Below are 57,671 nucleotides of genomic sequence, written 5' to 3'. Positions count from 1 at the left end.
TTTCTACGTTCAGTCGTGTAGCCAGCAGTGCCGTCGCCACACACATGGCAACGTTCGACCCACGATGTCGACGGACGGAACTCTATGTGATCCCTTGCCCGGATGCGCCCTGTCGGGGTAACGATCCGATTTCATCCGCGACGCCCCATTCCCCCGGACGCATTTCCGCCATAGACGCCCGCAACGCAAGAGTCTGCGGTCGAGGCGAGATCCTGCCGCAGAGCCAGATCACTGCCTCTCGAGAACCTCAAAACCGAAGAAGGTTCCCGAAACCCTGGGGTTTCGGGAACCTTCTCGGTCTCGAGGTCAGGCTCCTGCCTTCTCCTCAGGGGTCGAGGCCTTGGCGTCGACGCCCGCCTCCTTGCGCTGCTCGGGGGTGATCGGCGCCGGGGCGGCGGTGAGGGGGTCGTAGCCGGCGCCGGTCTTCGGGAAGGCGATGACGTCGCGGATCGAGTCGGTGCCGGCGAGGAGGGCGACGACACGGTCCCAGCCGAAGGCGATGCCGCCATGCGGCGGGGCGCCGAACTTGAACGCGTCGAGCAGGAAGCCGAACTTCTCCTCGGCCGCCTCCTCGTCGATCCCCATCAACTCGAAGACGCGCTTCTGGACGTCCTCGCGGTGGATACGGATCGATCCGCCGCCGATCTCGTTGCCGTTGCAGACGATGTCGTAGGCCCAGGCGAGCGCGTTGCCCGGGTCCTTGTCGAAGCCCTCGACGTCCTGCGGGCTGGTGAAGGCGTGGTGGACCGCGGTCCACTCCCCCGCGCCGACCGCGACGTCACCGGACTCGACCGCCTCGGAGGCCGGCTCGAGCAGCGGCGCGTCGACGACCCACAGGAAGCTCCAGTCGCCGTCCTTGCGCAGGTCGAGGCGGTTGCCGATCTCCAGGCGAGCGGCACCGAGCAGGGACCGGCTCGACTTGGGAGCGCCGGCGGCGAAGAAGATGCAGTCGCCCGGGTTGGCGCCGACGTGAGCGGCGAGGCCGGCGGCCTCGGTCTCGGAGAGGTTCTTGGCGACCGGACCGGTCAGCGAGCCGTCCTCCTGGACCAGGACGTAGGCCAGGCCCTTCGCGCCGCGCTGCTTGGCCCAGTCCTGCCACCCGTCGAGCTGACGCCGCGGCTGGCTCGCGCCACCCGGCATCACCACGGCACCGACGTACGGGGCCTGGAAGACGCGGAACGTCGTCTCGGAGAAGTAGTCGGTGCACTCGGTGATCTCGATGCCGAAGCGCAGGTCGGGCTTGTCGGAGCCGTACTTCGCCATCGCGTCCGTGTAGGTCATCCGCGGCAGCGGGAGCGGCACGTCGTAGCCGATCAGCTTCCACAGCGCCGCGACGATCTCCTCGCCGAGCGCGATCACGTCGTCCTGCTCGACGAAGCTCATCTCGATGTCGAGCTGGGTGAACTCCGGCTGACGGTCGGCGCGGAAGTCCTCGTCACGGTAGGCGCGGGCGAGCTGGTAGTAGCGCTCCATGCCCGCGACCATGAGCAGCTGCTTGAACAGCTGCGGGGACTGCGGCAGCGCGTACCACGAGCCCGGCTGCAGACGAGCCGGGACCAGGAAGTCACGGGCACCCTCGGGGGTGCTCCGGGTCAGGGTCGGGGTCTCGATCTCGACGAAGTCGTGGCCGGCGAGCACGTCGCGGGCGGCCTTGTTGGCCTTCGAGCGCAGCCGGATGGCGTTGCCGGGCGCGGTGCGGCGCAGGTCGAGGTAGCGGTGCTTGAAACGTACGTCGTCGCCGACCTCTCCCTGGGCGGAGGAGGCGGCGTCGTCGATCGGGAACGGGAGGGGCGCGGAGGCGCTGAGGACCTCGAGGTCCTGAGCGACGACCTCGATCTCGCCGGTCGCGAGCTTGTCGTTGACGTTCTCGCTCGTGCGGGCGACGACCTCGCCGGTGACCTTGATGCAGTACTCGTTGCGGAGCGCGTGGGCGATCTCCTCGTCGCGGACGACGACCTGGACCACGCCGCTGGCCTCACGCAGATCGAGGAAGGCGACCCCGCCGTGATCGCGTCGGCGGGCTACCCAGCCGGCGAGGGTCACGGTCTGGCCGACGTGCTCGGCACGCAGGGTGCCGGCGTCGTGGGTGCGGATCACTTCTCTTGCTCCTCGTTGTCGTTCCCGGTGGTCGAGCCTGTCGAGACCACCTGCGGGGTCAGGTCGTTCTGGTCAGCCGGTGTCCAGGTGGCCGGATCGGCCGGGACCTGGTCGCCGGTGCGGATGTCCTTGATCTCGTACGCCTCTGTGCCGTCTTCTCGGCGGGTGGCGAAGAGGACGTACGGGATGCCGCGGCGCTCCGCGAAGCGGATCTGCTTGCCGAACTTGGCAGCGTTGGGCGAGACCTCGCAGGCGACATCGTGAGCGCGCAGCTGCTGCGCGGCCGCATCGGCCTCGGCTCGGCTCTCCTCGTCGGCGACGGCGACCAGCACGGTGCTCGGGACCTTGCGGTCGCCGTCTAGCACGCCCTTCTGCACCAGCGGCACCAGGACCCGGCTGACGCCGAGCGAGATCCCGACGCCCGGGTAGGTCGTCTTCCCGTCGCTGGCCAGCGCATCGTAGCGGCCACCGGAGCAGATGCTGCCGAGGCTCTCGTAGCCGTCGAGACGGGTCTCGAAGACGGTGCCGGTGTAGTAGTCGAGGCCTCGGGCAATGCTCAGGTCGGCCACGACGCGTACGGAATCGGTGTTGAGCGGCGCGGTCGCGGTGATCAGCGTCGCCAGCTCGGTCAGACCCTCCTCGAGCAGCTCGCTCTCGATACCGAGGGCACGGACCTGCTCCACGAAGGAGTCGTCGGTGGCGGTGATCGTGGCGAGCTCGAGGCACTTGGCGGCCTGCTCGTCGGTCAGCCCAGCCTCTGCGACCAGCAGCTTGCCGACCTCGGTGGCCGGCATCTTGTCGAGCTTGTCGATGAGCCGCATGGTCTCCTCGACGTCGGGGGCGCCGAGGCCGGCGTAGAAGCCCTGGATCAGCTTGCGGTTGTTGACCTGGAGCGTGAAGCCGGGCAGGAAGGTCAGCTTGCCGAGCGCCTCGAGCATGACCCGGGCGACCTCGACGTCGTGGTGGAACGGGAGCGTGTCACGACCGACGATGTCGATGTCGGCCTGCGCGAACTCGCGGAAGCGGCCCTCCTGCGGGCGCTCCCCGCGCCAGACCTTCTGGATCTGGTAGCGGCGGAAGGGGAACTCCAGCTTGCCGGCGTTCTCCAGCACGTAACGGGCGAAGGGGACGGTGAGGTCGAAGTGGAGCCCCATCCCCTTGTCTCGGGACTCGTCCTGCTCCTGGAGACGCTTGAGGACGTAGACCTCCTTGGAGGTGTCGCCCTTGCGCAGCAGCTGGTCCATCGGCTCGACGGCGCGGGTCTCGATGTTGCCGAAGCCGTGCAGCTCGAAGGTGCGGCTCAGGGTCGCGATGACCTCGCGCTCGACGGTGCGCTGGCTCGGCAGGAACTCCGGGAAGCCGGAGAGCGGTGTTGGCTTGTTCATGGTGTGGTGATCAGGTCCTGAAGGAATGGGTTCGTCGCACGCTCGCGACCGATGGACGTCTGTTCGCCGTGTCCGGGGAGCACCACGATGTCGTCGGCGAGGGGCAGCACCTTGGTGGTCAGGGACTGCAGCATCGTGGCGTGGTCACCGCCGGGGAGGTCCGTACGCCCGATGCTGCCCGCGAAGAGCAGGTCGCCGGAGAACATCACGTCACTGACCTCGGCGTGGTCGGGGTAGGGAGTCCGGAAGGTGACCGATCCCTCGGTATGCCCGGGCGTATGGTCGATCAGGAAGCTCATCCCGGCCAGGTCGATGGCTTGGCCGTCGCTCAGCTCCCGAACGTCGTCGGGCTCCACGAAGTCGTAGGTGCCCCCTTGGATGTCTGCCATGCCGAGCAGCATCTGCGCCGACTCCGGCGAGATGCCTGCCATGGGGTCAGCCAGGAGGTGGCGGTCGTTGGGGTGGATCCAGGCGGTGGAGTCGTACGTCCTGCTCACCGGTGTCACGGACCACATGTGGTCGACGTGGCCGTGGGTGAGGAGCACGGCGACCGGCTTGAGACGCTGCTCCCGGACGACCTCCGCGATGCCGTCGGCGGCGTCCTTCCCGGGGTCGATCACGACACACTCGGAGCCCGGGCCGGTGGCAGCCACGTAGCAGTTGGTGCCCCACGGACCGGCGGGAAAGCCTGCGATCAACACGAGAAACACCCTATCCAGCGGTACAGTGCAGCGCCGCATCGTGGCGTCTGACTACGATGGGCACCCCGAGGTGTGTCGGGACACCATGGGGACCTGCAAGTTGAGCCGACCGGGACTGTGACGAGCACGGTGTCCGGCGGGGGAGATTTCATAAGAGGTTAGCGCCTCATGCGAAGAGTAGGGACATTGTGACCAGCGAGCAGTGGGGTCGGGTCGAGGAAGACGGAACGGTCTACGTGAAGACCGCTGAGGGCGAGCGTTCCGTGGGGCAATACCCAGAAGGCACGCCGGAGGAGGCGCTTGCCTTCTTCACAAACCGGTTCGACCAGCTCGCCTTCGAGGTCGAGCAGCTCGAGCGGCGGGTGCATGCGGGCAAGACGTCGCCCGACGAGGCGACCGCGGCGGTGAAGACCGTCGTGGAGAAGGTGACCGAGGCCAACGCCGTCGGCGACCTGGCCTCGCTGGTGGCGCGGCTGGAGTCCTTGGCCCCGGTCATCGCCATCCAGCGCGAGGCCCGCAAGGCCGAGCGGGCCGCGAAGGCAGCCGAGGCGAAGGTCGCCAAGGAGGCCCTCGTGGACGAGGCCGAGAAGCTGGCCCAGAGCAACGACTGGCGCAACGGTGCGAACCGCCTGCGTGAGCTGCTCGACCAGTGGAAGGCGCTCCCCCGCATCGACCGCGGGTCCGACGACGCACTGTGGCGCCGCTTCTCGACCGCACGCACCGCCTACACCCGTCGGCGCAAGGCACACTTCGCCGAGCTCAACGCCCGGCGCGAGGACGCCAAGGTGATCAAGGAGCGGATCATCGAGGAGGCCGAGCAGCTCTCCACCTCCACCGACTGGGGCCCCACCGCCGGGCGCTACCGCGACCTGATGCGCGACTGGAAGGCCGCCGGGCCGGCACCCAAGGACGTCGACGACAAGCTCTGGAAGAAGTTCCGAGCCGCCCAGGACGTCTTCTTCGGCGCCCGTGACGCCGCCAACGCGGCGCTCGACGCCGAGTTCGCGCAGAACGCCGTGGTCAAGGAGGGGCTGCTCGCCGAGGCGCAGGAGCTGCTCCCGCTGCTGGAGAAGGGCGACGACCTCGACAGCGTCAAGCGCTCGTTCCGCGACATCGCCGACCGCTGGGACGAGGCCGGCAAGGTTCCGCGCGACCGGATCAAGGAGCTCGAGGGCGCGATGCGCAAGGTCGAGCAGGCCATCAAGTCGGCCGAGGACGACCAGTGGCGCAAGTCCGACCCCGAGAAGTCGGCTCGTGCCGACGACATGATCGCCAAGCTCGAGGAGGCCATCGCCCAGGTCGAGTCCGACCTGGAGAAGGCTCAGGCCTCGGGTGACGCCCGGAAGATCAAGTCGCTCGAGGAGAACCTCGAGTCGCGTCGCCAGTTCCTGGACATGGCCAAGCGCGCCAGCGCCGACTTCTCCTGAGAGACTTCGGAGCGCCCGGTGCTACCGGGCGCTCCGGACCTCACAGACTGGTCCCCGGGCCAGTCGAATCATTGGGACTCGGTGCGGCGCCGCGGTAACCGTCTCGGCCATCGCCGCCCATACCCACTCGGCCAACGGAACCGGGACCTCCCCTACGGGGGATGCTAGGCCGCACCAAACCCCACACGAACGTGATCACGACGGCCACCGCCGCGATGATGAGTATCCAGGTGAACATCCCGAGCTCCTCTACTGGTTGATCATTGGGTGACGCGGTAGGCGTCGAAGACGCCGGGCACGGTGCGTACCTGCTTCAAGACGGTGTCCAGATGCTTTGAGTCTGCCATCTCGAAGGAGAAACGGGACTTGGCAACACGGTCCCGGGTGGTGGTGAGCTGGGCGCTGAGGATGTTCACGTGGGCATCCGAGAGGGCCATGGTGATGTCGGACAGGAGCCGGGCCCGGTCCAGGGCCTCGACCTGGATGTTGACCAGGAAGACGGAGTTCGAGGTCGAGCCCCACTCCACCTCGAGCAGGCGCTCAGGGTGGGAGCGGAGCTCGGTGGCGTTGGTGCAGTCGGTGCGGTGGACCGAGACTCCCCCGCCCTTGGTGACGAAGCCGAGGATCTCGTCACCGGGCACCGGAGTGCAGCACTTGGCCAGCTTGACCCAGACGTCCGGGGACCCCTTGACGATGACCCCGGCGTCGGAGCTGGCGGTGGAGACCCTGCCGTGGCGTCGGCGGCCGACGTTGACTGCCTCAGCGAGATCCTCCGCGGCGCCGTCGTCGCCGCCGTGGTCCTCGATCACCCGGCGTACGACCGCTTGGGCGGAGAGGTGGCTCTCGCCGACCGCGGCGTAGAGCGACTCGACATCGCCGAGATCGAAGTGGTCGGCGGCGAGCATGAGCGACTCACGTGACATCAGCCGCTTGAGGGGCAGGCCCTCCTTGCGCATGAGCCGGGCGATCGCGTCCTGGCCCTTCTCGATGGCCTCGTCGCGACGCTCGCGGGTGTGCCACTGCCGGATCTTGGCCTTGGCCCGGTTGGACTTGACGAAGGAGCCCCAGTCCCGCGACGGGCCGGCGTTGGGCGACTTGGAGGTGAAGACCTCGACGACGTCGCCGCTCTCCAGGGTCGACTCCAGCGGCACCAGACGCCCGTTGACCCGGGCGCCGATGGTCTTGTTGCCGACCTCGGTGTGGACGGCGTACGCGAAGTCGACCGGGGTCGCGTCGGCGGGCAGCGCGATCACGTCGCCCTTGGGGGTGAAGACGTAGACCTCGGTGCGCTTCATCTCGAAGCGCAGCGACTCCAGGAACTCGCCGGGGTCGTTGACCTCCGACTGCCAGTCCATGAGCTGCTTGACCCAGCTCATGTCGTTGTCCATCGGCCGGTCGGTGTCGACACCGCTGCGGCCGTCCTCCTTGTACTTCCAGTGCGCCGCCACGCCGAACTCGGCACGACGGTGCATCGCGAAGGTGCGGATCTGCAGCTCGACCGGTTTGCCCTGCGGGCCGATCACCGTGGTGTGCAGCGACTGGTACATGTTGAACTTCGGCATCGCGATGTAGTCCTTGAAGCGCCCCAGGACTGGGTTCCACCGCGAGTGCAGGATGCCGAGGACGGAATAGCAGTCACGCTCGTCCTCGACCAGGATCCGGATGCCGACCAGGTCGTTGATGTCGGAGAAGTCCTTACCGCCGACGATCATCTTCTGGTAGATCGAGTAGTAGTGCTTGGGTCGCCCGGTGACGGTCGCCTTGATCCGGGCCTCGTGCAGGTCGCGCTCGACCTGGTCGATGACCTGGGCCAGGAACTTCTCGCGCGAGGGGTTGCGGTCGGCGACCAGGCGGACCAGCTCGTCGTACATCTTCGGGTAGAGGGTCGCGAAGGCGAGGTCCTCGAGCTCGAACTTGATCGTGTTCATGCCGAGCCGGTGGGCCAGCGGCGCGTAGATGTCGAGCGTCTCGCGCGCGCTGCGCTCCTGGCTCTTCTGCGGAACGTACCGCAGCGTACGCATGTTGTGCAGGCGGTCGGCCAGCTTGATCACCAGCACCCGGATGTCGCGCGACATCGCCACGACCATCTTGCGGATCGTCTCGGCCTGCGCCGAGTCGCCATAGGTGACCTTGTCGAGCTTGGTGACACCGTCGACGAGGTGAGCGACCTCCTCACCGAAGTCGCGAGTGAGCTCCTTGAGCGTGTAGGGCGTGTCCTCGACGGTGTCGTGGAGGAGGGCCGCCACCAGGGTCGGCTCGGTCATACCGAGCTCGGCGAGGATCGTGGTCACCGCGAGCGGGTGGGTGATGTAGGGATCACCGCTCTTGCGCATCTGGGTGCCGTGCAGGCGCTCCGCGGTGACGTAGGCGCGCTCCAGCAGCGTCAGATCGGCCTTGGGGTGGTTGGACCGCACCGCTCGGAAGAGCGGTTCGAGCACAGGGTTGCCCGCGTTTCCTCGACCGCCCATCCGGGCGAGACGCGCACGTACGCTGCGGCCCGACGGCGCAGGGCCAGTGCTCTCCCGGGCCTCGATGTTGTGCGCCCGAGGCTGCGCAACGATGCGATCCTCTGCCATGATCCGAGTCTACCGGCCGGACCGCCGAGGTTGGCTAGCGAAACAGTTGCTACGTGGACAAGAGCGCGTGGACCGGAGTGTCGGGAAGCTTGCTCCGCGGGTCGAGGAAGCTGAGCTCGAGCAGCACCGAGACGCCTTCGACGATGCCGCCGCAGCGCTCGACCAGCTCGATCGTGGCCGCCGCGGTGCCACCGGTGGCGAGCACGTCGTCGATGATGAGCACCCGCTCCCCCGGCTCGACCGCGTCGGTGTGGATCTCCAGCGTCGCCTCGCCGTACTCCAGCGAGTAGGAGACCGCGTGGGTCTTCCGTGGGAGCTTTCCGGCCTTGCGTACGGGGACGAACCCCACCCCGAGGTGCAGGGCCGCGGGAGCGCCGAGGATGAAGCCGCGCGACTCCATGCCGAGCACCTTGGTCACGGTCGGGTTGCCGTCTGGGTCGAGAGCCGGGGCCCCGAGCGCCTCGACCACCTGGGTGAATCCCGCGTGGTCGGCAAGCAGCGGGGTGATGTCCTTGAACCCGACGCCCGGCTCGGGGAAGTCGGGCACGTCGGTGACCAGCCGCTCGAGAACCTCATCGAGCGACCGGTCACCTGCGCCTGCCTCGGAGACAGTCACGCGCCCGCCTCCGTAGCGCAAGCGCCAATGTACGGAAGCGGCCGCGCTTCGTACTGATGGTTTGCTCGCTGACGCTCGCTCACTTGCGCTTCGACCTCGACTCGCGCTTCGGCTGCGGACGTCCGGCGGCACCGCTGTCGGAGACCGAGCGCTGCTGGTTGGGTACGTTGCGGCCTCGGCCGGTCGGGGACGTGTTGGGGCTGGTGCCCCGGGCGACGCCGGCCTCGTGAAGGTCGTCGGGCTCGGACTCGCGAAGCTCTTCCGGCTCGTCGGCGGCGGGGACCGGCATGCCGTCGTCGAAGACCGGCACGGCGGCGTACTTGTCGGCCTCCCGCATCCGTGCCTCGGCACGCTTCTCGGCGTCGACGACGTCCTTCTCCCTCGACTTCAGGTGCACCAGCAGCGGGGTGGCGATGAAGATCGAGGAGTAGGTGCCGACGGCCATACCGACGAAGAGGACCAGCGAGATGTCCTTCAGCGACGAGGTGCCGAGCTGGACGGCGCTGACGTAGAGGATCGCCACGACCGGCAGCAGACCGACGATCGTGGTGTTGATCGAGCGCACCAGCGTCTGATTGACGGCCAGGTTGGCCGCCTGGGCGTACGTCTGCTTCTTCAGGCTGAGGTTGCGGGTGTTCTCCTTGACCTTGTCGAATACCACCACGGTGTCGTAGAGCGAGTATCCGAGGATCGTCAGGAAGCCGGTGACGGTGGCCGGGGAGACCTCGAAGCCGATGATCGCGTAGACACCGACGGTGAGGAGCACGTCGTGGAAGAGAGCGACGACGGCAGCGACCGACATCTTCCATTCCCTGAAGTAGATCCAGATGAACAGGACCACACCGACGAGGAAGATGCCGAGCGCGAGACCGGCTTTGGTCGCGACCCGCTCACCCCAGGACGGGCCGATGCCGGTGCGGCTGATGTCGTCCTCAGGTACGTCGGCGGTCGCGGTGATCGCCTCGATGATCGACTGGTCTGCCTCTGAGCCGTCAGCGATCGCCTTGGTCTCGATGACGATCGACTCGCCACCCGCGGTGCGGACCGTGGCACCGTCCGCGGCGGTCACGTCGGTGTCACCGACGGCCGAGCGCAGCTCGTCGGCCAGTTCCTGGTCGGCCTGCTGGACGGTGACGGTGTAGCGCGTGCCGCCGGTGAAGTCGATGCCCAGGTTGAGACCGCCCTGGAGCATCAGCCCGCCGGTCACGATGACCAGGACGACCGCTGAGATGACGTACCAGAGGATCCGGCGTCCGACGAAGTCGAAGGAGCGCTCTCCGGTGTAGAGCTCCTTGCCGAAGCGAGAGATCTTGCTCATCAGGCGTTGCCTCCGACGAGGGACGGGGAGTTGATCGACTGGCTGTCGGTGCCGAGGGCACGCTTGTCCATGCCGGAGAGCACGTGGCCCTTGTTGAAGAAGCCCATGTTGGCCATCAGCTTCGTCATCGGGTGGGTGAACCAGAAGAACACCAGCACGTCGATGATCGTGGTCAGGCCGAGCATGAAGGCGAAGCCCTTGACCTCGTTGGTCGCGAAGACATAGAGCACGAACGCGGCCAGGAACGAGACGGCGTCGGAGGCCAGGCAGGTGTTGCGGGCCCGGACCCAGGCCGTGTCGACGGCCACCCGCATCGAGCGGCCCTCACGCATGTCGTCACGCATCCTCTCGTAGAGGATGATGAAGGAGTCGGCGGTGATGCCGATACCGACGATCAGACCCGCCACGCCCGGGAGGTCCAGGGTGACGCCGGCGGTCTCGCTGAGCAGCAGGATCATGCCGTACGTCAGCGCACCCGCCACGGCCAGCGACCCGATCACCACGATGCTCATCGCGCGGTAGTAGAGGATCGAGAAGATCACCACGAGGATCATGCCGACCAGTCCGGCCCAGAGTCCGGCGGTGAGCTGGTTGCCGGCCAGGCTCGGGCCGATGACCCGGGTCTGGATGCCGTCCTCAGGGAAGTCGAGGGGCAGCGAACCGTACTTGAGGTTGTTGGCGAGAGCCTCGGCGGACACCTGGGTGAAGTCACCGCTGATCTGCGCACCGCCACTGATCCGCGAGTCGGCAGTCGGCGCGGAGATGACCTTGCCGTCCAGGGTGATCGCGAACTGCTCGTTGGTGCCGGCGATCGCGCCGGTGGTCTCGGCGAAGGCCTTGTTGCCCTCGGACTTGAAGTCCAGGGTGACGACGTAGTTGGCCTGCTGCTGCGGGATGCCGTAGGAGGCTTCCTTGATCTCGGTGCCCTCGATGACCGCCGGGGTCAGCAGGTAGGGGATCCCGTCGTCGTCACAGGTCAGCAGCGGCTCGCCGGGCAGGTCGTCGACCGGGTCGGAGCCGGGCGCCGGGCAGGTGAAGCTGTTGTAGCGGGCCCCCCACTCCGCCGGCGGGTTGCGCATGAACTCGACGGCGTCGTCGACAGCGACCGTGGCGTTGGCGTCCTTCTTCTTGTCCTTCTCCGACTCGGGCTTGGCGCTCGGCGAGGCGCTCGGGCTGCCCGAGGCCTTCTCGTCGGCGGCGGGCTCGACGGTCTCGCCGCCGAACGGCGCGCGCGGCGACGTGCCGGGCACGGTGCCGGTCGAGGGGTCCTGGATCATCGACCCGGGGTCGGACCCGGCGGCGTTGCCACAGGGCTTCTGCGGGCTGCAGGCGACCAGCCGGAAACGGAGCTTCGCGGTCTGGCGAACCCGCTCGGCGGTCTCCTTCTGCACCTTGCCGGTGCCCGGGATGGAGACCTTGATGACGTCGTTGCCCTCGGTGGTCACCCGGCCGCCGGTGACACCGCTGCCGTTGACCCGCTGGTCGATGATCGACTTGGCCTCGTCGAGGCTCTCCCTCGGGACCGATCCGCCCTCGGAGTTCTCCGCGGTCATCGAGATCTCGGTGCCGCCGCGCAGGTCGAGACCCAGCTCGGGCTTCCAGCTGCCGGCGAACGCGATGCCGCCGAACATGATCGCGACCGCCAAGAAGAGCAGGACGAGTGTCCGGCCGGGGCGCGCGCTCTTGCGTGCCATGTGTTGGTCAGTCCTTCTTGTCGAGGTCCATGATGACGTTGTCGGCGTCGGCAGAGGTCTGCTCGGGAGCAGCCTCGACCTCGGCCTCGTCGGCAGGCGTATCGACGACCTTCTGGGCCACCGCCTGGCGCACCACCTGGACGACGACGCCGTCAGCGACCTCGACCTTGATGTTCGTCGTGGACTCCTCGACCTCGGTCACGGTGCCGAAGAGGCCGGCGGTCAGCATCACCCTGTCCCCCGGCTGGAGGTTGAGCTGCAGCTCACGAGCCTGCTTGGCGCGCTTCTGCTGCGGCCTGATCAGCAGGAAGTAGAACAGGACGATGATGACGATAAAAGGCAGGAATTCCACGGGGGTTCGGCTCCGACAGTCTCAGGGGTCAACCGGCAGTCGCACGGCGACGTGCAAGTCTAACCAGGGACCTGGTTGAGACTGTGACTCAGGGCTCATCCCAGAGCGTCTCCACCGACCAGGCCGCGGCCTCGGCGTTGGCGGGCACCGGCAGTCCGAGGTGTGCCCAGGCGGCCGGGGTCGCGACACGGCCCCGCGGCGTACGGGCCAGGAAGCCGGAGCGAACCAGGAACGGCTCGGCGACCTCCTCGACCGTCTCGCGCTCCTCCGCCACCGCGACGGCGAGGGTGGAGATGCCCACCGGTCCCCCGCCGAAGCGGCGGCACAGGGCGTCGAGGACGGCCAGGTCGAGGCGGTCCAGGCCGAGCGGGTCGACCTCGTAGAGGTCCAGGGCCTTCTGAGCGACCTGCTGGGTGACCTTGCCGTCGGCCTTGACCTGGGCATAGTCGCGTACGCGGCGCAGCAGCCGGTTGGCGATGCGCGGAGTGCCGCGGGAGCGGCCGGCGATCTCGGCGGCGCCGTCGTCCTCGACGGTGACGTCGAGCAGCCCCGCCGAGCGGCGCACGATCAGCTCGAGGTCTGCCGGGTCGTAGAGCTCGAGGTGGCCGGTGAAGCCGAACCTGTCGCGCAGCGGGCCCGGGAGGAGCCCCGCACGCGTGGTCGCGCCGACCAGCGTGAACGGAGGCAGGTCGATCGGGATCGCGGTGGCGCCCGGGCCCTTGCCGATGACGACGTCGACGCGGAAGTCCTCCATCGCCAGGTAGAGCATCTCCTCGGCGGGGCGGCTCATCCGGTGGATCTCGTCGACGAAGAGCACCTCACCCTCGTTGAGCCCGCTCAGGATCGCGGCCAGGTCACCGGCGTGCGTGATCGCGGGCCCGGAGGTGATCCGCAGGGGCGTGGCCATCTCGGCCGCGATGATCATCGCGAGGGTGGTCTTGCCGAGACCCGGCGGCCCGGAGAGAAGTACGTGGTCAGGGGCCCGCTCGCGCTGCCGCGCCGCCTCCAGGACGAGGCTGAGCTGCTCACGTACGCGTTGCTGGCCGATCAGCTCGTCGAGGCTCTTGGGGCGCAGCGCCGCCTCGACGACTCGGTCGTCGCCGTCGGCCTCGGCGATGGTGAGCGACGAGCTGTACCCATCGAAGCGGGAGTCGTCCTCGTTGGCCTGCAGGTCGTCCTCGTGCATCGGTTATGCCTTCGACAGGGTTCGGAGCGCTGCACGCAGGAGAGCCGAGATGTTGGCCTGGTCACCGGCCTCCGGCTCGATCGCGGTGACGGCCTTGTCGGCGTCCTTGGCGTTGTAGCCCAGGCCGATGAGCGCCTCGGTGACCTGGTCGCGCCATGGCGCCGACGCGGCGGTGGGCGCGGGCGCAGAGGCGCTGCCCGTCGGGGCGCCGATCCGGTCCTTGAGCTCCAGGATCACCCGCTGGGCGCCCTTCTGGCCGATGCCGGGGACCTTGGTGAGGGTCTTGGCGTCCTCGCCTGCGATGGCCATCCGGATGCCGTCGGGCGAGAGCACCGCGAGCATCGCCTGGGCGAGCTTCGGGCCGACGCCGGAGGCGGTCTGGAGGAGCTCGAAGAGGGTGCGCTCGTCGGTGTCGGTGAACCCGAACAGCGTCAGCGAGTCCTCCCGCACGACCAGGCTGGTCGGCAGGTGGGCCTCCTCGCCGGCGCGGAGCGTGGCCAGCGTGGTGGGGGTGCAGAGCAGCTCGATGCCGATGCCACCTACCTCGACGACGGCGGTGGAGAGACTGACGGCGGCGACCTTGCCGCGCACGGACGCGATCATCTACGGACCTTCCCGGCCGCGGCGACCGCGGCTTCGATGCGGTTCTGGGCGCCTCCGCGCCACTGGTGGGTGATGGCCAGCGCGAGCGCGTCGGCGGCGTCGGCAGGCTTCGGCGGGGTCGGGAGCCGCAGGATGCGGGTCACCATCGCGGTCACCTGCTGCTTGTCGGCTCGACCGTTGCCGGAGACAGCGGCCTTGACCTCGGACGGAGTGTGCAGGGCGACCGGGAGCCCGCGCCGGGCGGCGCAGACCATCGCCAGACCGCTGGCCTGGGCCGTACCCATGATCGTGGAGACGTTCGAGCGCGCGAAGATCCGCTCGATCGCGACCGCGTCGGGCCGGTGCTCCTCGATCCAGGCGTCGATGCCCTTCTCGATGCTCACCAGTCGCTCCCAGACGGGAAGATCGGAGGACGTACGGAGCACACCGACGTCCACCATCGACAGCGGCCGGCCGAGCGAGCCGTCGACCACGCCCATCCCGCATCGGGTCAGGCCGGGATCGATCCCAAGCACCCGCATCAGCACCTCCATCGAACGTCTGTTCGTAGCGTACCGGCATCGCTGGTCGAGCCGCCGGAGCCCCTGGGCGGAGGCGTGTCGAGACCAACACAGTCTCCTATCGCGCTCGACTCGACTGTGTTGGTCTCGAGCCGCTCAGGCGTCGACGGTCTCCATGACCTCGTCGGGGATGTCGGCGTTGGAGAAGACGTTCTGCACGTCGTCGAGGTCGTCGACCGCGTCGATGAGCTTGAAGACCTTCTCGGCGGCCGAGGCGTCGGCGACCGGGATGTCCATGGAGGCCACGAACTGGACCTCGGCGGAGTCGTAGTCGATCCCGGCCTCCTGCAGCGCGGTGCGGACCGCGACCACGTCGGAGGGGTCGGAGACGATCTCGAAGGCTTCACCGAGGTCGTTGACGTCCTCGGCACCGGCGTCGAGGGTGGCCTCGAGGAGGTCGTCCTCGGAGACCGACTTGCTCTCCTGCGCCTTCGCCACCACGACGACGCCCTTGCGGTCGAACAGGCGCGAGACCGAGCCCGGGTCGGCCATGGTGCCGCCGTTGCGGGTCACCGCGGTGCGCACCTCCATCGCCGCCCGGTTGCGGTTGTCGGTGAGACACTCGATGAGGAGCGCGACGCCCTGGGGGCCGTAGACCTCGTACATGATCGTGTCGTAGCTGACGCCGCCGCCGTCGAGCCCACCGCCGCGCTTGACCGCGCGGTCGATGTTGTCGTTGGGGACCGACTGCTTCTTGGCCTTCTGGATGGCGTCGTAGAGGGTCGGGTTGCCGGAGGGGTCGGGGCCGCCGGTCTTGGCCGCGATCTCGATCGTCTTGATGAGCTTGGCGAAGAGCTTGCCGCGCTTGGCGTCGATCGCCGCCTTCTTGTGCTTCGTCGTTGCCCACTTGGAGTGGCCGCTCATCTGGAAACCGTCCTTTGCCCCGCGTCGTCGCTGTGCTTGTCGAGCCGCCTCCGGAAGCATCACAGGGCAGCAGGTTCCCCATTCTAACTACGTGCCGTACGCCACGGTCAGCAGCACGTCTCCAGGAAGAGCCGATGAAGGCGATCGTCGGCGTTGACCTCGGGATGGAACGAGGTCGCCATCAGCTGGTTCTGGCGTACGCCGACGGGGTGACCGTCCACGCTGGCCAGCACCTCGACACCGGAACCGATCTCCTCGACCCAGGGAGCGCGGATGAAGACCGCGTGCACGTCGTCCTCGAGGCCGAGCAGATCCAGATCGGTCTCGAACGATTCGGTCTGCCGCCCGAAGGCGTTGCGCCGGACCGTGATGTCGAGCCCGCCGATGGTCTCCTGGCCCTGGGCCGCGTCGAGCAGCCGGTCGGCGAGCAGGACCATTCCGGCGCAGGTCCCGAACGCAGGCATCCCGGCCCTGACCCGGTCCCGCAGCGGGTCCAGGAGCTCGAACGTACGAGCCAACCGCCACATCGTCGTCGACTCCCCACCGGGGAGGACGATGCCGTCGCAGTCGTCGAGCTCCGCGGGGCGGCGTACGGGATGGGTCGGGACACCCAAGCGCGTCAGGGCAGCGAGGTGCTCACGGACATCGCCTTGAAGGGCGAGTACGCCGATGGTCGGTGCGGTCACGCGCGCACGTTACGCGCGGGCTCGTGTCGAGGAGGAATCCTCAGGCGGTGTTGCAGTCGAAGGACGCGGGGTCGACCCTGATGTAACTGCCGAGCTCGGGGTCGTACTCGCGGGCAGCCCAGAGGGTCAGGCCCCAAACCGACGTTGTGCGGAGCTGCACTCGAGCACGACCAACCGCAGCCGAGACGACCAATCACCTCCGGGCTCAGGCGAGTTCGGCGAGCTGGTCGCCGAGTGGAGTGCGTTCGTAGATCACGGTCTTGCCGTCACGTCGCGCGCGGACCAGGCCCTGCGCCGCCATCGAGCGCAGCGACTGGTTCGCAGCCGATGGGGATACCCCGAACCGCGCGGCGAGCGCTGTCGTCGACTGCCCCGCCCCGAGAGCGCGGAGATAGCGCAGGCGGTGCCTGCTGAGCGGGCCTGCCTTCCCCGGGCCGACGACCGTGTCGGTCCACATCAGGCGCTGGTCGGTCGCCTGATAGCTGACCAGCGGATCGGAGTCCCCGAGCGGTGTCGAGCTGCTCAACGTGAAAAGCGACGGTACGACGAACAACGGCCGGCCTCGGGTGTAGAGGGTGAGCTCATCGTCGCCTCTGCCCAGGATGCGCGCGGTGATCGACGTCGGGCCCGCGCTGATTCCCGGTCCGCAGCCGTTCAGGGTCTCGATCACCCCCACCGAGGCCAGCGACCGGGCCCGGCGCGCCAGATCGGCGTCGAGGATCGCCCGCATCCGCGGCCAGTGCGGCTGGAACGCCGATCGCCAGTACGCCGCCAGCGCGTCCGCCAGCTGGTCGCCGAACCGCCCCCGGACCGCGAGACCGCGCGGAACCCCGCCGACCGCGAACTCGATGTCCGAGGCAAGCACCCGCAGATCCTGGTCCCGCAGGTACTCGAGTTGCGCCTCGATGGTCAACGGCACCCCGGCCCTCGGATTGAACAGGTCCGGGGTGTCGAAGTTCGGCCCGATCAGCCCGCTCAGCACGTCGAGCGGCAGCTGGTCGCGCACCCGGCAGACCTCGGCGTACCAGGGCGCCTGCAACGGATAGCTGGCTGGCGATCGCAACGCCCGCAACGAGTTCCCGAGTTCGGTCAGCGGCGACACCGCGAACCGGACCAGTCCGTAATCCCCCGCCTCCAGCAGATATCGGGCCACAACCGATTATAGGCAGGGATCCGGCACTGCGGTGGATACAAAGAGATCAGCTGGTGCGGTTGTAGATGGCCGTGCCCGGGCAGGCTGTGACACCGGCGCGGGTCGCACAGCCCTGGTACTGGCTGCCGCCGTTCCACCAGGTCCAGCCGCCGATGGTGCGGCCGTTCAGCCAGGTGAACGCCCCGTTGTAGTTGGCGTCGTACGTCCGCAGACTCCAGTGCACGTGCGCACCCGAGGCCGACCCGCCGGCGCAGACGTCGGTGCCGATGTTGCCCAGCAGAGCGCTGGAACCGACCGACGTTCCGTTGTAGTAGGTCGCGTTCCACAGGTGGTAGTAGTCGGTCGAGAAACCGTTCGGGTGGATCACCCGCGTCCAGCCGCCTCCAGCACCACACATCGAGGTGGCCGTACCTTCGCGCGAGGATCGGACCCGCCCGCTGGCGTTGCCGCCGGCGAAGTCCAGGCTGCTCCAGTAGCCGTTCACCCCATCACTGGCGTGCGGCCCACCGGTGACGGTCATGTAGTAGTCCGGCATCCAGGGCAGCAGCAACCCGGCGGTGTTCGCCGTGGTGCCCATGGTGCTCTCGGTCTTGTGCTTCGCGTACGCCGACATGGTCCGCCGCTCGGCCGCGCCGACCAGTGGGGACGAGTCGATGTACGCGGCGAACTCGCCGTCACCCTCGACTCCGGTGACCCACTGGCCGTCGACATAGCGAGCGATGTACAGCCACCCTTCCGGATGCGTGTGGCCCTTGGCGGGCGCCTCGACATAAGCGACGCCGCGCGCCCAGCCGGGAGCGGCCGACCGGACGTCGACGACCACCTTGCGGCCCTCGGCGGCCAGCTTGCCGAGGGCGTCGGTGCGGGCAAGACCCCGGACGGCCGCCGACCGGCTCAGCGCGTCGGCGGACACCGCGTCCACCAGCGCCTGACGGGAAGCGCCGAGCGTGCCGGCGACGGTGGCGGGCACCTTCTGCGTCACCACGTCCACGGCAGGACCTGGGGTGGCGACGGCATCGGCCGACACCGCCGTGGCAGCCGGTGCCAGGGCAAGGACGGTGGCGGCCGAGAAAGCAGCGGCAGAAATTCTTACGGACAGTTTGGAGGGCATGGGGGGACCCTTCTGCTCGAGCTGGATGAGTGCCCGCGAGTGTTGCAGACCCCCGCCCTCCGTCACGACAACTTGAAGCCGAACCCTTAACCGAGCACCGCTCCGGCCCCGCCCAGCAGAACGTGATCCCATCGGGCGAGCAGCCCGGCGCCTATCCGCCCGAGCCGTCTACGCCGCGCTGGCGCTACCAGCCGCGCTCCGCGAACTGGATCGACCTGGCCGGCTCGTCGACGTTGATGCCGACCATCGCCTCGCCCAGACCGCGGGAGACCTTGGCGACGACGTCGGGGTCGTCGTAGAAGGTGGTCGCCTTGACGATCGCCTCGGCACGCTGGGCCGGGTTGCCGGACTTGAAGATGCCGGAGCCGACGAAGACGCCCTCGGCGCCGAGCTGCATCATCATCGCGGCGTCGGCCGGGGTCGCGATGCCGCCGGCGGTGAACAGGACGACCGGGAGCTTGCCGTTCGCGGCCACCTCCTTGACGAGCTCGTAGGGCGCCTGGAGCTCCTTGGCCGCCACGTAGAGCTCGTCCTCGGCGAGGGCGCCGAGACGGCGGATCTCGCGCAGGATCGTACGCATGTGGGTGACCGCGTTGGACACGTCACCGGTGCCGGCTTCGCCCTTGGAGCGGATCATCGCCGCGCCCTCGGTGATGCGGCGCAGGGCCTCGCCGAGGTTGGTCGCGCCACACACGAACGGCACCGTGAAGGCCCACTTGTCGATGTGGTTCTCGTAGTCGGCCGGGGTCAGCACCTCGGACTCGTCGATGTAGTCGACGCCCAGGGACTGGAGCACCTGGGCCTCGGAGAAGTGGCCGATGCGGGCCTTTGCCATGACCGGGATGGAGACGGCCTCGATGATGCCGTCGATCATGTCGGGGTCGGACATCCGGCTGACGCCGCCCTGGGCGCGGATGTCGGCGGGGACGCGCTCGAGCGCCATCACCGCCACTGCCCCGGCGTCCTCGGCGATCTTCGCCTGCTCGGGGGTGACCACGTCCATGATCACGCCGCCCTTGAGCATCTCCGCCATCCCGCGCTTGACCCGCGAGGTTCCCGTCTCGTTCATGCTTGTTGCCATGTGGCGATCGTAGGTCGGGAACCGACGTAAGCCACCCTCGGAAAGCCCTGGTCAGGCCACTGTTCCCGAAGTGGACTGATCGCTGGTGAGGGCTTCGGCGGCCTCGGCAACCGCTGTCGGTGTGCCGGCGAGGGACCAGAGCACTCCCCCGGCCTCGACCTGGGCCGTGGTGCCGCCGACGCCGAGGACGAGGGCGGCCCCGGGGAGGCGGTCCCAGTCGGGGACGGAGTGCTGACAGAAGAGATGGAGCTTGCCCTGGGCGATGGCGGTGAGGTCCATCGATCCGGAGCCGAGGATCCGGATCGAGGCGGCTCGGGCGGCGACCCGGACGTACGCCTCGCCGGACGGGTGGCGCAGCTTGCGCGGGTGGAGGTAGGTGGTGAGGCACGCGTGCGAGAGCGGCGTGTCCGGCATCGCGTCGAGACGGATCCCGTTGCGGGTGGTGGGCAGGTCGGGGCCACCGACGTAGACGGCGTCCTCGGCCGGTGAGTAGACCGCCCCCAGGACGATGCTGTTCACGTCTTCCGGGGCACCGTCGGTCAGAGCGAGCGCCGAGCACCACCAGTCGAGGCCGCGTACGAAGTTGTAGGTGCCGTCCACCGGGTCGATGGTCCACACCCGTCCGGTGTCCGAGTCGCGAGCGGAGCCCTCCTCCCCCAGGATGCCGTCGCCGGGGTGCTCGGCGGCGAGCCGGTCGACGATCGCCTTCTCCGCGGCCTTGTCGGCAGCAGTGACCAGGTCGGAGACCGAGGTCTTGGTCTCGACCGAGTCGCCGATCCCCGCGGTGCGCATCTTGGCCGCGAGGGAGCCGGCGCCGCGGACGAGCTCCGCGGCCAGGCGTACGTCTGCCTCCGTCGGCGCGGTCACGATGCCGCCTCCTCGGCGAGGGCCTGGCGGCGAACCGTCCAGACACGCTGGATGACGGTGATCGTCGAGGCGACGGCGAGGATCCACAGCGCGATGTAGATGAGCAGGTCGAGGGAGAAGATGCCGGCGAGGCCGGTCATCACGAGGATCAGGACGAGCCGGTCGGCGCGCTCGGCGATCCCGACGTTGGCCGTGAATCCCAGGGACTCGGCGCGGGCGCGGGCGTAGGAGGTGACCGCTCCCGTCACCAGGCACCACAGGGTCAGCGCGAGGTAGAGGTCGGAGTCGCCGGGGCCGGCGAAGTAGAGCGCCAGGCCGCCGAAGACCGCGCCGTCACCGAAGCGGTCGAGGGTGGAGTCCCAGAAGGCGCCGAACTTCGAGGTGCGGCCGACGGCACGCGCCATCGCCCCGTCGATCAGGTCGCTGAAGACGAAGCAGGTGATGAAGACCGTTCCGGCGAACAGCTCGCCGCGCGGGTAGAAGGCCAGCGCTCCGATCGCTACTCCGATGGTGCCGACGAGCGTCACGAGGTCGGGGCTGATCTTCAGCGCCACGAACAGCCGGACGATGGGCGCGAGGACGACTCCCTGAACGAAGCCTTTGATGTGATCCAACATGGCGCGGCCACGCTATCGGATCCCGCCGAGACGTCACTCCCGCGCGCCGAAACGTCACTCAGATTCCGCCGAGGCGTCACTCGCGTCGGCCGAGGCGTCACGTACGTCGGCCGAAGTGTCACCCGCGTCGGCCGAAGCGTCACCCGCGTCGGCCGAAGCGTCACTCCCGTCGGCTGAGAGGTCAACGGATGACGTCTCGGCCGACGTACGTGACGTCTCGGCCGACGTACGTGACGTCTCGGCTAGGTTCCTTCGGTCAGATCGCGGACCTCGGCGTAGCGGGCGCGGACTGCGGGGTCGGGGTCGGCCTCGTAGGTCTCGGTGCCGGCGAGCTCCCACGTCGGCGGCTCGGCACCGCCGGCGAGGGCCCAGGCGGCCTGGCGGGCGGCGCCGTCGGCGACGTACTCCCCCGGCTCTGGGACGAGGACGGGGTGGCCGAGGACGACGGGGGCCAGGCGGCGTACGGCCTCGGAGCGGGCCCCGCCGCCGACGAGGAGCACACGGTCTACCGCGACACCTTGCGCCTTCAGCGCGTCGATGCCGTCGGCGAGCCCGCAGAGCAGGCCCTCGACGGCCGCGCGCGCCAGGTGGGCGGGCTCGGCGGTGGTCAGCGTCAGACCGTGGATCACACCCCGGGCCGAGGGCCGGTCGGGGGTGCGCTCCCCCTCGAGGTAGGGGACGAGGACCAGGCCGTCGGCACCCGAGGGCGCCTCGAGCGCCAGCCTGGAGAGCTGCTCGTGGCTCACCCCGAGCAGCCTGGTGGTGGCGTCGAGGACCCGCGCGGCGTTGAGGGTCGCGACCAGCGGCAGGTAGCGGCCGGTGGCGTCGGCGAAGCCCGCCACCGCGCCCGATGCATCTGCAGTGGGCGTCTCCGAGACCGCGCAGGCGACCCCGGAGGTGCCGATCGAGACGACCACGTCGCCGGGCCGCGCGCCGACGCCCAGGGAGGCTCCGGCGTTGTCGCCGCAGCCTGCCCCGAGCAGCGCTCCGGTCGACGTGCGTCCGGCTGACGCCGACGGCTCTAGCACCTCCGGAAGTACGACGTCGTCCCGCCCGAGTGCTCGCATCAGGAGGTCGCGCCGGTATTCGCCGGTGACCGCCGAGTAGTAGCCGGTGCCGCTGGCGTCGCTCCGGTCCGTACGCAGTGACCCGAGGTCGCCGCCGTCGGCGAGCTTCCAGGTGAGCCAGTCGTGGGGCAGGCACACCGCCGCGGTCCGAGCCGCCGCCTCCGGCTCGTGCTCGGCCAGCCAGCGCAGCTTGGTGGCGGTGAAGCTGGCCACCTGGACCGAGCCGACCGCCTCGGCCCAGGCCGCGGCGCCGAGCTCGGTGTTGAGCGCAGCGGCCGCGGCGGCCGAGCGGGTGTCGTTCCACAGCAGCGCGGGGCGTACGACCTCTCCGGCCTCGTCCAGGCACACCATCCCGTGCTGCTGTCCACCGACGGAGACCGCGGCGACGTCGGCGAGCCCGCCGGCGGCCTCGACCGCGGACGACAACGCCGTCCACCAGGCCGCGGGGTCCACCTCGGTGCCTTCGGGATGCGGCGCGGAGCCGGAGCGTACGAGCGCACCGGTCTCCGCGTCACGGACTACGACCTTGCACGATTGGGTCGAGGAGTCGACCCCGGCGACGAGCGGCATCGACCGAACCTAGCGGACGCCGAGGAGGTGGTCCATGGCGAGCTGGTCGAGGTGCTCGAACGCATAGCCGTGGTCGAGCGCCTCGATGTCGTAGTTCGCCTTGCGGACGTCCGCGAGCGTCTCGCCCTCGGCCAGGGTCGGCACGGACAGCTCCTCGACCTGCGAGGCCTCGAGCGCAGCCTTGACCTCCGGGTCCGCCCGGAACGCCTTGGCCCGCTCCCGCAGCACGAGGTAGTTGCGCATGCAGCCGGCGGCCGATGCCCACACGCCGTCCTCGTCCTCGGTGCGCGGCGGCTTGAAGTCGAAGTGGCGCGGGCCGTCGTAGCCCTTGGACTCCAGCAGGTCGACCAGGTTGAACGCACCGCGCAGGTTGCCCGCACCGAAGCGGAGGTCCTGGTCGAAGCGCGGGCCGTGCTGGCCGTTGAGGTCGATGTGGAAGAGCTTGCCGTGCCACAGCGCCTGGGCGACACCGGCGGCGAAGTTGAGCCCGGCCATCTCCTCGTGACCGACCTCGGGGTTGAGGCCGACCATCTCGGGGCGGTCGAGGGTGTTGATGAAGGCGAGCGCGTGGCCGATGGTCGGGAGCAGGATGTCGCCGCGGGGCTCGTTGGGCTTCGGCTCGATGGCGAACCGGATGTCGTAGCCCTGCTCGACCACGTAGTCGCCGAGCAGGTTCACGGCCTCGCGGTAGCGGTCCAGCGCGGCCGCGATGTCCTTGGCGGCGTGGGACTCGGCGCCCTCACGGCCACCCCACATGACGTACGTCGTCGCGCCGAGCTCGGCGGCGAGGTCGATGTTGCGCGCGACCTTGGCGATCGCGTAGCGGCGCACCTCGCGGTCGTTGGAGGTGAAGCTGCCGTCCCGGAAGACCGGGTGACCGAAGAGGTTGGTGGTGGCCATGGGCACCTTGAGCCCGGTCTCGTCCAGCGCGGCCTTGAGCTTGTCGATCTCCGCCTGGCGCTCGGCGTCGCTCGCGTCGATCGCGAAGACGTCGTTGTCGTGGAAGGTGATGCCGTAGGCCCCGAGCTCGGCCAGCTTGCGCACCGAGTGGGCGACGTCGAGGTGAGGCCGGCTCGCGGAGCCGAACACGTCCTGTCCGCTCCAGCCCACGGTCCACAGCCCGAAGGTGAACTTGTCCTCGGCGGTGGGGGTGTAATCCGTCATAGCCTTGTTTCCTCACATTAGTTCACGACTCGGACTATATGACGAACATGAAACGCGACGAGTGTCACATTGTCAACCCTTCCCGCGCATTCGAGCGGGTCGCTTGACCTAAAGTTCATAACTTGCTCTAATCCGTTCATGACGGTCAGAACCGAGCCCGCCCAGCATGCCGGGATGCGGGCGAGCAACCTCGCGCTCGTGCTCGGCGAGGTCGCCCGCACCAGTCCGGTCTCGCGCGCGCAGGTCGCTGCGCGCACCGGCCTGACGAAGTCGTCGGTCTCCGGTCTGGTCTCCGATCTGATCGCCGCCGGCCTGGTCCAGGAGAGCGCGCCGGCCGCGACCGAGCGGGGTCGGCCCGCCACAGCGCTCGACCTCGCTCCCGGCGGCATCGCCGGCCTCGGCCTGGAGGTCAACGTCGACTACCTGGCCGCCATGGTGACCGACCTGACCGGTGTGCCGCGCTACCACCACGTCCTACGCCGCGACAACCGCGGCCGCGAGGTCGACGAGGTGGTCGCCGACCTCATCGATCTGGCCCGTACGGCCGCCCGTAGCGCCGCTTCCCAGGGGCTGCCGCTCTCCGGCGCCTGCGTGGCGGTGCCCGGCCTGACGGTCGAGGGGGCCGTGGTGCGCACCCCCAACCTGGGCTGGGCACGGGTCGACCTCGCCGACGCCGTCGGTGAGGGCACCGGGCTCGACGTCGAACTCGAGAACGAGGCCAACCTGGCGGCTCTCGGCGAGATGTGGTTCGGCGGTCATGATCACGACGGGGCTCCCCTGCGCGACTTCGTGCACGTCTCCGGCGAGATCGGCATCGGCGGCGGCATCGTGATCGACGGGGAGGTCTTCCGCGGCGCCCACGCGGGCGCCGGCGAGCTCGGCCATGTCGTGGTGGCCCCCGACGGACCGCGGTGCGGCTGTGGCGGCCACGGCTGCCTGGAGCGGATGGCAGGGCAGCAGGAGATCCTCGCCCGCGCGCAGGTGGCGACGATGGCCGACCTCACCCGGGCCTGCGAGGCGGGCGATCAGGCCGCGCTGGACGCCGTCGCCAGTGCCGGCCGACACCTCGGCGTCGCGCTCGCCTCGGTCATCACCCTCCTCGACCCCACCGCGATCGTGCTCGGTGGCGCGTTCGCCACGCTCGCACCCTGGCTCACCGGGGCGACCGCGGCCTCGATCAGCCACCACACCGGTGCCGTCGAACCACCCCGGCTGCTGGTCTCCGGACTCGGCAGCGACGCCGCCGTCCGCGGAGCGGCCGGGACCGTCGTACGCCGCGTCATCGCCGACCCCGCCGCCCATCTCGCCCGGCAAGCTGCTCAACGGCCTTAGTCGCTGAGCTCGGGTCGGCCGTCATCGGTGGTCGAGCCGCCGGACCCACTAGGCGAAGGCGTGTCGAGACCAACACAGTCCCCTGTCGCGCTCGACGGGACTGTGTTGGTCTCGACACGCTCGGCCGCAGGCGGCCTCCCGGCTCGACCAGCGGGCTGGCGCTTAGTGCGAGACCGTCGCCGTCGTGATCCGCCGGTCGGCGGTGCTGACGCGATGGACGTCGCCAGTGACCGTGACCAGCGCCTTGTCACCGCCCGAGTTGCCGGCGCCGGAGGCCACCTCGACGTCGGAGAGCTCGGCGATGCCCTCGGCGACCGCGGCGGCGACCTTCTCACCGGCCGAGGCGGCGACCCAGACCTCGACCTCGCCGGGCTCGACGACACGGGCGAGTCCGCGGTCGGTGAAGGCCAGCCGGGCCGTGGGCACCTCGAAGCGCACCGTCGCCGACTCGGCCGGCTGCAGCGCGACGCGCTGGTAGCCGAGCAGCTGCGAGACCGGTCGGGCCACCGAGGCCAGCAGGTCGCGACCGTAGAGCTGGGCCACATCCACACCGGCGACCTCACCGAGGTTGGTGACGGTCACCTCCACCTCGAACGTGCCACCGGCCTCGACCACTCGATCGGCCGAGAGCCCGCTGTAGCCGAAGGTGGTGTAGGAGAGGCCGAAGCCGAACGGCCGCACCGGGGTGGAGTCGGCGGAGGTCACCCCGGAAGGGCCGCCGAGGATGGGATGGAGGTAGGTGTAGGGCTGGGCTCCGGCCGATCGCGGCAGCGTCAGCGGCAGTCGACCGGACGGGTTGACGGCGCCGGTGAGGATGCGCGCGAGCGCGGGTCCGCCCTCCTCCCCCGGGAAGAACGCCTGCAGCACCGCCGCAGGACGGCTGGGTCCGTCGAGGGCCCAGCCGATGGCGTACGGACGGCCGGTGACCAGCACCAGGACCGTCGGGGTCCCGGTGGCGACCACCGCCTCGATCAGCTCACGCTGGACGCCGGGCAGGTCGAGGGACTCGGTGTCGTTGCCCTCCCCCACGGTGCCCTTGCCGAACAGGCCCGCCTGGTCGCCGGCGACGACGACGGCGACCTCGGCTCGTTCGGCCGCCGCGAGGGCCGCCGCGAACCCCGTGGTGTCGGCGCCCTCGACCTCACAGCCGCGTACGACCTCGACCTCGGCGTCCGGGACCTCGGCCCGCAGCGCCTCGGCGATCGTCGGCACCTCGATGCCGAGCGCGACGCCGGGATGGTGGGCGAGGACGTGGTTGGGGAAGGAGTAGCAGCCCATCAGCGCCTCGGCGCGGTCGGCATTGGGGCCGATCACCGCGATCCTGGCGGCGGTCCCGGCGAGCGGGAGGGTGCCGTCGTTGGACAGCAGGACCACCGACTCCTCGGCCAGCCGGCGGGCCACGTCTCGGTGAGCCGGGGTGTCCAGATCGATCACCGACGGCGGCTCGGCGGTGAACTCCTCGTCGAGCAGCCCGGCCTCCTCCTTGGCGGCCAGCGCCCGGAGGACAGCGCGGTCGATGACGGTCTCGTCCACCTCACCGGCGCGGACCAGCGCGGCCAGCGGCTCGAGGAACGCGTCGCCGCTGGGCAGCTCGACGTCGATCCCGGCCTCGAGCGCCATCGCCGCGGCGTGGCCCCGGTCTGCCGCGACGCCGTGCATGAGCGCGAGGAAGGCCACCGAGAAGTAGTCGGCCACGACGGTCCCGTCGAAGCCCCACTCCTCGCGCAGCAGCCCGGTGAGCAGCTCGGCGTTGGCCGCCATCGGGACGCCGTCGACGTCGTTGTAGGCATTCATCACCGACCTCGCGCCTCCGTCCAGGACGGCCATCTCGAAGGGCGGCAGGAACAGGTCGGCCAGCTCCCGCGGTCCCGCGGAGACCGGAGCGTGGTTGCGGCCCGCCCGCGATCCGGAGTAGCCCACGAAGTGCTTCAAGGTGGCCTGGATGCCCGCGGACTGCAGCCCCCGGACGTACGCGGTCCCGACCGTCCCCACCACGTAGGGGTCCTCGGAGATGGCCTCCTCGGTGCGGCCCCAGCGCGGGTCACGGATCACGTCGAGCACCGGCGCGAGGCCCTGGTGCACCCCCAACGTACGCAGCGAGGAGCCGATCAGGGACGCCATCTCCTCGACGAGGTCGGGGTCGAACGCGGCTCCCCAGGCCAGCGGCGTCGGGAAGCAGGCGGCCTTCCAGGCGGCCAGCCCGGTGAGGCACTCCTCGTGGACCAGCGCCGGGATGGCGAGCCGGGTCTCGCGCCGCAGCCGCCGCTGCTCCTCCCACAGCCACCGCGCACGCTCGACCGGGTCGACCGGTCGGGTGCCGTAGACCCGGGTGAAGTGGCCGATCCCGTGCTCGGTGACCTCGGCGAGCCTCGTCGGCGCGCCGGCCGTCATCTCGCCGGCCAGCGGCGCGACGACCTCGTCGCCGTGGTCGATCCAGAAGCCGACGAGCTGCGCCAGCTTCTCCTCGAGCCTCATCCGCGCGTGCAGCTCCTGCACCCGCGTGGACACCTGCGGCCATGCGCGCCGGTGGGCTCGTTCCTGGACTCGTTTCTGGGCGTCCGTCATCCCTTCACCGCTCCTTGCAGTCCGGAGACGATCCGGCGCTGCAGGGCCAGGAACAGCACCAGCGCCGGGATCATCGCGATCGTCGTGAACGCCAGGACACCGGCGGTGTCGGCGGAGTGCTCGGTGGAGAAGTCGGCCACCCCGAGCGGCAGCGTGCGCATCTCCCCCTGAAGGAGCAGCAGCGGCAGGATGTAGGCGTTCCAGGAGGTCACGAAGGCGAGCACCGCGACCGTGATCACCCCCGGCATCGACAGCGGCAGCATGATCCGCCAGAAGACGCCGATCCGTGAGGCACCGTCGATCAGTGCCGCCTCCTCGAGCTCGCGCGGCAGCGCCATCAGGAACGGCCGGAGGATCACCACCGTCAGCGGCAGCGCGAACGCCGCCTGGGGCAGCGCCACTCCCCACCAGGTGTTGCCCATCCCCAGGTCACGGGTGACCAGGATGAACAGCGGGATCACCGCCACCGCGGCCGGGAAGAGCAGGCCGAGCACGAAGACCATGAACAGCGCCTCGCGCCCCTTGAACCGGTAGCGCGCGAGCGGATAGGCGGCCATCACGCCGAAGACCACCGCGACTGCCGTGGTGATCACCGCGATGATGGTCGAGTTGACCGCGTACGTCCAGAACGACCCGCCGCTCAGCACGCTGGAGTAGTTCGTCCCGACCCACGGATCGGGCAGCCCGGTCGGCTTCTCGGCCAGCTGGGCGTTGGTGCGGAAGCCGCCCATCGCTCCGTAGAGCACCGGTCCGACGGTGATCGCCACGACGATCAGCGCGATCAGATAGACGAGCACGTTGTTGCCGCCGCGCTTGCCGCGCGGCGCCAGATTCGTCGTCATGCCGCCTCCTTGGTGTCACGGCGCAGCACGACCAGCTGGTAGACCAGCGCCATCACGAACGCGATCGCGAACAGGACCACCGAGGCGGCGCCCGCGATGCCGTAGTTGTGCCGGTTGGTGCCTTCGTCGATCAGGTACGTCGCCATCGTGGTCGTCGCGTTGGCCGGGCCGCCGCCGGTGAGGACCCAGATCATGTCGAAGCACTGGATCGAGCCGATCATCGACAGGAAGCACCAGGTGCGGATCGTCGGGCCGAGCAGCGGGATGCTGATCCGCCACTGCGTCTGCCACCAGCCGGCGCCGTCGAGCTGCGCCGCCTCGTAGAGTTCCTCGGAGACTCCCTGCAGCCCGGCGAGGAACAACAGGACCGCCAGGCCGAGGTACTTCCAGGTCAGCACCGCGAGCACCACCCACAGGGCGACCTCGGGGGTGCCGAGCCAGCCCTCCTCGGGCGGGGACAGGCCGATCCCGTTCATGAGGGCGTCGACCAGCCCGTACTCCGGCTGCAGCAGCTGGAACCAGATGACCCCGGCGATGACCTCGGCCAGGACGTACGGGACGAAGATCAGCGTACGCAGCACCCCCTGCCCCGCCATCTTGCGGTTGAGCAGCAGCGCGATGGCCACGCCCAGGGGGAGCTGCACGATGATCGAGCCGACCACGATGATCATGTTGTGGGCGACCGCGGCCCGGAAGACGTCGTCGGCGAGCACCTCGGCGTAGTTCGCGAACCCGATGAAGTCGTCCAGCGGCCCGAGGCCGTTCCAGTCGTAGAGCGAGAACCGCGCCGCGGTGAAGATCGGCCAGGCGACGAAGAGGGCCATCAGCGCCAGGGCGGGGGTCACGAAGAACGCGATCTCCGCCCACTTACGCCAGGCGTCGTGCCGGTGCGGCCGCCCCGAGGCGACCGCACCAGTAGCTGCTTCAGAGCTCACGAGGCGACCGTGCCTCCCGCGAACCTGCATTCCGACATGCTCACTTCTCCTTGTCCGCGGCTTCCTGGGTCGCCTTGACGACGTCCTCAGGGGTGGCCTTGCCCGCGAACTGCAGCGCGATCTCGTCGTTCATCGCACCACCGACGGACTCACCGAAGGCGGTGTCGAAGTAGAGCTGTACGAAGGGCGCCTCGTCGCGGACCTTCAGCAGCTCGGCCAGCGCGGGGTCCTTGACCGCGGAGCCGGCCGCGGGGATGGTCGGCAGGCCCATGTCGTTCTCGGCGAAGCCCTTCTGGACCTCGTCGGAGAGCAGGTGGTTGACGAGGTCGACAGCCTTGTCGGGAGCCCCCTCGGAGACCGCCCAGGCGTCACCGCCACCGAGCTGGGCGGCCGGGTCACCCTCGCCGCCGTCGACGGCAGGGAACGGGAACCAGCCGGTCTTGTCACCAAGTCCCTGCTTGTCCTCGGTGATGCCCTGCATCACGCCGGGCTCCCAGTGGCCGGCCAGCTCCATGGCGACCTTGCCGGTGGCCAGCAGGCCGCTGGCCGAGGTCGGGCCGGTCTGCGACGGTGTCGACAGGAAGCCCTTGTTGAACGGCTTCTCGGCGACGATCTCCTCGACGGTCTCGCCCGCCTCGACGAAGCACGGGTCGGAGAAGTCCAGGTCGGCGACCGCAGTCTCGAGCACGTCCTGGGAGCAGGCGCGCAGCGCGGTGTAGTACCAGTAGTGCGCCGCCGGCCAGCCGTCTCCGGCGCCCAGCGAGACCGGGGTGATGCCGGCCTTGTCGAGCTTGTCGAACGCGGCGTACAGGTCCGCCATGGTCGCCGGGGGCGCGGTGACCCCGGCCTTCTCGAAGAGCTCGGTGTTGTACCAGAACCCGACAACCCCCATGGAGAACGGCAGGGCGTACGTCTTTCCGTCGACCTGCCAGCCGGCGGCGCTGCCGCCGATCTGCTCGATGATGTCCTTGGAGTCCTCGGAGAGGTCGCGGGTGAGACCGGCCTCGACGTGGTCGGCGAGCTCACCGCCGCCACGCTCCATGTAGACGTCCGGGACGTCGCCGCTCTGGAAGGCGGCGTCGAGCTTGGTCAGCATGTCCTCGTGGGCCATCGCCTGGACCTTGACGTCGACGCCAGGGTTGGCGTCCTCGAAGTCCTTCGCGACCTGCTCGTAGAACCCCTTGCCGGGGTCGTTGTTGGAGTTGTGCCACCAGGTGATGGTCTTGTCGTCGCCACCGGAGTCGCCCGAGCCGCCACAACCGGTGGCGGCAATCATCAATCCGGCGCACAACGCAGCGAGCGCTTGTGTCTTTCTCGGCATCTTGGGACCTCTTCGTCACAGCTCGGGATGTGTGGGTGATGTGACTGCCGCCACATTCTCGGGACGAGCATGACGGTTGTCCAGCCGGTGTGTCAATCGTTGTCGATAACGTTTTCGTAGATGGTTCTCGATCCTGGCCCGGGTGGGCTACTGTCAGGCCATGAGTACGGTCGACCAGCCCCGCCCCCGCCGGGTGACGATCAACGACGTGGCCCGGGAGGCAGGGGTCTCGGTGGCCACGGTCTCGAAGGTGATCAACGAGCGTTACGGCGTCAGCGAGGCGACGAGCGAGAAGGTGCTCGCGGTCATCGAGCAGCTCGGCTACCAGTCGTCGCTGATCGCCTCGAGCCTGCGCCGCAAGTCCACCGGTGTCATCGGCGTGCTCGTCGCCGAGTTCGAGCCCTACTCCGCCGAGCTCCTCAAGGGCATCTCAGCGGCCCTGGACGGCACGGGCTACGAGCTGTTGGCGCATGCCGGACGCACCGGCGCCCACAACCACACCGGTTGGGAGCGCCGCTCGCTCTCCCGCCTCGGCCACACCCTGATCGACGGCGCGATCGTGGTGACCCCCTCGATGATCATCACCGACGAGACCACCATCCCGGTCGTCGCCATCGACCCCCACACCGGACCCGACGGCCCGATGACCGTCGACGCCGACAACACCACCGGCGCGCGGCTCGCCGTCGACCACCTGGTCGGACTCGGCCACCGGCGCATCGGCTTCCTCGGCGGCCGCCCCGATCTCCGCTCCGCCGGCCTGCGTGAGCAGGGCTACCGCGATGCCCTCCAAGACGCCGGCCTGAGCGTCGCCCCCGGCCTGATCAGGGTGGGCGGCTACCACCCCGAGCTCGCCGAGGCACCGGCCCGCGAGATGCTCTCGTTCCCGCCCGGCGAGCGCCCCACCGCCGTCTTCGCCGCCAACGACATCTCCGCGATCAAGGTCATCGAGGTCGCCGGCTCGCTCGGTCTGCGCGTCCCCGAGGACCTCTCCGTGGTCGGTTTCGACAACGTACCCGAGTCCCGCGACGCCACTCCCCCGCTCACCACCGTCGCCCAGCCGCTCCACGAGATGGGCCGGGCCGCCCTCGGGCTCCTGCTCGAGCTCCTCGAGGGCAAGCAGACCGAGCGCCACCTGCGGCTGCCCGCCGAGCTGGTCGTACGCGGCAGCACGGCTGCCCCCTCCCCGCCGAAACCGTAGTTCTGGCGCGCCGAGTCGGCTCATCCTGACACGATTTCATGCCGAGTCGGCTCGTCATGACGAGCCGACTCGGCGTAAGAGAGCTACACGTGCCCGGTCGCCGATGCTCTCCGCCTGGAGAGGGCGTCGACGCTGGCCGCGACCAGGAGGACGAGGCCGGTGACCATCCAGACGGTGCCCTGGGGCTGGTCGAGGAGGCCCATCCCGTTGTCGATGACCGCCACGACGGTGCCGCCGATGACAGCGTCGATGACCCGGCCCTTGCCGCCGAAGAGCGAGGTGCCGCCGATGACAGCAGCACCCACGGCATAGAGCAGCGTGGTCTCGCCACCGGTGTTCGGGTTCACCGAGTTGGTGCGGCTGGCGATCATGATGCCGGCCACGGCAGCCATGGTCGAGCAGAGGATGAAGCACGACAGGCGCACCCGGAACACGTTGATCCCGGCCCGCCGCGCCGCCTCGGCGTTGCCGCCGACCGCATAGACGTGTCTCCCCCAGGCGGTGCGGGCCAGCATGAAGGTCAGCACGATCAGCAGACCGACGATCACCACGAGCGAGACCGGCACCCCCTTGAGCGAGGTCAGCGCCGGGTTGCGGCTGCGCTCGACGGAGAGATAGCCGACGACCGCGAGCACCACGGCCGTCAGCAGCCCGGTCTTCAGCGCCCACAACAGGATGGGCTGGACGGTGAGGTTCTTGGCGCGACGGCGCGCATCGGTGACGTACGTCGAGGCCGCATAGCCCACGATGCACATGATGCCGAGCGCCCAGCCGAGCCAGAGCGGCAGGTTGGCGTTGTTGAGGCCGTTGATGAAGTCGTTGCGGTAGGGAATCGTCCCGCCCTCGCCGATCATCGTCAGGAGCACGCCCTGCAGCCCGAGGAAGGCGGCCAGGGTGACCACGAACGAGGGGATCCCGAGCCTGGCCACCAGCAGCCCGATGAGCAGACCGATCACCGCTCCGGTGAGCAGCGCTGCCAGCAGCGCCGGGACCAGCGGCCACTCCTGCCTGGTCAGGAACACCCCGAGCACCCCGGCACAGGCGCCGCCCGCGAACCCCGCCGACAGGTCGATCTCGCCCAGCAGCAGCACGAAGACCAGGCCCATCGCGAGCACGGTCACCCCCGCCGACTGACCGATCAGGTTGGCGAAGTTGAACGAGTTGGTGAACTGCTCGGGTCGCAGCGTGGAGAAGACCACGACGAGCGCGATCAGGCCCAGCACCGCCGGCAGCGAGCCGACCTCGCCGCCCCTGAGCTTGGCCAGGTAGGCCCGGAAGATCCCACCCAGCGAGTTGTCCGGCTCCGGATCCGGCACCGAGGCGACGGTCGGGTCATCGGTGTCCAGACTCATGCCGCACCACCTTCAGGACCGACGCCGGTGGTGATCGCCTGCACGACCCTCTCGCGAGTCGTGGAGGCGACCTCGAACTGACCGACCATGGCCCCCAGATACAGCACCGCGATGTCGTCGGCGACCTCGAAGACGTCGTTGAGGTTGTGGCTGATCAGCAGGACGCCGAGGCCCCGGTCGGCCAGGCGCCGCACCAGCCGGAGCACCTGCTCGGTCTGCGCCACGCCGAGCGCGGCGGTCGGCTCGTCGAGGATGACCAGCTTGGAGTTCCACAGCACGGCGCGGGCGATCGCCACGGTCTGCCGCTGGCCGCCGGAGAGGGAGGCCACCGGCGTACGCACCGACTTCAGCGTACGCACCGAGAGACCGTCGAGCGTCTCGCGAGCACGCTGCTCCATGGTGTCCTCGTCGACCAGCCGCAACCGCTTCATCTCCCGACCGAGGAACATGTTGTGGACGACGTCGAGGTTGTCGCAGAGCGCGAGGTCCTGGTAGACGACCTCGATGCCGAGCGCGGCGGCGTCCTTCGGGCTGGTCACCTTCACCGGCTCGCCCTCGAAGAGGTAGTCACCGGCGTCGAAGAGATGGATCCCGGCCATCCCCTTGACCAACGTGCTCTTGCCGGCGCCGTTGTCGCCGACGAGCGCGGTGACCCGGCCAGACTGCACCGAGAGGTCCACCCCGCGCAGGACCTGCACGGCGCCGAAGGACTTCTCGACGCCGCGCAGCTCCAGCAGCGGAGTCACTGAGGCACGCCGTTCTCAGTGCACAGGTCCGCGATCGCACCGGCGCACACCTCGGCGGCGTCGGCCTGACCGTCCTCGATGACCGACCCGACGGTCTCCTTGGTCACCCAGACGGGCTCGGCGAGCACCGACGGCACGTCCTTGCCGGCCTCGGTGTCCTCCACGGTGCCGGTGGCGAGCGCGTCGGCGGCGTCCTCGTCTCCCTCGATCAGCGCGATCGCCAGGTCGGCGGCCGCCTTGGCCTCGAGCGCGGTGTTCTTGTAGACCGTGCCGCACTGGAAGCCCTGCAGGATGTTCTGCAGACCCTCGACCGAGGCGTCCTGACCGGTCACCGGGATCTTGCCGGCCACCTTGTTGGCCTTCAGCCGGGCGATGATGCCGCCGGCCATGGTGTCGTTGGCGGAGACCACGCCGTCGATCTTTCCGCCGTTGGCGGTGTACATCTGGTCGAAGACCTTCCCGGCCTTGGTGGCGTCCCACTCCCCCGACTGGTCACCGACGAGCTTGTAGGTGCCGTCGGCGATCTTCGCCTCGAGCGCCTTCTCGTAGCCCGACTTGAACAGGGCCGCGTTGTTGTCTGTGGCCGCACCGTTGACGTAGACGATGTTGCCGCCGCTCTTGCCCGCCGCGGTGATGCACTCGTCGAGGCCCTTGCCCATCAGCTCACCGACCAGCACGTTGTCGAAGGAGACGTAGTAGGAGGCGCCGCCGTTGAGCGTCAGCCGGTCGTAGTCGATGCTCGTCACGCCGGCGTCGGCGGCCTTCTTCAGGCAAGCCGCACCCGACTCGGAGTCCAGGTTGGTGATGATGATGACCTTGACCCCCTCGTTGATCATGCTGTCGCACAGCTGACCGAACTTGGCGGTGTCACCCTGCGCGTTCTGGATCGTGGCCTCGAGGCCGGCTTCGGTGAACGCCTTCTCCAGGTTGGGCCGGTCCTGCGCCTCCCAGCGAGGAGACGTGGTCGCGTCCGGCAGGATCACGCCGACGTCGGTGCCACCCGAGCCGCCCGCGTCGCCGCCACCGTCATCCGAGCCACCACATGCCACGAGCGATGCGGTCGACAGGGTCGCGACCGCCGCGACCGCGATCAGGCGGCCGATCTTGTGCGTGTTCATCGTCGAACTCCTCAGTCTTGGGTGTGATCTAAGTCACGTCGGGGTGCAACCTATCTCCTCCAGCGCCGCCGTGAAGCGGTTCTGAGGAGATCTCGATGGCGGATCGACAACAGCCGTACGCCTGCAGGTCACCGTTGCTCGCTATGGTGCGACGGCTCCCGCCCCACCGACGTCCAACTAGAACAGCGATCACGTGACCGCCACCTCGGATTTCCGCACGCCCGCGACCGACCGGGCCGACAGTGGCCCCAACAGCCCCAAATCTGGGCAGTCCCCCTCCGGGTCGGCCGCCAGCCACATCAGCGAGATCCACGGCCTGCGTGGCATCGCACTGGCGCTCGTGGTCGCCTTCCATCTCTTCGGCAACGGCCGGGTCTCAGGCGGGATCGACGTCTTCCTGGTCGTCTCCGGCTTCCTCGCCACCCGATCGCTGGTGGGCAAGGCGGAGCGTGGCCGGGTCCGGCTGGGCGAGCACTACGGACGTACGTTCGCGCGGCTCGCCGCGCCGGCCTTGATCGTGCTGGCCGCGACGGCCGCGCTGATGGTCGCCTTCATGCCGCAGACGCTGTGGACCCAGACGACCCGCGAGATCATCGCCTCCGCGACCTACACGCTCAACTGGGAGCTCATCGCCAACCAACTCACCTACGGCGCGGCGGGGCCGTCATCGACTCCCGTGCAGCACTTCTGGTCGCTCGCGGTGCAGGGCCAGTTCTTCCTGCTGTGGCCGTTGGTGGTCGGCGGGCTCGCCCTCGTGCTCCGCGCGCTGGCCCGAGGACCGCTGCGCGGCCGGCTCAGCCTCGCCCGCGTGCTGTTCGTGCTGACCGCGGTCGCATTCGCGATCTCCTTCGCCTACGCGTTCAAGGTCTCCGGGGCCGACCAGGCCGCGGCGTACTTCAACTCCCTCACCCGCTTCTGGGAGATCGCCGCCGGCGCCCTGACCGCGCTCGCCCTGCGCCGCCTGAGCCTGCCCGAGCAGATCAAGCCGTACGCCGCGTGGGCCGGGATCGCCCTCGTCGTGAGCTGCGGTTTCGTGATGGACGGCGCGGACCGCTTCCCGGGCCCGGAAGCCCTGTGGCCGGTCGCCGGGGCGCTGCTGGTGATGGTCGGCTCGACGCCGTCGCCGCGAGGGCCGCGCCGCTTGCTGGCGACCCGTCCGCTGCGGTTCGTCGCCGACATCTCCTACGAGCTCTACCTGTGGCACTGGCCGCTGCTGATCGTCTGGCTCTACTACTCCGGCGGCGAGCGCCTCACCATCGCGTCGGCGGCGGGTGTGCTGGTCGTCTCGACGCTGCTCGCCTGGGCGACCAACCGGCTGGTGACGCGACCGGTCCAGACGTACGTCATCAGGCCCGGCGGCCCACGGGCCCTGGTCGCCACCCTCGCCGCCCTCGTGGTCGCCGTCGGCGCCGGCTGGAGCGGCCTGGCCGCGATCGACCGCTCCGAGGAGAGGGCGATAGCCGCGGCGGCCCGGCTCGCCGCCGCCGACCCCTACTCGACCGAGTGTCTCGGGGCGGCCGCGCTGGCGGCGAGCGCCGCCGGAGGCTCGTGCCTCAACCCCGACCTGAACGGCGAGCTGATCCCGGCGGTCGCCGCCATCGGCACCGACGACGACAACCGGGCCCCGTGCTGGTCCTTCGCGGAGCGTCCGGTGCGGTTCAGCGCATGCCCGAACGGAGCCGTCGAGGGCTATGAGAAGCGGCTGCTGATGGTCGGCGACTCCCACGCCGTAGCCCCGGTCGGCGCACTCGACCTGATCGGCGACCAGCGCAACTGGCGCATCGACGTCGCCGCGCGAGCCGCCTGCCACTGGAACGCCCGGCCGCTGGGGCGGAACATCGCCGACAACCGCCCCGCCTGCGCGGAGTGGAACCGCCAGCTCGAGGCCTATCTGCGCGCACCCGAGCAGAAGGACCTCGACGCGATCGTCGTGACCCACTCGGCCCGCAAGATGACCCAGCCGCTGGCCGGCGAGACTCCCTACGAGTCCACCGTCAACGGCCTGGTCGAGGCCTGGAGCCAACGGCCGTCGAAGAAGGTCCCGGTGATCGCGCTCGTCGACAACCCGATGTTCGAGCCCGACAGCGCCGCCTACCTACGCACCACGCTGGGCTGCATCCAGCGGCACTCCCCCGAGACCGCCGGCGAGGCGTGCGGGCGCCCGCGCACGGACGTCCTCTTCGAGGATCCGCACCGCGACGCGGTCACCCGCGACCCCAACGCACACCTGGTCGACCTGACCCACCTGTTCTGCGAGGACCGGGTCTGCCCGGCGGTCGTCGGCAACGTCATCGTCTACCGCGACGGCAACCACCTCACCGCGCGGTACGCCCGCACGCTGGCGCCCTACCTCGGCCAGGAGCTGGCCCGCATCGTCGCTTAGCGGGCCACGGCGAGCGCGTCGATCTCGACGAGCATCTCCTCGCGCGGCAGGCCGGTCATCACGGTGGTACGACACGGCAGGATGCCGCCCTCGGGGACCCGTGAGCCGATGAACTCACCGTAGGCGTCGTTCATCGCGGCGAAGTCGTCGCGGGTCGTCAGGTAGACCCGGAGCATCAGCACGTCCTCGAAGCCCGCGCCGGCGGCAGCCAGGATCGCCTCCACGTTCTGGAGGGTGCGCACGGTCTGGGCCTTCACGTCACCGGGGAACAGGTATTCGTTGGTGGCGGGGTCGACGGGACCCTGACCGGAGACCTGGATCAGGCCGCCGCGGACGACGCCCTGGGAGAAGGTGTGCGCGGGAGCGGGGGCCTGGTCGGTGGAGATGCGGATGTCGGACATGGGTTGGCTTTCCTCTCGGAGTGTTCTCATGAGCTCCGGCCGGCCCAGTCGGCGGAGATCGCTTCGGTTGCGGCGAGGAGCTGCGGCACCAGGGCACGCACTCCCTCGCGGGGCAGGATGACGTCGGGCACGGAGACAGAGACCGCGGCGATGACCCGCCCGGCCTCGTCGCGTACGGGCGCCCCGACGCAGTTGATGAAGTCCTCGTGCTCGCCGGCGTCCTCGACCCAGCCCTGCTCGCGGGTCCGGGCGAGCACGTCTCGGTAGCCCGCCGCGTCGGCGATGGTGCGGCTGGTGAAGGGCCGGAAGTCGATGCCCGCGATCACGGCGTCGCGCTCACCCGGCGGCAGGTCCGCGACGAGCACCTTTCCGACGGCGGTCGCGTGCAGGGCGGCGGGCAGACCGACGCGGGAGTACATCCGGACGGAGTGGGTGCTCTCGACCTTGGCCAGATAGATGGCCGCGCCGTTCTCGTACGCAGCGAGGTGGACCGCCTGGCCACCGGTCTCGGCAGCGAGCCGGGCCAGGTGCGGCTGGGCGACGTCGCGGATCGCGTGCTGGGCCAGGGCCATCGTGCCGAGCGCGAACAGCCGGGAGCCGAGGTGGTAGCGCTGGTGGTCGTCGCGGCGTACGAACCGGTCGGCCTCCAGGGTGTGCAGGAGCCGCATGGCGGTGGTCTTGTGGACCTCGAGGATGGCGGCCACCTGGTCGAGGGATCGCTCGCCCTCACCGAGCTCGATGAGGATCCGAAGCGCGCGGGAGAGACTCTGGCTCATCGGACCTCCTCGGAGGTCGCCAGCGCCGGAGAGTCGATGCCGACGGCGCTGACCCGGGTCTCAGCCCAGTCGTCCTCGGAGCAGTCGAGCAGCCGGGCGCGTACGCCGGCAGCCGGTGGGGTCGCGTGGTCGCCGGTCGCGGCCAGCACGCCCGCGGCGACCAGATGGCCCTGCCGCAACCGGCCGACCGGTCCGAAGCCGTCGACGAGGGCGGCGAGGTAGCCCGCCGCGAACCCGTCCCCCGCGCCGACCGGCTCGACGACGTCGACCTGAAGAGCGGGGACCTGCGCCGCGCTGCCGTCCGGGTCGTGCTCCGCGGCCGCGTGGGAGTCGGCCTTGATCACCAGGCGCGGGCGCTCCCCCAGCAGCTCACGGAGGTCCTCAGGAGTGCAGACACCGAGGGCCGCCCGGGCCTCGTCGGCGCCGACCAGGACGATGTCGGCCGCGCGGAGCAGGTCGAGGAGCGGCGTGATGCTGCGCTCGGTCCACAGCGCCGGTCGCCAGTTGAGGTCGACGCTGAGCCGGAAGCCGAGCTCGTCACGCAGCTCGAGCAGGCGCGCGACCAGGGCCGACCCCTCCTCGAGGATGCCGACGGTGATGCCCGAGGTGTGCACGACCTCGGCCGAGGCCAGCGCCGCCGCCACGCCGGGCCGGTCGAGCAGGTCGGCATCCATCGCCGCCGCCGCGGAGCCGGTGCGGTAGTAGTGCATGCGGCTGCCGCCGGGCGCCGGCTCCTTCACGTAGAGACCCGTCGGCCGATCCGGGTCTCGCTGGACCTCGACCTCCACGCCGCGGGCGGTCAGGTCGTCGGTCACCACGTCACCGAACGGGTCCTCGCCGAGCCGGGAGACCCAGGCGGCTCGCACGCCCAGGGCGGTCAGACCTCTGGCGACGTTCGCCTCGGCGCCACCGACAGAGCGGCTCAAGGTCTGCGCCTCGACGAGCGGCTGGTCGCCCTCCGGGCGCAGCACGACCATCGCCTCCCCGAGGCAGACCACTCGCGCGTCTCCGTTGCTGCCCACGAATGGGGCTCCTCCCTGTTGGTTCCGGGTCGACCGTTGACGGCCGGTGTGACCGATGCTACAACTATCAAACCAGATTACGCAATCATCATTGCATAATGCGCAACGAAGGAAGGACGGGTCATGGATCACCCGGCAGCCCACATCGACGCAGCGGCCCTCACGACGCTGCGTGAGGAGCGGGTCGACTGGCGCCACAAGGCGATCCCGCCCTCGTTCTGGGGACGCACCGTCGCCGAGATGCTCGAGGCCGCGCCGCGGCTCTCGGAGCTGCCCACACCCGTGCTCTCGCTCTCCCGGGTCGCGATGACCCACAACCGCGACGTGCTGGCCGCCTGGTGCGCCGAGCGCGGGATCGCGCTGGCACCGCACGGCAAGACCACCATGGCTCCGCAGCTGTGGGCCGAGCAGCTGGCTGCCGGCGCGTGGGCGATCACCGTGGCCAACCTCCCCCAGCTCGCCGTGGCCCGCGCCTTCGGCGTCTCCCGGGTGATCGTGGCCAACGCGATCCTCTCCCCGCTCACGCTGCGCTGGATCTCCGACCAGCTCACCGACGACGCCGGGCTGGAGGTGATGGTGTGGGCCGACTCGCCACGGACGGTGGTTCTGATGCACGAGGCGCTCGCTGCCCATGCCGCCGAGGTCGGGCCGCGCCGCCCGCTCGCCGTCCTCGTCGAGCGTGGCGCAGCCGGCGGTCGCACCGGCGCCCGGGACGAGGCGACCGCTGTGGCCGTCGCCGAGGCCGTCGCGGCCTCACCGCATCTGGAGCTCGCCGGCGTCACCGGCTACGAGGGCGCCCTGGCACACACCGCCGACGAGGCTGCCCTCCAGGTCGTCCACGCCTACGTCGACAGCCTGGTCTCGCTGCACCGGCGGATCTCCGACCTGCTGCCCGCCGACCGGACGCCCGTGGTGAGCGCCGGCGGCAGCGCCTACTTCGAGCAGGTCGCCGACGGGCTCGCCCCGCTCGTGGCAGGTGACGAGGCCCGCGTCGTGCTGCGCAGCGGCGCGTACATCACCCACGACGACGGCTTCTACCGCGGCATCTCTCCCCTCGGCAGCGCCCCGCGCACCACCGGACCCGGCCTGCGCAGCGCCCTCCACGGGTGGGTGCGGGTCTCCTCCCAGCCCGAGCCCGGACTCGCGCTCTTCGATGCGGGCAAGCGCGATCTGCCCTTCGACGAGGGCCTTCCCGAGGTCCAGCTCGTGCGCGCCCGCACGACCGGCGCCCCGCCGGCGCCGATCACCGGCGCAACCGTGACCGCGCTCAACGACCAGCACGGCTTCCTCCGCTGGGACCCCGCCACCGAGGCGCCCGTCGTGATCGGCGACGAGCTCCGTCTCGGCCTCTCGCACCCGTGCACAGCCTTCGACAAGTGGAGCCTCATCCCGATCCTCGACGACGCCGACGCCGACGACCCGGTCGTCGTCGACCTCGTGCGGACCTGGTTCTGAGACCAGCCAGGAGCCACCATGACCGACCTGCTCATCCGCGACGCGACCGTCATCGACGGCACCGGCGCCCCGGCCTTCCACGCCCACGTCAGCATCGACGCCGGACGGATCACCGGCATCCACACCGATGCGCCGCCACCGGCCGCGCGGCGCACCGTCGACGCCGCCGGCCGGGCGCTGACCCCGGGGTTCATCGACATGCACGCCCACTCGGACCTGCAGATCCTGGTCGCGCCCGACCACACCGCCAAGGTGAGCCAGGGAGTCACGCTCGAGGTCGTCGGGCAGGACGGACTCTCCTTCGCGCCCGCCGACCCCGCCGCCCGCGCGCACCTGCGCCGGCAGATCGCCGGCTGGAACGGCGAACCGGACGACTTCGACTTCGACTGGGACACCGTCGCCGGCTACCTGGACCGGCTCGACCGAGGGATCGCGTGCAACGCGGCGTACCTCGTCCCGCAGGGGACGCTGCGGCTGATGGTCGTCGGCCCGGACGACCGGCCCGCGACCGCCGCCGAGATCACCGAGATGGCCCGGCTGCTCCGGATCGGGCTCGAGGAGGGCGCGGTGGGGATGAGCAGCGGCCTGACCTACCCGCCGAGCATGTTCGCCGACGACGAGGAGCTGGCCACCCTGTGCCGGGTCGTCGCCGAGGCCGGCGGCTACTACAGCCCCCACCACCGCTCCTACGGTGCCGGCGCGCTGGAGGCGTACGCCGAGATGATCGCCGTCGCCCGGTCCTCCGGATGCGCCCTCCACCTCACCCACGCGACCATGAACTTCGAGCCGAACCGCGGGCGAGCAGGCGAGCTCGTCGAGCTCATCGACACCGGCCTCGCCGAAGGCGTCGACATCACGCTCGACACCTACCCCTACCTCCCGGGCGCCACCACGCTCAGCGCCGTGCTGCCCAGCTGGTCGACCTCCGGCGGCCCGGACGCACTGCTGGCACGGATCGCCGACCCCGGCGACCGCGCCCGGATCGCCCACGAGCTCGACCACGTCGGCACCGACGGCTGCCACGGCTGCGTGATCGACTGGCGCACGATCCAGATCAGCGGCGTACGCAACCCCGAGCTGTCCCGCCACATCGGCCGCACGGTCGCCGAGATCGCCGAGGAGTCCGGCCGGGCGGCCACCGAGGTCTTCTTCGACCTGCTCGTCCGCGACCGGATGGCCACGACGATCCTCCAGCACGTCGGCCACGAGGAGAACGTGCAGACGATCATGCGGCACCGCACCCACTGCGGCGGCAGCGACGCGATCCTCGTCGGCGAGCGCCCGCACCCGCGGGCGTGGGGCACGTTCCCCCGCTACCTGGCCCGCTACGTCCGCGAGCTCGGCGTGCTCGACCTGGTCGACTGCGTGCATCACCTCACCGGCCGCCCGGCCTCCCGGCTACGGCTCCACGAGCGCGGCCTCGTCCGGGAGGGGTACGCCGCCGACCTGGTGCTCCTCGACCCCGACACCGTCCAGGACACCGCCACGTTCGAGGAGCCGCGGCAGCAGGCGCGCGGCATCGACTGGGTGCTGGTCAACGGCACCGCCGTCATAGAGGACGGCCACCGCACCGACGCGCTGCCCGGGCGGGCGCTGCGCCACACCGACGAAGGAACCCGAGCCCGATGAACCACAGTCCGATGGCCGACCCGGTGATCGACACGCTCGGCGCCGACCAGGCCCTGGTGGTCGTGCGCGCCAACCGCCTCGACGACCCCGGCGCGCTCTGTCGCGCACTGGCCGCCGGGGGCATCCGGACCGTCGAGCTGACCTACACGACGCCGGGTCTCACCGACCTCCTGGCGCAGGTCAGCGCCGAAGCCGACGACGACATCGTCGTCGGCGCCGGGACTGTGCTGACCGCCGACCAGGCCCACGACGCCGTCGCTGCCGGCGCCCGGTTCCTGGTCACGCCCGGTCTGCCGCCAGAGGCGGCGGAGATCGTCGCCGCCGGCCATGCCGCGGGGGCGGCCGTCATCCTCGGCGCCCTCACCCCGACCGAGGTCCTCACCGCGACCTCGCTGGGCGCCGACGCCGTGAAGATCTTCCCGGCGCGGGCCCTGGGCCCGCGCCACCTCTCCGACCTGCGGGGCCCGTTCCCCGAGGTCGCCCTGATCCCTTCGGGCGGAGTCGATGCCGACAACGCCGCGGAGTTCCTGCAGGCCGGTGCCCTCGCCGTGACTGCCGGGACGTCGGTGGTCAAGCCTGCCGACGTCGACGAGGCGCGGTGGGACCAGATCACCACCAACGCCGCCCGGTTCCGCGCAGCTCTGCGCTGAGTCCACCCCACCCGTCCCCCACCCCGACCCCTTGGGAGAACCAGCCATGCATTGGCTCCAGACAAGCACCACCGGCCTGCTGCTGCTCTGCGCAGCGGCGATCGCCGTGCTCCTCTTCCTGATCATCAAGGTGAAGCTCGAGCCGTTCATCGCGCTCTTCATCAGCGGCATCGGCCTGGCCGTCGTGGCCGGCCTCTCCGTCGAGCAGATGGTGGGCACCGCCCTCTCCTCGAAGGAGTCGCTCATCGAGACCGGCTTCGGCGGGGTGCTGGGCCACATCGCGCTCATCATCGGGCTCGGCACCGTGCTCGGGTCGCTGCTCGAGCGCTCCGGCGGCGCCGACGTGCTCGCCTCGAGGCTGATCGGTCTCTTCGGTGAGCGCGGCACCCCGGTCGCGATGGGCCTGGTCGGACTCATCTTCGGCATCCCGGTCTTCTTCGACATCGGCATCTTCGTGCTCGCGCCGCTGGTCTACGTCGCCGCGCACCGTGGCGGCCGGTCGCTCGTCCTCTACGCCCTCCCGGTCCTCGCCGGCCTCTCGATGACGCACGCCTTCCTACCGCCCCACCCCGGCCCGACGGCCCTGAGCGGTCTCCTCGGCGTCGACCTCGGCTGGCTGATCATCATGGGGCTGCTCTGCGGCCTGCCCGCCTTCGCTGCGGCCGGGATCCTCTTCCCGATGTGGATCGCCCCGCGCGTCCAGGTCTCGGTGCCCGAGGAGTTCCTGATCGCCGAGACCGAGGCCGAGCGCGACCCGACGCCCACGACCCCGGTCTCGCTCGCTCTCGTCCTCACGATCATCGCGGTGCCGCTGATCCTGATCCTCGGCGCGACGTTCGGCACGATGCTGCTCGACCCGGGTCGGTTGCTCAGCGTGCTCACCTTCCTCGGCAACCCGGCGATCGCGCTCACCATCGCCGTGCTCCTCGCCTTCTGGCTGCTCGGCATCCGGCGTGGCATGAGCATCGAGGAGATCTCGGAGTTCACCGGTGCCTCGCTGCGACCGGTCGGCATGATCCTGCTCGTCGTCGGCGCCGGCGCCTTCTTCGGCGCGGTGATCTCCGCGACCGGCGTGGGCGCCGCGCTCGCCGAGGTGCTCTCCGACGCCGGCCTGCCGATCCTGCTGCTGGCCTACGTCATCTCCTGCGCGCTCCGGATCGCCCAGGGCTCGGCGACGGTGGCGATCGTGACCACCGGCGGCATCATCGCCCCGACCCTCGGCTCCGGCTACACGCAGCCCGAGCTCGCCGTGATCGCCGTCGCGATCGCCGCCGGTTCGATCATCCTCAGCCACGTCAACGACGGCGGCTTCTGGATCGTCTCGCGCTACTTCAACCTCACCGTGAAGCAGACGCTCGCGACCTGGACGGTGCTGGAGACCGTGCTCTCGATCGTCGGGTTCGCGGCCGCCGCCGTGGCCTGGGCGATCGTCTGACAGCACTCTCCGCAGGGCCTGGGCGGCCACTGGGATCGCCGCGTCGACACTGCGGGCGTCGCGGATGCAGGGTGCAAGACGGGCCACGGGGCCCTCGCTTGCGGGACGTCGTGCCCTGTCCACAACCAGGCAACGAGACGACGCTCGGGTCATGGAAACCGACACAAGCACACCTTCGTCCGCCGCCCCGCTGACCTACACGGTCACGGGTCGCTCGACTGCAGGTGGACCCGCTCAGGTCCACACCGCCAGCGAGACCGTCACCCTGGACGCACGTTGGGGTGCGGCGCCATCCGAGCTACCAGGTCCGGCACATCTGCTCGCCGCGGCGCTGGCGGCGTGCCTGCTGAAAAACCTGGCGCGCGCCAACGACCTGCTGTCGTTCCAGTACGAGCGCGCCGAGGTGCAGGTCACCGCCCGCCGCCAGGATGCACCGCCGAAGTTCACCGAGTTCGTCTACCAACTGGGGATAGTCACCAACGAACCTCAACGGCGTCTCGACCTGCTGCAACGCAACCTGGCCGGCTACGGCACCGTCTACAACACCCTTGCCGCCACCTGCGACGTCCGCGGCACCATCCTTGTCATTGCTTCCTCGGACGCACACTGACCCGGGCAGCCATCGGGCGACCTGGACCGCCGACTAACCCCAAGCCTGCGCGAGCAGGTCGCGGGTGTCGGTCAGCAGCTGCGGCAGGGTCCTGGTGCGGCCGATGATCGGCATGAAGTTCTGGTCACCGACCCAGCGGGGCACGATGTGCTGGTGCAGGTGGGCGGCGATGCCGGCGCCGCCGGCGGTGCCCTGGTTCATCCCGATGTTGAAGCCCTCGGCCTGTGAGACGCCGGCGAGGGTGCGTACGGCTTGCTTGGTCAGCACCGCCATCTCGGCGGCCTCCTCGTCGGTGGTCTCGACGTAGCCGGCGACGTGGCGGTAGGGGCACACCATCATGTGGCCCGGGGCGTACGGGTAGAGGTTGAGCACCACGAAGCAGGTCTCGCCGCGGTGGACGACCAGACCGTCGGCGTCCTCGAGCGTCGGCACCCGGCAGAACGGGCACTTCGTCGAGGAGGGGTCGCTGGGCTTGTTCTCCCCGCGGATGTAGGCCATCCGGTAGGGCGTCCACAGCCGCTCCAGCCCGTCGCCCTCGCCGATGCCGTCTTGGGTGAGTACGCCGTCCATCTCCGTCACGAGGTAGAGGCTACCGAGGCCCTCTCTCAGAAGGTGATCCCCCGGGCGGCGAACCGGTCGCGGACCAGGTCCGCCGCCGCCCGACCGTCGCGAGCAGCCGCTGCGGCGTACGTCTCGGCGGCCGCGGCTTGGAAGCTGGTGTCCGGGGCGTAGGAGAACTGGGAGTAGATCAGCGTGGTGTCCCAGTCGCGGGTGGAGAGGCCGAGGTCCTGGTAGCCCTCGCGGATCTCCCACAGCGCCTGGCTCCAGATCTGGCCGTCGTAGTGCACCTGGTTGCGTCGGTCCTCGAGGGTGAGGTCGAGGTCGAAGCTGCGGATGCAGTGCGGTGCGGCGGTGTAGGAGGCCGAGTCCCAGTCCATCGGGCAGGCAGGGTTGGCAGCGACCGGCCAGCCGTACTCCGAGGCGGCGTCGAGTCCGACGGTCACGGCGAGGTAGTCGCCGAACGACTCTCCGATCGCGCCGGCGTCGAGGCTGCCGCCGTAGCCGGGCACCTGGTCGGCGTGGACGGCGTGGGCGTACTCGTGGACGATCACCTCGGCGTCCTCGGCATCGTCGACACCGCCCTTGCCCAACCGGATCCGGAAGGGCTTGTCGGTCTGGTAGGAGTTGTCGCCGCCGTACTGGTTGATCTTGACCGAGAACGGCCCGTCCAGGACGCCGGGGAGCGTCTCGCCGAAGCCGAGGGCGTGCAGGTAGGTCTGCGCACGGGTGACCCAGAAGTAGCCCATGACCTGCTCGAACTGGTCCTGGTGGCGGTCGTAGGAGTAGCTGTTGGTGGTGGAGTACGCCGGCGCACCGGTGCTCGACTCGATGACCGCGTAGTCGCCGCGGAGGTAGCCCGAGCCGTCCAGGTGGGTCAGCGGCACCTGGGCGTAGGCGCTGTCCGGCACGGCGCTCGCGGCGTCCTTCTGATCGGTCAGGCTCTGGTCGTTGCTGGACTGGATCGGGTTGACCATGAAGACACGGGCGGTGCCCTCGGAGGATCCGCTGCCCGGCGCCGCGGTGGCCGGGCTCAGCGGGACGGCGAACCCGGCGGTGGCCGCCAGGCCGGCAGTGACGGCGATCGAGAGTCTGCGCATGTGGGGCATGGTCTTCTCCTTGACTGAACGGCCGTGCGGCCGGGTTCTATACCGCGAGGGTGTCCTTCGTGAGGAGTTCCTCGAGGGGCAGGTCGGGGTCGAGCTCGATCCCGAAGCCGCGGGCGTGGCCGTCGATGACGAACCAGATCGACTGGGCGGTGAGCCGCTCCAGGGTCTCGGCGGGCAGCCGCTCGCCGGTGCGGGTCAGCCACCGGCGTACGGCACCGAAGACCGCGCCGACCAGGCCGTAGATCAGCGGGTCGAGGGCCTCGGCCTCCTCCTCGGTGGGCTTGCCACCGAGGGCGATGACGGCGGTGCCGACGATTGCCGAGATCCGGCCGGCGAGCTGCTCCATCCCCTGCTGGAAGGGACCCTCGTCGCCACCGTCGATGTCGTGGTCGGCGGCGAGGTGGAGCGCGGGGTGGGCCCGGGCCCAGCGGACGTAGGTGCCGATGATCCGCTCGATGATCTGCGGGACGGTGCCGTCGAGGGTGATCCCGGGCATCAGGTCGGACCAGAGCCCGTCGAGGATCGCCTGCTGCACGGCCCGGTCGAGGTCGGCGCGGTCCTCGAAGTGGCGGTAGATGACCGTGCGGGACAGACCGGCGCGCACCGCGATCTGCTGCACCTGCACGTCGGCGCCGGGCTCACCGGCCTCGATCACCGCGATGGCGGCATCGATGATCTGCTGACGGCGCTGCTCGTTGTGCTTGCTCCACCGGTCCTGCCGACCATCACGCTTCTCCCCGGCCACCCGCGTCTCCCCCTGCTCCCGTGCTGCATGTCTCGCGTCGGCGTCGAGAGCGTCTCAACGCTCCTTGCGACGCCCAAGAGAGTATCGGGGTTTCCTTGACTTCGCGGCGATGCCCCGCATCTCCTCGACATCGGTGATCTTGACGCGCGGACGACCGGCCTCGGCGCCACGCCGCTTCTCCTCGCGGTCGATCGCCTGCCAGCCGGCGAGGTCGACCATGCCTGGCTGGCGGCCACGTACGACCGCGGTGATCTCAGCGGCGTCACCGACCGGTGCGGGGATCCGGTCGGAGTCGAGGTCGTCGAGGACCTGCTCGACGGTCTCCTCGGCATCGGACTTGTTCGTGCCGATGAAGCCGTTCGGGCCGCGCTTGACCCAGCCGGCCACGTAGACGCCCGGGAGCACTCGACCACCCTCGTTCGGGACGGTGCCGGTCGCGGCGTCGTAGGGAAGGTCGGCCACGGGCAGGCCCTTGTAGCCGACCGCGCGCAGCAGCATCCCGGTCTCGAGGACCTCGGTCTCGCCCGTGGGGACCGCACGGACGATGCCGTTCGCGTCGCGCTCGAGGCGGTTGCGACCGACCTCGACCCCGGTGACCCGCTCGGTGCCCAGCACGCGCACCGGCGAGCTGAGGAAGCGAAGCACGATCGTACGCAACTCCGGACGCAGCTCGCGCCCGGCGATCTCGCGCAGCAGCCGGGTGGTGGTGTCACCGCCTGCGAGCGCCTCCTCGAGCGGAAGATCTCCGGTGTCAACGACGACATTGACCCCGGTGTGGCCCATCAGCCCGACCAGCTCGGGCACGGTGAAGGCCGCCTCCCCGGGCCCCCTGCGCCCGAGGACGACGACCTCCTTCACCGCGCTGTCGCGAAGGACCGCCAGCGGCCCGTCGGCGACGTCGGTGCCGGCCAGCCGCTCGGGGTCCTCGGCCAGGATCCGCGCGCAGTCGAGCGCCACGTTGCCGTTGCCGACCAGGACGACCCGCCCCGACGGGATCGACTCCGCGTCGAGGTGGACCGGCAGGTCCTGCTTGTCGGGGTGGCCGTTGTACCAGCCCACGAAGTCGGTCGCGCTGAGCGAGCCGGGCAGGTCGTCGCCGTCGATCCCGAGCGCCCGGTCGCTCGCCGCACCGACGGTGTAGACGACGGCGTGGTAGCGCGCGGTCAGCTCGGCGTGGGAGACGTCCTTGCCGACCTCGACGCCCAGGAAGTAGCGGAACCCCGGCTGCGACTCGATCTGCGTGAAGAGCTTCTCGACCTGCTTGGTGTTCTGGTGGTCGGGCGCGACGCCGGCCCGGACCAGGCCGTACGGCGTCGGCAGCCGGTCGAAGACGTCGACGCTGATCTCAGGGTGCTTGAGCAGCTCGTCCGAGGTGTACATCCCCGCCGGCCCTGCCCCCACCACGGCGACCCGGAAGGGTCCGGTGCGGGTCAGCCTGCGCTGGGGGTGGACCAGGGCGAGCGGAGTGCGGTCCTTGTGCGGGAAGACCTCGAAGTACTCCGCGTTGATGGCCAGGAACGGCTCCTGCGCGGCGGTCAGGGTCGTGTGCGGCACGATCGCGTCGGCCGGGCAGGCCGTGACGCAGGCTCCGCAGTCGACGCAGCTCTTGGCGTCGACGTAGAGCATCTCGGCCTCACCGAAGCCGGGCTCGCCTGGGGCGGGGTGGATGCAGTTGACCGGGCAGGCGACCACGCAGGATGCGTCTGCACAGCACGACTGGGTGACGACGTGAGGCACGTGTGACTACCGTTCTGGGCCGGTGGAGATGATCAGTAGGAGGCCGCGCGCGGCTCGGCACGGAAGCGCGAGGCGCGCCCGTCGATGCCGCTCAGCTTCCACAGCAGCTTGGCCGGACCCTTGCGGATGCCGAGGTTGTCGGCCAAGAGGCGGACGTCACCGAAGAGGTCACGCAGCAGCTTCTCGGACTCCTCCGACTTCCACCAGATCTCGCGGGCGACCTCGTCCGGGATGCCCATGTCGTAGCGGGCCTGCTTGCTCGGGACCATGATCACGTCGCACAGCAGCCGCATGATGACCGGGAAGATGTAGGCGAGCAGGGTCTTCTTCACGCGGCCGAGCTCGGGCACGTGCTGCTCGAGGTACTGGTGGGCGAAGCCGATGTGGCGGGCCTCCTCGGCGATGTGGATCTGCATGATCCGGTTGGCCGCGGGGTGGCTGCCGCCGGCGCGCATCGCGCCCTTCTGCAGGTGGTCGATCGGCTCCTCACCGGCGAGGATGCCGGTGAAGAACGCCTCCGGGAAGAACGCGCCCGCCGAGGCCATGAAGGGCACCAGGACCTTGAAGTAGGTCGGCGCACCAGCCACGTCGGGGTTCACCCGGTTGACGAACTCCTGGAACATCTGGGTGTGGTGGGTCTCCTCGGTCACCTCGTGAGTCGCGTAGCGGAACTCCGGGTTGTTGTTGTCCGACCAGACCAGGTGGTTCATCACGCCGCCGATGAGCAGCTGCTCGAACTGCAGACCGACCTTGGCGACCTGGGCCCAGCGGTACATGCCGATCTCGATCTGGCGCTCCTTGGACAGCGCCTTGTACCAAGGGTGGGCACCGATCTCGTCGGCGTCGTTGAGGATCCAGCGCTCGTCGTCCGGGCGCACCTCCAGCTCGGCGGAGTCCCAGTCGATGTCCTTGAACGGGTCGAAGTGGACCTCCACCGAGGCCTCCGACAGCGTGCGGAGCGTGTCGAGGTAGGCCTGCTTGCCCTGGCGGACGTATCCGGTGGACTTCTCATCCTGAACGGCGGTCATGATGATCGCTCCTTCTGCACCGTTGAGTTCTGCGTTGAACCACTGACTACGTGACACACGTTACCCGGACACGCGTCCCGATAACAAGAGTACGCGCGACATGCCGTCACATTTAAAGATGCAGCCGTCAGAAGTCGTCAGCCTCCAGGAGTAGCGGCGACCATTTCGACCTGTGAATGAGGTGCGACACGCCGGAGGATCGGCGTGTCGTCGCTTGCGCGATGCGTTCGCGTGGTCGCCGTTCCCAGATCTACGCGTCTGGGCTCGCTCCGTAGAGGAGCTTCATCCTGTCGTCGAGGTCCAGCGCGAGCCGCTCAGCGTCAGCGGCAAGATCCAGTTCGCCCGCGTCACGAAGCCACTCAGCACCGGTGGTCACATACCAACGTTCGAGCTGACCCCCGGCGTCGTCGATCTGGTCCATCCCGTCGAGCGGGTCATTTCCGTGGGTGAGGTCGCACAGCCGTTCCTTGCTGAGCGCTACGAAGTGCGCGGTCGCGATGTCCCCCCGCGGCCACGAGTCGAGTGCTGCGGAGAGATCGGCCGTGATGGCGACGTACGTCTCGAAGGCTTTCTCGACGGGGTGATCGGGTTCGCTCACGACGATCAGGTCGCGCCACCACGCTTCGACGAACCTGCGCACCGCGCTGGACTCGCGCTCGGACCATGACCGCCATCCCCCACGAGCCAGCGCGTGCTGTTCAGGCCAGGCGACATGCACCGTTCCCGCCGCCATCCCTCGCGCCAGTTGGGGAAGGATTCTCCGCAGGAGTGAGTCGTGATCTTCGACGGACCACGGATTCTTGTACGTCACTGACTCCAGGAACTGCGAATGCAATGGCGTGTCCGGCCGCGACAGCTCCACGGCCCACGTCTCGGGGTAGCAGTGCAGACAGACGTTGTCAGTGGCACAGGTGCGCCCGGCGAACACCGCGTCCACCTCGGTCAGCGCCTCCTGCAGCTCTGCTACTCCTCAAATCACTCGCGATGTGCTGCCCAGCGTGCGCTCGGGCGCACTCCTGGCAGCACACCGCGAAGAGGCTCAGACTTGCTCGTGCGACTCCACGGCAGCGACGATCCGCTCGATGGCCTCGTCGACCGGGATGCCGTTCTCCTGGTGGCCGTCGCGGTAGCGGAAGCTGACCGCGCCCTTCTCGACGTCCTCGCCACCGGCGATCAGCATGAACGGGATCTTCTGCAGCTGGGCGTTGCGGATCTTCTTCTGGAAGCGGTCGCTCGACTCGTCCACCTCGACACGTACGCCTGCCTTCTTCAGCTTGCCGGCGATGTCGTAGACGTAGTCGTTGAACGCATCCGCGACCGGGATCATCTCCACCTGGACCGGGGCGAGCCACGGAGGGAAGGCACCGGCGTAGTGCTCGACGAGCACACCGAGGAACCGCTCGATGGAGCCGAACTTGGCCGAGTGGATCATCACCGGCTGCTGCCGGGTGCCGTCGGCTGCCTGGTACTCCAGGTTGAACCGGTCGGCGGAGGGCTGGTTGAAGTCGTACTGCACCGTGCCCATCTGCCAGGTCCGGCCGATGGCGTCCTTGGCCTGGACGGAGATCTTCGGGCCGTAGAAGGCCGCGCCGCCCGGGTCCGGGACGAGCTCGAGGCCGGTCTCGCGGGCCACGTCCTCGAGGATCTGGGTCGCCTCGGCCCAGTCCTCGTCGCTGCCGACGAACTTGTCCTTGTTGGCATCGTCGCGGGTCGACATCTCCAGGTAGAAGTCGTCGAGGCCGAAGTCCTTGAGCACTGTCAGCATGAACTCGAGCAGGTGCTTGACCTCGGCCGGCGCCTGCTCCTTGGTGCAGTAGGAGTGGCTGTCGTCCTGGGCGAAGCCGCGCACCCGGGTGAGGCCGTGGATGACGCCCGACTTCTCGTTGCGGTAGACCGACCCGAACTCGAACAGCCGCAGCGGCAGCTCGCGGTAGGACCGCCCCCGGGAGCGGAAGATCAGGTTGTGCATCGGGCAGTTCATCGCCTTGAGGCGGTAGTCCTGGCCGTCCACGTCCAGCGCCGGGAACATGCCGTCGCCGTAGTAGGGCAGGTGGCCCGAGGTGTGGAAGAGCTGCTCGCGCGCGATGTGTGGGGTGCCGACGTACTCGAAGCCGTGCTCGATGTGCTTGGCGCGTACGTAGTCCTCCATCTCCCGCTTGATGATCCCGCCCTTGGGGTGGAAGACCGGGAGCCCGGAGCCGATCTCGTCCGGGAAGGAGAACAGGTCGAGCTCGCGGCCGAGCCTGCGGTGGTCGCGGCGCTCGGCCTCCTCGATCCGGGTCAGGTGGGCCTCGAGGGCCTCCTTGGACTCCCAGGCGGTGCCGTAGATGCGCTGGAGCTGCTTGTTCTTCTCGTCCCCGCGCCAGTACGCCGCGGCGCTGCGCATGAGCTTGAAGGCCGGGATCCGCTTGGTGGTGGGCAGGTGCGGGCCGCGGCAGAGGTCCTTCCACGCGATCTCGCCGTTGCGGCCGAGGTTGTCGTAGATGGTCAGCTCGCCGCCGCCGACCTCGGCGCTGGCACCTTCGGCCGCTTCGCCAGCGTTGCCCTTCAGGCCGATCAGCTCGAGCTTGTAGGGCTCGTCGGCCAGCTCGACGCGGGCGTCCTCGTCGGTGGTGACCCGGCGGGAGAACTTCTGGTTGGCCTTGATGATCTTCTTCATCCGGGACTCGATCTTGACCAGGTCCTCGGGCACGAAGGGGGTCTCGACGTCGAAGTCGTAGTAGAAGCCGTCGGTCACCGGCGGGCCGATCCCGAGCTTGGCGTCCGGGAAGAGCTCCTGCACGGCCTGCGCCATCACGTGCGCGGTCGAGTGGCGCAGGATGTCGTGGCCGTCCTTGGAGTCGATCAGGACACCCTCGACCTCGTCGCCGTCAGCGAGCTCGTAGGCGAGGTCCTTCAGATCCTCGCCGACCCGCGCAGCGATCACGTCGGGGTTGTCTGCGAAGAGCTCCCACGCCTTCGTGCCCGTAGTGACCGTCCGTTCCTCGCGCCCGTCGGGGGTGAGTACGGCGATCTTGATCTCGGACACGGATGCTCCTGTGGGTTCCGGTGGTGTGTGGACCGCGATGCTCGCGCGGCGTCCCGATCGTATCCGTCGCCGGCGGCGTACTGCGAAACAGGCGACGGGCATCGCCCTGCGGCCGCGAGGCCCGGGCGCGACGGCGCGAGGTCACCGGAACCCGTTGGGGCATACGACTAGACTTTCGATGCCTCGATCGGCGTCCCTCCCCGTCTGATGTGAAAGACCTCGTGCTCCCCACCACAGGCCCCAAGTCCCGTCTCATCGACCCGTCTCGCCGGGTCGCCCGGCTACAGCGACGTACGTCGTTGGCGACCGTCCTGATCACCCTGGGCCTCGGCGCGCTGGCGATGCTGTTCCCGGCGACCGTCGTGGCCCAGCAGGCCGCCGACCGATGGAACAGCGGGCAGTGGGCGGAGGTGAACGTCGTCGAGCGCTGCGAGTTCGACAGCGGCACCGGCGAGATCATCTCCTGCCAGGGCCGGTGGCGCGTCGACGGCGAGCAGGTCACCGGAAGCATCCACGGCACCCTGCGCGACATCGGCCGCGACCCCGATCCCTCGAAGGCGACCTACCGGATGTGGGTCGTCGACTCCGACGCCTACGGAGAGCACGCGATCAACCCGTGGCCGGCCCGCATCCTCGGGACGGCCCGCGAACCGGTGCTCTGGGGCGGGATCGCACTCACCGTGCTCGGCCTGGTGGTGCTGCCGACGCGGCGGGCGTGGCTGCGTACGCCGGGCGAGGAGCCGCTCAGCGAGGACCTCGGCATCCGGCTGAGCACCCACCCCGCGCACGGACGGGCGTGGCTGGCGGCCGTCGGGCTGATCCTCGGACCGGCACTCATCGCGCTCGGCACCTGGGGCGCCACCCGGCCCCGACTGCCGACGGTGCTCGTGCTGGCCGGATGCCTGGTTGCGCTCGCCGGGCTGATCCTCGGGTTCCGGCTGGCCTGGCTCGGGCTGCGGCGTCCGTTCGCGGTGGACCTCGGACTCTACGAAGGCGGCCTGGTCATGGACTACGCCCGCCACACCGACGTCATCCTCTGGGAGGACGTGACCAGCATCGACACCGGTGTCGTCGACGAGCGCAGGGCCAACCCACGCATCGACGTCACCCTGCACCTGGTCACCGGCACCGCGCTGAGGCTGCCGCGCGTCGACCACCAGCATTCGCTCACCGCCCACCTGCACCGGATCACTGATGACGGGTCGCTACGGGCGGGCTGAGGTAGCCTCAGCGCCGATGACTCAGATGCGCGCAACCGTGGTCCACAACGGCGAGCTCTCGGTGCGGTCGGTGCCGCGACCCGAGCCCGGGCCGGGACAGCTGCTGATCAAGGTGCTCCGTGCCGGGATCTGCGGCTCCGACCTGCACGTCCGCGAGCACAGCGACGAGCTCAACGAGGTCGTGACCGAGCTCGGCTACACCACCGCGATGACGCCCGAGCAGGAGATCGTCCTGGGACACGAGGTCCTGGGCTCGGTCGTGGCCTACGGGCCCCAGACCCGCGGTCGCTGGAAGCCGGGCACCTCGGTGACGGCGCTGCCGGTGCTGCGTACGGACGGGGCGATCCACATGGTCGGCTTCGACGTCGACTCCCCCGGCGGCTTCGCGGAGTACTGCGTCGTCCAGGAGGCGTTCACCTTCCCGGTGCCCGAGGAGGTCGAGCCCGAACGGGCGGTCTTCACCGAGCCCCTCGCCGTCGCCCTCCATGCCGTACGCCGCGGCGCGGTCTCCGCACGGCGCCCGGCCGTGGTCATCGGCTGCGGCCCGATCGGCCTGGCCGTCATCCTCATGCTCAAGGCGCAGGGGGTGAAGACGGTGGTCGCCTCCGACCTCTCGCCCGCGCGTCGGGCGCTGGCGGTCAAGTGCGGTGCCGACGTGGTCGTCGACCCGCGCGAGTCCTCGCCGTGGGACGCCTACCGGCAGCGTGGTCCGGTGACATCGCTGCCCGAGTACCTGAGCTTCGGGATCGACGCGATGCAGGTCGTACGCCGCATCCCGCTGCTGCCCTGGGAGACGGTGCTGCTCAACGCGGACCGTCTCGGGCAGTCACCGACCGGGCCGGTGGTCTTCGAGTGCGTCGGCGTGCCCGGGATGCTCGAGCAGATCATGACCGCGGCGCCGCTGCACACGCGCGTCGTGGTGGTCGGGGTGTGCATGGAGCCGGACACGATCCGCCCGGCGGTCGCGATCCACAAGGAGATCGACCTGCGGTTCGTCTTCGGCTACGACCCGGCGGAGTTCGCGCGCACGCTGGAGCTGATCGCCGGCGGAAAGGTCGACCCTTCGCCGCTGCACACCGGCACCGTCGGGCTCGACGGGGTCGCGCAGGCGTTCTCGGATCTGGCCGATCCGGAGACGCACGCGAAGATCCTCGTCGACCCTTGGGCGTGACCGCCGACTCGGCGCGTGATCATCTAGACCCGCCGAGTGACCGAGGATTCTGGTGGACGGGTCACCTACCCGTAGTATCTATCTCAACAGCGGCCCGTTCCGGTCTTGCCCCCGGCCGCTCTCGCCGAACCTCGGACTCGGTCACTCATTATGGCGAGACAACTCGCTTGAAAAGTTGACTTCTCCTTGTCTCAGCAGAGCTTCAGCGCGCTTGGCGTGCCCGCAGACCTCACCGCCGTTCTCGATCGCCACGGCATCACCTCCCCCACCCCGATCCAGGCCGCAACACTGCCGGACTCCCTCGCCGGCCGCGATGTGCTCGGCCGTGGGCGGACCGGGTCCGGCAAGACGTACGCCTTCCTGCTCCCCCTCGTCGCCCGCCTCGCCGGCGGTCCGAAGGCGAAGTCGGGCAAGCCGCGTGCGCTCATCCTCGCGCCGACCCGTGAGCTCGTCCGCCAGATCGAGGAGGCGCTGCGTCCGCTCGCCGCAGAGGCGGGCCTGAGCATGCAGACCATCTTCGGCGGTGTCGGCCAGAACCCGCAGGTCGTCGGCCTGCGCAAGGGCGCCGACGTCGTGCTCGCCTGCCCCGGCCGGCTCGAGGACCTGATCGCGCAGCGTCACGCCGACCTTTCCTCGATCGAGATCACCGTGCTCGACGAGGCCGACCACATGGCCGACCTCGGCTTCCTGCCCGCCGTGCGCAGGCTGCTGGCGACGACGCCCAAGGGCAGCCAGCGTCTCCTGTTCAGCGCCACGCTCGACAAGGGCGTCAACGTCCTGGTCAAGCAGTTCCTCCAGCAGCCGGTCATCCACGAGGCCGACTCGGCCCAGTCGCCGGTCGCCGAGATGGAGCACCACGTCCTCCACCTCGCCGCCCGCGAGCACCGCATCCCGGTGCTCGCCGACCTGGCCGCCGCGCCGGGCCGCACCGTCGTCTTCACCCGCACCAAGCACGGCGCCAAGGGCGTCGCCCGCCAGCTCGGCCGCGCCGGGATCCCGGCCGTCGAGCTCCACGGCGACCTCTCCCAGAACGCCCGCGTGCGCAACCTGGACGCCTTCCACTCCGGCCGGGCGACCACCCTCGTGGCCACCGACATCGCCGCCCGCGGGATCCACGTCGACGACGTCACCCTCGTGGTCCACGCCGACCCGCCCGCCGAGCACAAGGCCTACCTGCACCGCTCGGGGCGTACGGCCCGCGCCGGCGCCTCCGGCACCGTCGTCACGCTGATGCTGCCCGACCAGGTCAAGGACGTACGCACCATGACCCGAGCCGCTGGCATCAAGCCGACCACCACGCGCCTCGAAGGCCCCAGCCACCCGATCCTCGTCGAGCTGGCACCTGGTGAGCGCAACCACCCCGGCCCGTTCGTCCCCGTCGCCGTCCAGCAGCCGCCCCGCCGCCCCGCAGGCGAGGGCACCGGCAACCGGAAGAGCCGCCCCGGCTCGCGCTCCCGCAAGCGCCAGCGCGCCACCGGCGCTCGCTGATCCAACTGTTCCGCTGGTCGAGCCGGCGTCGTCACGCACGACGCCGGCTCGACCAGCGCGGATGAGAACAGCCGGGTAACAGTTCGTCGTACCGGTCATGCGGGGCCGGGTATCGCGTT

General features: G+C 69.8%; 49 protein-coding genes. 12 read left to right on the top strand and 37 right to left on the bottom strand.

Translation table 11 applies throughout. The features are described from left to right. Positions 1-306: 306 nt before the first annotated feature. From aspS to H5T77_RS08755, 3 genes are read right to left on the bottom strand one after another with little or no spacing between them, the layout of a single operon-like run. Entirely contained in the window at positions 307-2,097 is a 1,791-nt protein-coding gene (gene aspS / locus H5T77_RS08765) for an aspartate--tRNA ligase (RefSeq protein WP_292647751.1), read from the bottom strand. Further along, positions 2,094-3,482, bottom strand: a complete 1,389-nt coding sequence (gene hisS / locus H5T77_RS08760; protein WP_292647747.1) for a histidine--tRNA ligase — start codon at positions 3,480-3,482, stop codon at positions 2,094-2,096. Before hisS ends, aspS begins: the two co-directional genes overlap by 4 nt. After that, the gene (locus H5T77_RS08755; RefSeq protein WP_292647744.1) at positions 3,479-4,183 is read right to left on the bottom strand and encodes an MBL fold metallo-hydrolase; all 705 of its coding nucleotides are present in this window, start codon (positions 4,181-4,183) and stop codon (positions 3,479-3,481) included. The genes hisS and H5T77_RS08755 overlap by 4 nt, the downstream gene beginning before the upstream one ends. A 188-nt stretch (positions 4,184-4,371) precedes the next feature. Between H5T77_RS08755 and H5T77_RS08750 the strand changes: the two genes are divergently transcribed. Next, on the top strand, positions 4,372-5,610 hold the full coding sequence (locus tag H5T77_RS08750) for a DUF349 domain-containing protein (protein WP_292647741.1): 1,239 nt from the start codon (positions 4,372-4,374) through the stop codon (positions 5,608-5,610). 260 nt (positions 5,611-5,870) lie between these two features. Here H5T77_RS08750 and H5T77_RS08745 read toward each other — a convergent pair whose 3' ends face one another. The 17 genes from H5T77_RS08745 to xylA form a co-directional block, all read right to left on the bottom strand. After that, positions 5,871-8,186 carry a RelA/SpoT family protein gene (locus H5T77_RS08745; RefSeq protein ID WP_472850343.1) on the bottom strand — a complete coding sequence of 772 codons (2,316 nt, stop codon included), beginning with the start codon at positions 8,184-8,186 and terminating at the stop codon, positions 5,871-5,873. 49 nt (positions 8,187-8,235) lie between these two features. Further along, complete coding sequence (locus tag H5T77_RS08740; RefSeq protein WP_292647739.1) at positions 8,236-8,802, bottom strand: adenine phosphoribosyltransferase; 567 nt, start codon at positions 8,800-8,802, stop codon at positions 8,236-8,238. A 79-nt stretch (positions 8,803-8,881) separates the two neighbouring features. Continuing rightward, positions 8,882-10,120: a protein translocase subunit SecF gene (gene secF, locus H5T77_RS08735; RefSeq protein ID WP_292647736.1), complete on the bottom strand. Its 1,239-nt coding sequence runs from the start codon at positions 10,118-10,120 to the stop codon at positions 8,882-8,884. Beyond that, on the bottom strand, positions 10,120-11,814 hold the full coding sequence (gene secD / locus H5T77_RS08730) for a protein translocase subunit SecD (protein ID WP_292647733.1): 1,695 nt from the start codon (positions 11,812-11,814) through the stop codon (positions 10,120-10,122). Before secD ends, secF begins: the two co-directional genes overlap by 1 nt. A gap of 7 nt (positions 11,815-11,821) precedes the next feature. Continuing rightward, positions 11,822-12,166 carry a preprotein translocase subunit YajC gene (gene yajC / locus H5T77_RS08725; RefSeq protein ID WP_292647730.1) on the bottom strand — a complete coding sequence of 115 codons (345 nt, stop codon included), beginning with the start codon at positions 12,164-12,166 and terminating at the stop codon, positions 11,822-11,824. A gap of 88 nt (positions 12,167-12,254) precedes the next feature. Beyond that, on the bottom strand, positions 12,255-13,352 hold the full coding sequence (gene ruvB / locus H5T77_RS08720) for a Holliday junction branch migration DNA helicase RuvB (RefSeq protein ID WP_292647727.1): 1,098 nt from the start codon (positions 13,350-13,352) through the stop codon (positions 12,255-12,257). Between the two features lie 3 nt (positions 13,353-13,355). Then, on the bottom strand, positions 13,356-13,955 hold the full coding sequence (ruvA, locus tag H5T77_RS08715) for a Holliday junction branch migration protein RuvA (protein ID WP_292647725.1): 600 nt from the start codon (positions 13,953-13,955) through the stop codon (positions 13,356-13,358). Continuing rightward, a complete protein-coding gene (ruvC, locus tag H5T77_RS08710) occupies positions 13,952-14,476 on the bottom strand; it encodes a crossover junction endodeoxyribonuclease RuvC (RefSeq protein WP_292647722.1) in 525 nt (174 codons plus the stop codon). The genes ruvA and ruvC overlap by 4 nt, the downstream gene beginning before the upstream one ends. A gap of 135 nt (positions 14,477-14,611) precedes the next feature. Beyond that, entirely contained in the window at positions 14,612-15,379 is a 768-nt protein-coding gene (locus H5T77_RS08705) for a YebC/PmpR family DNA-binding transcriptional regulator (RefSeq protein ID WP_292647720.1), read from the bottom strand. Positions 15,380-15,486: 107 nt separating this feature from the next. Next, complete coding sequence (gene pdxT, locus H5T77_RS08700; protein ID WP_292647718.1) at positions 15,487-16,065, bottom strand: pyridoxal 5'-phosphate synthase glutaminase subunit PdxT; 579 nt, start codon at positions 16,063-16,065, stop codon at positions 15,487-15,489. A 205-nt stretch (positions 16,066-16,270) separates the two neighbouring features. Further along, positions 16,271-17,218 (bottom strand): ArsR/SmtB family transcription factor, encoded by a 948-nt coding sequence (locus tag H5T77_RS08695; RefSeq protein ID WP_292647716.1) that lies wholly within the window; start codon positions 17,216-17,218, stop codon positions 16,271-16,273. Positions 17,219-17,264: 46 nt separating this feature from the next. Continuing rightward, positions 17,265-18,329 carry a M23 family metallopeptidase gene (locus H5T77_RS08690; RefSeq protein WP_292647714.1) on the bottom strand — a complete coding sequence of 355 codons (1,065 nt, stop codon included), beginning with the start codon at positions 18,327-18,329 and terminating at the stop codon, positions 17,265-17,267. Positions 18,330-18,513: 184 nt separating this feature from the next. Then, positions 18,514-19,410: a pyridoxal 5'-phosphate synthase lyase subunit PdxS gene (gene pdxS, locus H5T77_RS08685; RefSeq protein WP_292647711.1), complete on the bottom strand. Its 897-nt coding sequence runs from the start codon at positions 19,408-19,410 to the stop codon at positions 18,514-18,516. A gap of 51 nt (positions 19,411-19,461) precedes the next feature. Next, positions 19,462-20,277 carry an inositol monophosphatase family protein gene (locus H5T77_RS08680; protein ID WP_292647708.1) on the bottom strand — a complete coding sequence of 272 codons (816 nt, stop codon included), beginning with the start codon at positions 20,275-20,277 and terminating at the stop codon, positions 19,462-19,464. Beyond that, on the bottom strand, positions 20,274-20,894 hold the full coding sequence (pgsA, locus tag H5T77_RS08675; RefSeq protein WP_292647705.1) for a phosphatidylinositol phosphate synthase: 621 nt from the start codon (positions 20,892-20,894) through the stop codon (positions 20,274-20,276). The genes H5T77_RS08680 and pgsA overlap by 4 nt, the downstream gene beginning before the upstream one ends. 242 nt (positions 20,895-21,136) lie before the next feature. Continuing rightward, complete coding sequence (gene xylB, locus H5T77_RS08670) at positions 21,137-22,531, bottom strand: xylulokinase (RefSeq protein WP_292647703.1); 1,395 nt, start codon at positions 22,529-22,531, stop codon at positions 21,137-21,139. A 9-nt stretch (positions 22,532-22,540) separates the two neighbouring features. Next, positions 22,541-23,695, bottom strand: coding sequence for a xylose isomerase (xylA, locus tag H5T77_RS08665; RefSeq protein WP_292647700.1), 1,155 nt, complete (start codon positions 23,693-23,695; stop codon positions 22,541-22,543). Between the two features lie 138 nt (positions 23,696-23,833). Here xylA and H5T77_RS08660 point away from each other — a divergent pair, with 138 nt between their 5' ends. After that, on the top strand, positions 23,834-25,027 hold the full coding sequence (locus H5T77_RS08660) for an ROK family transcriptional regulator (RefSeq protein WP_292647697.1): 1,194 nt from the start codon (positions 23,834-23,836) through the stop codon (positions 25,025-25,027). A gap of 162 nt (positions 25,028-25,189) precedes the next feature. Here H5T77_RS08660 and H5T77_RS08655 read toward each other — a convergent pair whose 3' ends face one another. From H5T77_RS08655 to H5T77_RS08640, 4 genes are read right to left on the bottom strand one after another with little or no spacing between them, the layout of a single operon-like run. Next, positions 25,190-27,592, bottom strand: coding sequence for a beta-xylosidase/alpha-l-arabinosidase (locus tag H5T77_RS08655; RefSeq protein WP_292647695.1), 2,403 nt, complete (start codon positions 27,590-27,592; stop codon positions 25,190-25,192). Continuing rightward, positions 27,589-28,434, bottom strand: coding sequence for a carbohydrate ABC transporter permease (locus H5T77_RS08650; protein WP_292647692.1), 846 nt, complete (start codon positions 28,432-28,434; stop codon positions 27,589-27,591). Before H5T77_RS08650 ends, H5T77_RS08655 begins: the two co-directional genes overlap by 4 nt. Continuing rightward, the gene (locus tag H5T77_RS08645; RefSeq protein WP_292647689.1) at positions 28,431-29,369 is read right to left on the bottom strand and encodes a carbohydrate ABC transporter permease; all 939 of its coding nucleotides are present in this window, start codon (positions 29,367-29,369) and stop codon (positions 28,431-28,433) included. The genes H5T77_RS08650 and H5T77_RS08645 overlap by 4 nt, the downstream gene beginning before the upstream one ends. A 40-nt stretch (positions 29,370-29,409) precedes the next feature. Next, positions 29,410-30,690: an ABC transporter substrate-binding protein gene (locus H5T77_RS08640; RefSeq protein ID WP_292647686.1), complete on the bottom strand. Its 1,281-nt coding sequence runs from the start codon at positions 30,688-30,690 to the stop codon at positions 29,410-29,412. Positions 30,691-30,850: 160 nt separating this feature from the next. On the opposite strand from H5T77_RS08640, the gene H5T77_RS08635 reads away from it, so the two are divergent. Continuing rightward, positions 30,851-31,891, top strand: a complete 1,041-nt coding sequence (locus tag H5T77_RS08635) for a LacI family DNA-binding transcriptional regulator (protein WP_292647683.1) — start codon at positions 30,851-30,853, stop codon at positions 31,889-31,891. A gap of 83 nt (positions 31,892-31,974) precedes the next feature. On the opposite strand, the gene H5T77_RS08630 is transcribed toward H5T77_RS08635, so the two are convergent. Genes H5T77_RS08630 through H5T77_RS08620 form a run of 3 tightly spaced genes read right to left on the bottom strand, consistent with a single transcriptional unit; the run spans position 31,975 to position 35,107 of the window. Further along, positions 31,975-33,243 (bottom strand): sugar ABC transporter permease, encoded by a 1,269-nt coding sequence (locus H5T77_RS08630; protein ID WP_292647680.1) that lies wholly within the window; start codon positions 33,241-33,243, stop codon positions 31,975-31,977. Continuing rightward, a complete protein-coding gene (locus H5T77_RS08625) occupies positions 33,240-33,989 on the bottom strand; it encodes an ATP-binding cassette domain-containing protein (protein WP_292647677.1) in 750 nt (249 codons plus the stop codon). Before H5T77_RS08625 ends, H5T77_RS08630 begins: the two co-directional genes overlap by 4 nt. Further along, entirely contained in the window at positions 33,986-35,107 is a 1,122-nt protein-coding gene (locus tag H5T77_RS08620; RefSeq protein ID WP_292647674.1) for a sugar ABC transporter substrate-binding protein, read from the bottom strand. Before H5T77_RS08620 ends, H5T77_RS08625 begins: the two co-directional genes overlap by 4 nt. Positions 35,108-35,300: 193 nt before the next feature. Between H5T77_RS08620 and H5T77_RS08615 the strand changes: the two genes are divergently transcribed. Then, positions 35,301-37,490, top strand: a complete 2,190-nt coding sequence (locus tag H5T77_RS08615; RefSeq protein WP_292647671.1) for an acyltransferase family protein — start codon at positions 35,301-35,303, stop codon at positions 37,488-37,490. On the opposite strand, the gene H5T77_RS08610 is transcribed toward H5T77_RS08615, so the two are convergent. The 3 genes from H5T77_RS08610 to H5T77_RS08600 are packed head-to-tail and all read right to left on the bottom strand — an operon-like array spanning position 37,487 to position 39,689. Further along, positions 37,487-37,891, bottom strand: a complete 405-nt coding sequence (locus H5T77_RS08610) for a RidA family protein (RefSeq protein WP_292647668.1) — start codon at positions 37,889-37,891, stop codon at positions 37,487-37,489. The genes H5T77_RS08615 and H5T77_RS08610 overlap by 4 nt on opposite strands. A 26-nt stretch (positions 37,892-37,917) precedes the next feature. Continuing rightward, a complete protein-coding gene (locus H5T77_RS08605) occupies positions 37,918-38,667 on the bottom strand; it encodes an IclR family transcriptional regulator (RefSeq protein ID WP_292647665.1) in 750 nt (249 codons plus the stop codon). Then, positions 38,664-39,689, bottom strand: coding sequence for a sugar kinase (locus tag H5T77_RS08600; protein WP_292647662.1), 1,026 nt, complete (start codon positions 39,687-39,689; stop codon positions 38,664-38,666). The genes H5T77_RS08605 and H5T77_RS08600 overlap by 4 nt, the downstream gene beginning before the upstream one ends. Positions 39,690-39,812: 123 nt before the next feature. On the opposite strand from H5T77_RS08600, the gene H5T77_RS08595 reads away from it, so the two are divergent. From H5T77_RS08595 to H5T77_RS08575, 5 genes are all read left to right on the top strand, one after another. Continuing rightward, entirely contained in the window at positions 39,813-41,144 is a 1,332-nt protein-coding gene (locus H5T77_RS08595) for a type III PLP-dependent enzyme domain-containing protein (protein ID WP_292647659.1), read from the top strand. A gap of 18 nt (positions 41,145-41,162) precedes the next feature. Further along, entirely contained in the window at positions 41,163-42,773 is a 1,611-nt protein-coding gene (locus H5T77_RS08590; RefSeq protein WP_292647656.1) for an N-acyl-D-amino-acid deacylase family protein, read from the top strand. Then, positions 42,770-43,423, top strand: a complete 654-nt coding sequence (locus H5T77_RS08585; RefSeq protein ID WP_292647654.1) for a bifunctional 4-hydroxy-2-oxoglutarate aldolase/2-dehydro-3-deoxy-phosphogluconate aldolase — start codon at positions 42,770-42,772, stop codon at positions 43,421-43,423. The genes H5T77_RS08590 and H5T77_RS08585 overlap by 4 nt, the downstream gene beginning before the upstream one ends. A 46-nt stretch (positions 43,424-43,469) precedes the next feature. Continuing rightward, positions 43,470-44,858 carry a GntP family permease gene (locus H5T77_RS08580; RefSeq protein ID WP_292647651.1) on the top strand — a complete coding sequence of 463 codons (1,389 nt, stop codon included), beginning with the start codon at positions 43,470-43,472 and terminating at the stop codon, positions 44,856-44,858. 151 nt (positions 44,859-45,009) lie between these two features. After that, positions 45,010-45,468: an OsmC family protein gene (locus H5T77_RS08575; RefSeq protein ID WP_292647648.1), complete on the top strand. Its 459-nt coding sequence runs from the start codon at positions 45,010-45,012 to the stop codon at positions 45,466-45,468. 33 nt (positions 45,469-45,501) lie between these two features. Here H5T77_RS08575 and H5T77_RS08570 read toward each other — a convergent pair whose 3' ends face one another. The 7 genes from H5T77_RS08570 to thrS form a co-directional block, all read right to left on the bottom strand. Further along, positions 45,502-46,038 (bottom strand): HIT family protein, encoded by a 537-nt coding sequence (locus H5T77_RS08570; protein ID WP_292647770.1) that lies wholly within the window; start codon positions 46,036-46,038, stop codon positions 45,502-45,504. A 35-nt stretch (positions 46,039-46,073) separates the two neighbouring features. Beyond that, on the bottom strand, positions 46,074-47,135 hold the full coding sequence (locus tag H5T77_RS08565) for a M36 family metallopeptidase (protein WP_292647645.1): 1,062 nt from the start codon (positions 47,133-47,135) through the stop codon (positions 46,074-46,076). A gap of 37 nt (positions 47,136-47,172) precedes the next feature. Continuing rightward, positions 47,173-47,880 carry a TetR/AcrR family transcriptional regulator gene (locus H5T77_RS08560; RefSeq protein WP_292647642.1) on the bottom strand — a complete coding sequence of 236 codons (708 nt, stop codon included), beginning with the start codon at positions 47,878-47,880 and terminating at the stop codon, positions 47,173-47,175. A 54-nt stretch (positions 47,881-47,934) separates the two neighbouring features. Continuing rightward, positions 47,935-49,617: an FAD-dependent oxidoreductase gene (locus tag H5T77_RS08555; protein ID WP_292647639.1), complete on the bottom strand. Its 1,683-nt coding sequence runs from the start codon at positions 49,615-49,617 to the stop codon at positions 47,935-47,937. Positions 49,618-49,649: 32 nt separating this feature from the next. Then, positions 49,650-50,645 (bottom strand): AurF N-oxygenase family protein, encoded by a 996-nt coding sequence (locus H5T77_RS08550; RefSeq protein ID WP_292647636.1) that lies wholly within the window; start codon positions 50,643-50,645, stop codon positions 49,650-49,652. 250 nt (positions 50,646-50,895) lie between these two features. Continuing rightward, on the bottom strand, positions 50,896-51,378 hold the full coding sequence (locus tag H5T77_RS08545) for a hypothetical protein (protein ID WP_292647633.1): 483 nt from the start codon (positions 51,376-51,378) through the stop codon (positions 50,896-50,898). Positions 51,379-51,684: 306 nt separating this feature from the next. Next, positions 51,685-53,673 (bottom strand): threonine--tRNA ligase, encoded by a 1,989-nt coding sequence (thrS, locus tag H5T77_RS08540; RefSeq protein ID WP_292647630.1) that lies wholly within the window; start codon positions 53,671-53,673, stop codon positions 51,685-51,687. A 221-nt stretch (positions 53,674-53,894) separates the two neighbouring features. Here thrS and H5T77_RS08535 point away from each other — a divergent pair, with 221 nt between their 5' ends. The 3 genes from H5T77_RS08535 (at position 53,895) to H5T77_RS08525 (ending at position 57,552) form a co-directional block, all read left to right on the top strand. Then, a complete protein-coding gene (locus H5T77_RS08535) occupies positions 53,895-54,893 on the top strand; it encodes a hypothetical protein (RefSeq protein ID WP_292647628.1) in 999 nt (332 codons plus the stop codon). Between the two features lie 16 nt (positions 54,894-54,909). Continuing rightward, complete coding sequence (locus H5T77_RS08530; protein WP_292647625.1) at positions 54,910-56,064, top strand: zinc-binding dehydrogenase; 1,155 nt, start codon at positions 54,910-54,912, stop codon at positions 56,062-56,064. 216 nt (positions 56,065-56,280) lie between these two features. Then, positions 56,281-57,552: a DEAD/DEAH box helicase gene (locus H5T77_RS08525; RefSeq protein ID WP_292647622.1), complete on the top strand. Its 1,272-nt coding sequence runs from the start codon at positions 56,281-56,283 to the stop codon at positions 57,550-57,552. Positions 57,553-57,671 lie beyond the last annotated feature (119 nt).

Source organism: Nocardioides sp. (genome assembly GCF_014360585.1).
Taxonomy (GTDB): domain Bacteria; phylum Actinomycetota; class Actinomycetes; order Propionibacteriales; family Nocardioidaceae; genus Nocardioides.
The sequence above is the reverse complement of the archived record's forward strand: the minus strand, read 5'-3'. Positions and strand labels throughout refer to the sequence as shown.

Bases quoted from the DNA above. Each gene is read 5' to 3' on its own strand.
- H5T77_RS08635 (WP_292647683.1), top strand. From the start codon at position 30,851: ATGAGTACGGTCGACCAGCCCCGCCCCCGCCGGGTGACGATCAACGAC.
- H5T77_RS08590 (WP_292647656.1), top strand. From the start codon at position 41,163: ATGACCGACCTGCTCATCCGCGACGCGACCGTCATCGACGGCACCGGC.
- H5T77_RS08570 (WP_292647770.1), bottom strand. From the start codon at position 46,038: ATGGACGGCGTACTCACCCAAGACGGCATCGGCGAGGGCGACGGGCTG.
- H5T77_RS08660 (WP_292647697.1), top strand. From the start codon at position 23,834: ATGACGGTCAGAACCGAGCCCGCCCAGCATGCCGGGATGCGGGCGAGC.
- ruvB (WP_292647727.1), bottom strand. From the start codon at position 13,352: ATGCACGAGGACGACCTGCAGGCCAACGAGGACGACTCCCGCTTCGAT.
- H5T77_RS08530 (WP_292647625.1), top strand. From the start codon at position 54,910: ATGACTCAGATGCGCGCAACCGTGGTCCACAACGGCGAGCTCTCGGTG.
- secF (WP_292647736.1), bottom strand. From the start codon at position 10,120: ATGAGCAAGATCTCTCGCTTCGGCAAGGAGCTCTACACCGGAGAGCGC.
- ruvC (WP_292647722.1), bottom strand. From the start codon at position 14,476: ATGCGGGTGCTTGGGATCGATCCCGGCCTGACCCGATGCGGGATGGGC.
- H5T77_RS08745 (WP_472850343.1), bottom strand. From the start codon at position 8,186: ATGGCAGAGGATCGCATCGTTGCGCAGCCTCGGGCGCACAACATCGAG.
- H5T77_RS08580 (WP_292647651.1), top strand. From the start codon at position 43,470: ATGCATTGGCTCCAGACAAGCACCACCGGCCTGCTGCTGCTCTGCGCA.
- xylB (WP_292647703.1), bottom strand. From the start codon at position 22,531: ATGCCGCTCGTCGCCGGGGTCGACTCCTCGACCCAATCGTGCAAGGTC.
- H5T77_RS08545 (WP_292647633.1), bottom strand. From the start codon at position 51,378: ATGGCGGCGGGAACGGTGCATGTCGCCTGGCCTGAACAGCACGCGCTG.
- hisS (WP_292647747.1), bottom strand. From the start codon at position 3,482: ATGAACAAGCCAACACCGCTCTCCGGCTTCCCGGAGTTCCTGCCGAGC.
- secD (WP_292647733.1), bottom strand. From the start codon at position 11,814: ATGGCACGCAAGAGCGCGCGCCCCGGCCGGACACTCGTCCTGCTCTTC.
- H5T77_RS08620 (WP_292647674.1), bottom strand. From the start codon at position 35,107: ATGAACACGCACAAGATCGGCCGCCTGATCGCGGTCGCGGCGGTCGCG.
- xylA (WP_292647700.1), bottom strand. From the start codon at position 23,695: ATGACGGATTACACCCCCACCGCCGAGGACAAGTTCACCTTCGGGCTG.
- H5T77_RS08575 (WP_292647648.1), top strand. From the start codon at position 45,010: ATGGAAACCGACACAAGCACACCTTCGTCCGCCGCCCCGCTGACCTAC.
- H5T77_RS08650 (WP_292647692.1), bottom strand. From the start codon at position 28,434: ATGACGACGAATCTGGCGCCGCGCGGCAAGCGCGGCGGCAACAACGTG.
- H5T77_RS08690 (WP_292647714.1), bottom strand. From the start codon at position 18,329: ATGCCCTCCAAACTGTCCGTAAGAATTTCTGCCGCTGCTTTCTCGGCC.
- H5T77_RS08565 (WP_292647645.1), bottom strand. From the start codon at position 47,135: ATGCCCCACATGCGCAGACTCTCGATCGCCGTCACTGCCGGCCTGGCG.
- pgsA (WP_292647705.1), bottom strand. From the start codon at position 20,894: ATGTTGGATCACATCAAAGGCTTCGTTCAGGGAGTCGTCCTCGCGCCC.
- H5T77_RS08705 (WP_292647720.1), bottom strand. From the start codon at position 15,379: ATGAGCGGCCACTCCAAGTGGGCAACGACGAAGCACAAGAAGGCGGCG.
- H5T77_RS08655 (WP_292647695.1), bottom strand. From the start codon at position 27,592: ATGACGGACGCCCAGAAACGAGTCCAGGAACGAGCCCACCGGCGCGCA.
- H5T77_RS08630 (WP_292647680.1), bottom strand. From the start codon at position 33,243: ATGAGTCTGGACACCGATGACCCGACCGTCGCCTCGGTGCCGGATCCG.
- H5T77_RS08640 (WP_292647686.1), bottom strand. From the start codon at position 30,690: ATGCCGAGAAAGACACAAGCGCTCGCTGCGTTGTGCGCCGGATTGATG.
- ruvA (WP_292647725.1), bottom strand. From the start codon at position 13,955: ATGATCGCGTCCGTGCGCGGCAAGGTCGCCGCCGTCAGTCTCTCCACC.
- pdxS (WP_292647711.1), bottom strand. From the start codon at position 19,410: ATGGCAACAAGCATGAACGAGACGGGAACCTCGCGGGTCAAGCGCGGG.
- H5T77_RS08585 (WP_292647654.1), top strand. From the start codon at position 42,770: ATGAACCACAGTCCGATGGCCGACCCGGTGATCGACACGCTCGGCGCC.
- H5T77_RS08605 (WP_292647665.1), bottom strand. From the start codon at position 38,667: ATGAGCCAGAGTCTCTCCCGCGCGCTTCGGATCCTCATCGAGCTCGGT.
- H5T77_RS08550 (WP_292647636.1), bottom strand. From the start codon at position 50,645: ATGACCGCCGTTCAGGATGAGAAGTCCACCGGATACGTCCGCCAGGGC.
- H5T77_RS08595 (WP_292647659.1), top strand. From the start codon at position 39,813: ATGGATCACCCGGCAGCCCACATCGACGCAGCGGCCCTCACGACGCTG.
- H5T77_RS08610 (WP_292647668.1), bottom strand. From the start codon at position 37,891: ATGTCCGACATCCGCATCTCCACCGACCAGGCCCCCGCTCCCGCGCAC.